The organism is Microbacterium wangyouchuni, assembly GCF_054072595.1.
Genome location: NZ_JBSVRM010000003.1, coordinates 56,037 through 113,222, shown reverse-complemented (window position 1 = coordinate 113,222; position 57,186 = coordinate 56,037). Strand labels below are relative to the sequence as shown.

Annotated in this window: 50 protein-coding genes and 1 tRNA gene (2 of these 51 running past the window's edge); 27 read left to right on the top strand and 24 right to left on the bottom strand. The window is 64.7% G+C overall.

What is annotated here, in order from left to right:
- On the bottom strand, window positions 1-550 hold the 5' portion of the coding sequence (locus ACW5CM_RS05645; protein WP_438255646.1) for a 1-phosphofructokinase family hexose kinase. It extends 449 nt beyond the left edge of the window; the window shows 550 of its 999 coding nt (coding positions 1-550); it begins with the start codon at window positions 548-550; its stop codon lies off the left edge, out of view.
- Between the two features lie 178 nt (window positions 551-728).
- On the opposite strand from ACW5CM_RS05645, the gene ACW5CM_RS05640 reads away from it, so the two are divergent.
- Together ACW5CM_RS05640 and ACW5CM_RS05635 are read left to right on the top strand one after the other, a co-directional pair.
- A complete protein-coding gene (locus tag ACW5CM_RS05640; RefSeq protein ID WP_439255827.1) occupies window positions 729-1,613 on the top strand; it encodes an SDR family oxidoreductase in 885 nt (294 codons plus the stop codon).
- 176 nt (window positions 1,614-1,789) lie between these two features.
- A complete protein-coding gene (locus tag ACW5CM_RS05635) occupies window positions 1,790-2,122 on the top strand; it encodes a DUF6804 family protein (RefSeq protein WP_438255648.1) in 333 nt (110 codons plus the stop codon).
- An 18-nt stretch (window positions 2,123-2,140) separates the two neighbouring features.
- Here the strand turns inward: ACW5CM_RS05635 and ACW5CM_RS05630 are convergent, their stop codons facing one another.
- From ACW5CM_RS05630 to ACW5CM_RS05615, 4 genes are read right to left on the bottom strand one after another with little or no spacing between them, the layout of a single operon-like run.
- A complete protein-coding gene (locus ACW5CM_RS05630) occupies window positions 2,141-2,797 on the bottom strand; it encodes a response regulator transcription factor (RefSeq protein WP_438255649.1) in 657 nt (218 codons plus the stop codon).
- Window positions 2,790-4,061, bottom strand: coding sequence for a sensor histidine kinase (locus ACW5CM_RS05625; RefSeq protein WP_457124415.1), 1,272 nt, complete (start codon window positions 4,059-4,061; stop codon window positions 2,790-2,792). Before ACW5CM_RS05625 ends, ACW5CM_RS05630 begins: the two co-directional genes overlap by 8 nt.
- Before the next feature lie 10 nt (window positions 4,062-4,071).
- Window positions 4,072-4,887 carry an ABC transporter permease gene (locus tag ACW5CM_RS05620; protein ID WP_439255831.1) on the bottom strand — a complete coding sequence of 272 codons (816 nt, stop codon included), beginning with the start codon at window positions 4,885-4,887 and terminating at the stop codon, window positions 4,072-4,074.
- Window positions 4,884-5,795 (bottom strand): ABC transporter ATP-binding protein, encoded by a 912-nt coding sequence (locus tag ACW5CM_RS05615; protein ID WP_438255652.1) that lies wholly within the window; start codon window positions 5,793-5,795, stop codon window positions 4,884-4,886. Before ACW5CM_RS05615 ends, ACW5CM_RS05620 begins: the two co-directional genes overlap by 4 nt.
- A gap of 142 nt (window positions 5,796-5,937) precedes the next feature.
- Between ACW5CM_RS05615 and ACW5CM_RS05610 the strand changes: the two genes are divergently transcribed.
- The 7 genes from ACW5CM_RS05610 (at window position 5,938) to ACW5CM_RS05580 (ending at window position 10,825) form a co-directional block, all read left to right on the top strand.
- Window positions 5,938-6,114, top strand: a complete 177-nt coding sequence (locus ACW5CM_RS05610; RefSeq protein WP_457124414.1) for a hypothetical protein — start codon at window positions 5,938-5,940, stop codon at window positions 6,112-6,114.
- Between the two features lie 82 nt (window positions 6,115-6,196).
- Complete coding sequence (locus ACW5CM_RS05605) at window positions 6,197-7,492, top strand: cysteine desulfurase (protein WP_457124413.1); 1,296 nt, start codon at window positions 6,197-6,199, stop codon at window positions 7,490-7,492.
- Window positions 7,489-7,932: a Fe-S cluster assembly sulfur transfer protein SufU gene (sufU, locus tag ACW5CM_RS05600; RefSeq protein ID WP_457124412.1), complete on the top strand. Its 444-nt coding sequence runs from the start codon at window positions 7,489-7,491 to the stop codon at window positions 7,930-7,932. Before ACW5CM_RS05605 ends, sufU begins: the two co-directional genes overlap by 4 nt.
- A gap of 81 nt (window positions 7,933-8,013) precedes the next feature.
- On the top strand, window positions 8,014-8,937 hold the full coding sequence (locus tag ACW5CM_RS05595) for a sulfurtransferase (RefSeq protein WP_457124411.1): 924 nt from the start codon (window positions 8,014-8,016) through the stop codon (window positions 8,935-8,937).
- Between the two features lie 62 nt (window positions 8,938-8,999).
- Window positions 9,000-9,668 carry a GntR family transcriptional regulator gene (locus ACW5CM_RS05590; RefSeq protein WP_457124410.1) on the top strand — a complete coding sequence of 223 codons (669 nt, stop codon included), beginning with the start codon at window positions 9,000-9,002 and terminating at the stop codon, window positions 9,666-9,668.
- Between the two features lie 42 nt (window positions 9,669-9,710).
- Window positions 9,711-9,956: a hypothetical protein gene (locus tag ACW5CM_RS05585; RefSeq protein WP_438255658.1), complete on the top strand. Its 246-nt coding sequence runs from the start codon at window positions 9,711-9,713 to the stop codon at window positions 9,954-9,956.
- A complete protein-coding gene (locus ACW5CM_RS05580) occupies window positions 9,953-10,825 on the top strand; it encodes a hypothetical protein (protein WP_439255833.1) in 873 nt (290 codons plus the stop codon). The genes ACW5CM_RS05585 and ACW5CM_RS05580 overlap by 4 nt, the downstream gene beginning before the upstream one ends.
- 17 nt (window positions 10,826-10,842) lie before the next feature.
- Here the strand turns inward: ACW5CM_RS05580 and ACW5CM_RS05575 are convergent, their stop codons facing one another.
- Window positions 10,843-11,697 (bottom strand): SDR family NAD(P)-dependent oxidoreductase, encoded by an 855-nt coding sequence (locus ACW5CM_RS05575; protein ID WP_457124409.1) that lies wholly within the window; start codon window positions 11,695-11,697, stop codon window positions 10,843-10,845.
- Between the two features lie 105 nt (window positions 11,698-11,802).
- On the opposite strand from ACW5CM_RS05575, the gene ACW5CM_RS05570 reads away from it, so the two are divergent.
- Window positions 11,803-12,363, top strand: a complete 561-nt coding sequence (locus ACW5CM_RS05570; RefSeq protein ID WP_438255661.1) for an asparagine synthase — start codon at window positions 11,803-11,805, stop codon at window positions 12,361-12,363.
- A 75-nt stretch (window positions 12,364-12,438) separates the two neighbouring features.
- A tRNA-Arg gene (locus tag ACW5CM_RS05565) sits at window positions 12,439-12,511 on the top strand.
- Between the two features lie 208 nt (window positions 12,512-12,719).
- Here ACW5CM_RS05565 and ACW5CM_RS05560 read toward each other — a convergent pair.
- The 3 genes from ACW5CM_RS05560 to ACW5CM_RS05550 are packed head-to-tail and all read right to left on the bottom strand — an operon-like array spanning window position 12,720 to window position 13,415.
- Window positions 12,720-12,959, bottom strand: coding sequence for a putative acetyltransferase (locus ACW5CM_RS05560; RefSeq protein WP_438255662.1), 240 nt, complete (start codon window positions 12,957-12,959; stop codon window positions 12,720-12,722).
- Window positions 12,960-12,987: 28 nt separating this feature from the next.
- On the bottom strand, window positions 12,988-13,125 hold the full coding sequence (locus tag ACW5CM_RS05555) for a hypothetical protein (RefSeq protein ID WP_438255663.1): 138 nt from the start codon (window positions 13,123-13,125) through the stop codon (window positions 12,988-12,990).
- Window positions 13,125-13,415, bottom strand: coding sequence for a hypothetical protein (locus ACW5CM_RS05550; RefSeq protein WP_438255664.1), 291 nt, complete (start codon window positions 13,413-13,415; stop codon window positions 13,125-13,127). Before ACW5CM_RS05550 ends, ACW5CM_RS05555 begins: the two co-directional genes overlap by 1 nt.
- 676 nt (window positions 13,416-14,091) lie before the next feature.
- On the opposite strand from ACW5CM_RS05550, the gene ACW5CM_RS05545 reads away from it, so the two are divergent.
- Entirely contained in the window at window positions 14,092-15,597 is a 1,506-nt protein-coding gene (locus tag ACW5CM_RS05545) for an L-serine ammonia-lyase, iron-sulfur-dependent, subunit alpha (RefSeq protein WP_438255665.1), read from the top strand.
- 121 nt (window positions 15,598-15,718) lie between these two features.
- Here the strand turns inward: ACW5CM_RS05545 and ACW5CM_RS05540 are convergent, their stop codons facing one another.
- Complete coding sequence (locus ACW5CM_RS05540) at window positions 15,719-16,435, bottom strand: ATP-dependent helicase C-terminal domain-containing protein (protein WP_457124408.1); 717 nt, start codon at window positions 16,433-16,435, stop codon at window positions 15,719-15,721.
- 58 nt (window positions 16,436-16,493) lie between these two features.
- Window positions 16,494-18,296, bottom strand: coding sequence for a helicase-related protein (locus ACW5CM_RS05535; RefSeq protein WP_457124407.1), 1,803 nt, complete (start codon window positions 18,294-18,296; stop codon window positions 16,494-16,496).
- A 56-nt stretch (window positions 18,297-18,352) separates the two neighbouring features.
- On the opposite strand from ACW5CM_RS05535, the gene ACW5CM_RS05530 reads away from it, so the two are divergent.
- On the top strand, window positions 18,353-18,547 hold the full coding sequence (locus ACW5CM_RS05530) for a TetR family transcriptional regulator (protein ID WP_438255667.1): 195 nt from the start codon (window positions 18,353-18,355) through the stop codon (window positions 18,545-18,547).
- Between the two features lie 24 nt (window positions 18,548-18,571).
- On the opposite strand, the gene ACW5CM_RS05525 is transcribed toward ACW5CM_RS05530, so the two are convergent.
- Together ACW5CM_RS05525 and ACW5CM_RS05520 are read right to left on the bottom strand one after the other, a co-directional pair.
- A complete protein-coding gene (locus tag ACW5CM_RS05525) occupies window positions 18,572-20,200 on the bottom strand; it encodes a flotillin family protein (protein ID WP_438255668.1) in 1,629 nt (542 codons plus the stop codon).
- Between the two features lie 92 nt (window positions 20,201-20,292).
- Window positions 20,293-20,721 carry a MarR family winged helix-turn-helix transcriptional regulator gene (locus tag ACW5CM_RS05520; protein ID WP_439255839.1) on the bottom strand — a complete coding sequence of 143 codons (429 nt, stop codon included), beginning with the start codon at window positions 20,719-20,721 and terminating at the stop codon, window positions 20,293-20,295.
- A 273-nt stretch (window positions 20,722-20,994) separates the two neighbouring features.
- On the opposite strand from ACW5CM_RS05520, the gene ACW5CM_RS05515 reads away from it, so the two are divergent.
- The gene (locus ACW5CM_RS05515) at window positions 20,995-21,879 is read left to right on the top strand and encodes an aminoglycoside phosphotransferase family protein (protein ID WP_457124406.1); all 885 of its coding nucleotides are present in this window, start codon (window positions 20,995-20,997) and stop codon (window positions 21,877-21,879) included.
- Between the two features lie 142 nt (window positions 21,880-22,021).
- On the opposite strand, the gene ACW5CM_RS05510 is transcribed toward ACW5CM_RS05515, so the two are convergent.
- Window positions 22,022-22,369, bottom strand: a complete 348-nt coding sequence (locus ACW5CM_RS05510; RefSeq protein WP_457124405.1) for a winged helix-turn-helix transcriptional regulator — start codon at window positions 22,367-22,369, stop codon at window positions 22,022-22,024.
- Window positions 22,370-22,538: 169 nt separating this feature from the next.
- Between ACW5CM_RS05510 and ACW5CM_RS05505 the strand changes: the two genes are divergently transcribed.
- The gene (locus ACW5CM_RS05505) at window positions 22,539-24,635 is read left to right on the top strand and encodes a HelD family protein (protein ID WP_457124404.1); all 2,097 of its coding nucleotides are present in this window, start codon (window positions 22,539-22,541) and stop codon (window positions 24,633-24,635) included.
- A 389-nt stretch (window positions 24,636-25,024) separates the two neighbouring features.
- Here ACW5CM_RS05505 and ACW5CM_RS05500 read toward each other — a convergent pair whose 3' ends face one another.
- Window positions 25,025-27,274 (bottom strand): ABC transporter permease, encoded by a 2,250-nt coding sequence (locus ACW5CM_RS05500; RefSeq protein WP_457124403.1) that lies wholly within the window; start codon window positions 27,272-27,274, stop codon window positions 25,025-25,027.
- A gap of 136 nt (window positions 27,275-27,410) precedes the next feature.
- On the opposite strand from ACW5CM_RS05500, the gene ACW5CM_RS05495 reads away from it, so the two are divergent.
- Window positions 27,411-28,064, top strand: coding sequence for a TetR/AcrR family transcriptional regulator (locus ACW5CM_RS05495; RefSeq protein ID WP_439288958.1), 654 nt, complete (start codon window positions 27,411-27,413; stop codon window positions 28,062-28,064).
- A 28-nt stretch (window positions 28,065-28,092) separates the two neighbouring features.
- On the opposite strand, the gene ACW5CM_RS05490 is transcribed toward ACW5CM_RS05495, so the two are convergent.
- The 3 genes from ACW5CM_RS05490 to ACW5CM_RS05480 form a co-directional block, all read right to left on the bottom strand.
- The gene (locus ACW5CM_RS05490) at window positions 28,093-28,467 is read right to left on the bottom strand and encodes a cupin domain-containing protein (RefSeq protein ID WP_439288957.1); all 375 of its coding nucleotides are present in this window, start codon (window positions 28,465-28,467) and stop codon (window positions 28,093-28,095) included.
- Between the two features lie 221 nt (window positions 28,468-28,688).
- Window positions 28,689-29,732 (bottom strand): hemolysin family protein, encoded by a 1,044-nt coding sequence (locus ACW5CM_RS05485; protein ID WP_438255673.1) that lies wholly within the window; start codon window positions 29,730-29,732, stop codon window positions 28,689-28,691.
- Window positions 29,725-31,092: a hemolysin family protein gene (locus tag ACW5CM_RS05480; protein ID WP_439288956.1), complete on the bottom strand. Its 1,368-nt coding sequence runs from the start codon at window positions 31,090-31,092 to the stop codon at window positions 29,725-29,727. The genes ACW5CM_RS05485 and ACW5CM_RS05480 overlap by 8 nt, the downstream gene beginning before the upstream one ends.
- 305 nt (window positions 31,093-31,397) lie before the next feature.
- Here ACW5CM_RS05480 and ACW5CM_RS05475 point away from each other — a divergent pair, with 305 nt between their 5' ends.
- Window positions 31,398-31,739 (top strand): DUF5713 family protein, encoded by a 342-nt coding sequence (locus tag ACW5CM_RS05475; RefSeq protein WP_439288955.1) that lies wholly within the window; start codon window positions 31,398-31,400, stop codon window positions 31,737-31,739.
- A gap of 58 nt (window positions 31,740-31,797) precedes the next feature.
- On the opposite strand, the gene ACW5CM_RS05470 is transcribed toward ACW5CM_RS05475, so the two are convergent.
- Entirely contained in the window at window positions 31,798-32,487 is a 690-nt protein-coding gene (locus tag ACW5CM_RS05470; protein ID WP_439288954.1) for a helix-turn-helix transcriptional regulator, read from the bottom strand.
- 73 nt (window positions 32,488-32,560) lie between these two features.
- Here ACW5CM_RS05470 and ACW5CM_RS05465 point away from each other — a divergent pair, with 73 nt between their 5' ends.
- The 3 genes from ACW5CM_RS05465 to ACW5CM_RS05455 all read left to right on the top strand — a co-directional run bounded on the left by ACW5CM_RS05465 (window position 32,561) and on the right by ACW5CM_RS05455 (window position 35,529).
- Complete coding sequence (locus ACW5CM_RS05465) at window positions 32,561-33,289, top strand: alpha/beta fold hydrolase (protein WP_439256225.1); 729 nt, start codon at window positions 32,561-32,563, stop codon at window positions 33,287-33,289.
- 127 nt (window positions 33,290-33,416) lie between these two features.
- Window positions 33,417-34,853 (top strand): sensor histidine kinase, encoded by a 1,437-nt coding sequence (locus ACW5CM_RS05460; protein WP_457124402.1) that lies wholly within the window; start codon window positions 33,417-33,419, stop codon window positions 34,851-34,853.
- Window positions 34,854-34,857: 4 nt separating this feature from the next.
- Window positions 34,858-35,529 carry a response regulator gene (locus ACW5CM_RS05455; protein WP_438255600.1) on the top strand — a complete coding sequence of 224 codons (672 nt, stop codon included), beginning with the start codon at window positions 34,858-34,860 and terminating at the stop codon, window positions 35,527-35,529.
- Between the two features lie 26 nt (window positions 35,530-35,555).
- Here the strand turns inward: ACW5CM_RS05455 and ACW5CM_RS05450 are convergent, their stop codons facing one another.
- On the bottom strand, window positions 35,556-36,281 hold the full coding sequence (locus ACW5CM_RS05450; RefSeq protein WP_457124401.1) for a SurA N-terminal domain-containing protein: 726 nt from the start codon (window positions 36,279-36,281) through the stop codon (window positions 35,556-35,558).
- A gap of 129 nt (window positions 36,282-36,410) precedes the next feature.
- Here ACW5CM_RS05450 and ACW5CM_RS05445 point away from each other — a divergent pair, with 129 nt between their 5' ends.
- The 3 genes from ACW5CM_RS05445 to ACW5CM_RS05435 all read left to right on the top strand — a co-directional run bounded on the left by ACW5CM_RS05445 (window position 36,411) and on the right by ACW5CM_RS05435 (window position 39,342).
- Complete coding sequence (locus ACW5CM_RS05445; RefSeq protein ID WP_457124400.1) at window positions 36,411-37,445, top strand: helix-turn-helix domain-containing protein; 1,035 nt, start codon at window positions 36,411-36,413, stop codon at window positions 37,443-37,445.
- Window positions 37,446-37,599: 154 nt separating this feature from the next.
- Complete coding sequence (locus ACW5CM_RS05440) at window positions 37,600-38,088, top strand: GNAT family N-acetyltransferase (protein ID WP_457124399.1); 489 nt, start codon at window positions 37,600-37,602, stop codon at window positions 38,086-38,088.
- 159 nt (window positions 38,089-38,247) lie between these two features.
- Entirely contained in the window at window positions 38,248-39,342 is a 1,095-nt protein-coding gene (locus ACW5CM_RS05435) for an AI-2E family transporter (RefSeq protein WP_457124398.1), read from the top strand.
- On the opposite strand, the gene ACW5CM_RS05430 is transcribed toward ACW5CM_RS05435, so the two are convergent.
- From ACW5CM_RS05430 to ACW5CM_RS05420, 3 genes are all read right to left on the bottom strand, one after another.
- Window positions 39,343-41,472 (bottom strand): copper-translocating P-type ATPase, encoded by a 2,130-nt coding sequence (locus tag ACW5CM_RS05430; RefSeq protein ID WP_457124397.1) that lies wholly within the window; start codon window positions 41,470-41,472, stop codon window positions 39,343-39,345. It abuts the gene before it with no gap.
- A gap of 40 nt (window positions 41,473-41,512) precedes the next feature.
- Window positions 41,513-42,379: a TrmH family RNA methyltransferase gene (locus ACW5CM_RS05425; RefSeq protein WP_439256210.1), complete on the bottom strand. Its 867-nt coding sequence runs from the start codon at window positions 42,377-42,379 to the stop codon at window positions 41,513-41,515.
- A gap of 67 nt (window positions 42,380-42,446) precedes the next feature.
- Complete coding sequence (locus ACW5CM_RS05420) at window positions 42,447-43,250, bottom strand: aggregation-promoting factor C-terminal-like domain-containing protein (protein ID WP_457124396.1); 804 nt, start codon at window positions 43,248-43,250, stop codon at window positions 42,447-42,449.
- Between the two features lie 561 nt (window positions 43,251-43,811).
- Between ACW5CM_RS05420 and ACW5CM_RS05415 the strand changes: the two genes are divergently transcribed.
- Window positions 43,812-51,281, top strand: a complete 7,470-nt coding sequence (locus ACW5CM_RS05415) for a DUF7927 domain-containing protein (RefSeq protein ID WP_457124395.1) — start codon at window positions 43,812-43,814, stop codon at window positions 51,279-51,281.
- A 192-nt stretch (window positions 51,282-51,473) separates the two neighbouring features.
- Complete coding sequence (locus tag ACW5CM_RS05410) at window positions 51,474-53,891, top strand: helix-turn-helix transcriptional regulator (RefSeq protein ID WP_457124394.1); 2,418 nt, start codon at window positions 51,474-51,476, stop codon at window positions 53,889-53,891.
- A gap of 17 nt (window positions 53,892-53,908) precedes the next feature.
- On the opposite strand, the gene ACW5CM_RS05405 is transcribed toward ACW5CM_RS05410, so the two are convergent.
- The gene (locus ACW5CM_RS05405; protein WP_457124393.1) at window positions 53,909-55,639 is read right to left on the bottom strand and encodes an L-aspartate oxidase; all 1,731 of its coding nucleotides are present in this window, start codon (window positions 55,637-55,639) and stop codon (window positions 53,909-53,911) included.
- Window positions 55,640-55,709: 70 nt separating this feature from the next.
- On the opposite strand from ACW5CM_RS05405, the gene ACW5CM_RS05400 reads away from it, so the two are divergent.
- Together ACW5CM_RS05400 and ACW5CM_RS05395 are read left to right on the top strand one after the other, a co-directional pair.
- Window positions 55,710-56,642 (top strand): LysR family transcriptional regulator, encoded by a 933-nt coding sequence (locus ACW5CM_RS05400; protein ID WP_457124392.1) that lies wholly within the window; start codon window positions 55,710-55,712, stop codon window positions 56,640-56,642.
- Window positions 56,643-56,754: 112 nt separating this feature from the next.
- Window positions 56,755-57,186: the beginning of an extracellular solute-binding protein gene (locus ACW5CM_RS05395; RefSeq protein WP_438255584.1), read on the top strand. Its footprint extends 891 nt past the window's final position; 432 of the gene's 1,323 nt are visible here — the first part of the coding sequence; its start codon is at window positions 56,755-56,757; its stop codon lies beyond the right edge, outside the window.

The window sequence follows — 57,186 nt, the reverse complement described above, 5'->3', positions numbered from 1 at the left end:
GTTCCTCGTGGCTCACTTTGAGTATGTCGACGCCGCCTTCTACGACCGACTGCAGTCGTTCCCCGGCGAGATCCGCGATCACGGTGCGGCCCTCACGGCGAAGGTCGATGGCCAGTCGACGGTAGACGTCAGCGGGCACAGTGTCATCTCCGGCCGGTCCGCTCAGAATCACAGCGCGAGAGTCGGCACAGCTGCGCAGGGTCGCGCTGTACAGATCATCCAGTTCGTGTCGGCCGATCGGGTCGCCCTCCTCCTCAGCGATCACGGTGCGGTCGCCCTCACGACGGTCGTGCAGATAGGCGGAACCACGACCATCGCGTTCGACGGCGACGACACTAAGACCCTCATCCTCGAGCAGATGCTTCAGCGTCTGCCCGATCTCGCCACTCAGCACGCAGCACATCGTCACAGACACGTCGAGTCTGCGCAGCATCCGCGCTTGCCACACGCCCTGCCCGCCAGCATGCACATGAATCTCAGAGCCCCGCGGATGATCTTCGATCGTCACCGTCAGGGTCGGAGACGGAGCGAAAATTGTGACATCACTCATGCTCGACTCCCTTCGTTCACAGCCCCTGCAGTCTCTCAGCGCAGCTGGCGGATACGGCCCCCGTTGACAGATCGACACCGTGCCACTAGCCCTTTCGTATCGGGCCGCGCGCGTACGACCGGGTCAATCGGGTGTCAACCCCCTAGATGAGAGCGGTGGGTAAGAAGAAGGTGTCGATATGGCCCCTCACGACGCAGATCCCCGCCACGCCCACCCCAATGATGGCTTCCCTGCACAGGAGCAGGACCAACCAGGTCAGACAGATCAGATGCGTCCCAAACCCGATCACGGTGAGACGACCTATGAGGGTCACGGGAGGCTCTCGGGTCGCCGTGCGCTGATCACCGGCGGCGACTCGGGCATCGGACGCGCGGTGGCCATCGCGTTCGCCCGCGAGGGCGCGGACGTCGCGATCGTGCACATGCCCGAGGAACAGGGTGATGCTGACGAGACGCTGCGATGGGTTCGTGAGGCGGGGCGAACTGGACTGAGCATCGCTGGCGACATCCGCGATGAGGATTTCGCCACGCGATGCGTCGCCGATGTGCGCAGTGCTTTCGGGGGCCTCGACACCCTGGTGCTGAACGCCGGATATCAGCATGATGTCGACGGTTTTGAGACGCTCAGCACCGACGCGATGCGGCGGGTGTTCGACACGAACCTGGCTGGCATGATCTTCTCGGCACGCGCAGCGTTCGCAGAGCTCGAGCCCGGCTCCAGCATCACCGTCACCGCCTCGATTCAATCGTTCAATCCTTCCCCCGGCCTGATCGACTACGCCATGACCAAAGCCGCGCAGGTCGCGTTCGTCAAGGCGCTCGCCGAAGAAGCCGGTCCACGCGGGATCCGCGTGAATGCTGTCGCACCGGGCCCGATCTGGACCCCGTTGATTCCGGGAACCGGGTGGGATGCGGATAAAGTCCGCAACTTCGGTGCTGACACACCCCTCGGACGGGCCGGGCAACCAGCGGAACTGGCCGGGGCGTACGTCTACCTCGCCTCCGGTGAATCGTCGTACGTATCCGGCGCAGTCTTGCCGGTCACCGGAGGGAAAGCACTATGACTATGACAGCTCCAGAGCCTCCGAAACCTCTTCCCACTCGTGGGAAGAGCGTGACAGCGGTCGAGATCTCATCGCGTGCGGACCAGCCGCGTCGGATCCCGCACTTTCCGCCGGCCTGATCGCGGTCCCGGGCTCGGTCACCGCAGGCAAACGGGAAGTGCGGGAAGATGGAGCACATGAGCTCTTCCACCCCGCAGATGCAGCGCAACGCTCTGGCTCCCGGCTTGCTCGCGGCCATCGCACTCTTTGTTTCGCCGCTGTTCCCCGAGGGAACCGTCGCCACGGTCATCCTTTTTCTCGTCGCGATCCTCGCGGCGATCGTCGCCTGGTTCGCCCTGCGGGCGGGGCAGTGGTGGTGGACGATCGTGTTCGTCGCCATCGCCGTGGTGTGGAACCCGATCTACCCGTTCGGCTTCAGCGGCGTGTGGTGGACCGTCGCCACGATCGCGGCTGCCCTCGCGTTCATCACAGCGGGCGCGCTGGTCAAGAACGAGCGCACCGCGCCCTGAGGTGCGGGGCCGGCCACGTCACTCGACGAGGCCGAGCCGGTGCGCGAGGATGACGGCTTGAATGCGGTCCCGGACCGGAAGCTTCATCAGCACCCGTCCGACGTGCGTCTTCACCGTCGATTCGCTCAAGAACAGCCGCTGCGCGATCTCGACGTTCGTGAGCCCCTCGCCGATCGCGATGAACACATCGCGTTCACGTTCGGTGAGTGCTGCGGTGGGGTCCTCCCCATTCGCGGGCGCGCGCAGCTGCGGGCCGAGGTGCTCGAGGAAACGGCGGGTCACGCGCGGCGAGAGCACGGCGTCTCCGCGGTGCACGGCGCGGACAGCGGAGATCAGCTCGTGGCGCTGGGCATCCTTGAGGAGAAACCCGCCTGCCCCCGCACTGATCGCGCCGAACGCGTACTCGTCGAGGTCAAAGGTGGTGAGCACGAGCACGCGGCACTCCGGCAACTCACGGGTGATGGCCTGCGTCGCCGCGATCCCGTCGGTGCCCGGCATCCGCACATCCATCAACACCACGTCGGGGCGCAATTCGCGGACCAAAGCGATGGCGGCGTCACCGTCGGCGGCGTCGCCGACGACCTCGATGTCGCCCTCAGCCTCCAGCACGAGCCTGAACCCGACGCGGATCAGCTCCTGATCGTCGACGAGCAGCACGCGGATGCTGTCACTCATGTTCGTCCTCACCTCGGTGTTCATTGGCTGGCAGTTCGGCGCGCAGTATCCATCGTCCGGGGCCGGCGGGGCCCGAGGAAAGCGAACCACCCACGTGTGCGGCGCGCTCCTGCAAACCGCGGATGCCGTAGCCCGATGTCCCCACGCGCTGAGTGACACCGTCGTTGTCGATCTGGATCGTCACGGTGTCTGCGGTGTGATCGATGCGCACGGCGATCGAGCGCGCCCCCGAGGCGTGGCGCATCGCGTTCGTCATGCCCTCCTGCACAATACGGCCGACGGCGAAGCGGACAACGGGCGACGCTGCATCCGACCCTGTCGTGGTGAGTGTGGCGGGGTATCCGGCGTGCTGCGCTGCCGCGATCGTCTGCCGCGGGGATACCGGCTCCGCCGGTGCGAGCGGGGCGTCGGTGTCGCCATCGCGGAGCACGCCCAGCATGGCGCGCATCTCGGTGAGGGCGCCCCGTGCGGTCGTGGCGGCAGCGGTCGAGGCATCCCGCGCACGCTGTCGGTCGTCGGTTGCGGCCGCGCCCTCGGACAGGGCGACGACGACGGTGAGCGAGTGCGAGACGATGTCGTGCATCTCGCGTGCGATGCGTGCCCGTTCGGAGGCCGCCGCGATCTGCGCCTGCTGGTCGCGCTCGGTGAGCAACTGCCGTGAGCGATCGATGATCGCTTCGACGTAGCGCTTGCGCCCGCCGACGTTCGTCCCGATGAGCGTGCCGATGAGGGCGATGACGAACTGTCCGATCACGCCGTTCACTGCCGATTGCAAGGAGAAGACACCGAGCATCGACAACAGCGTGCACACGAGCGTGTACGGGACCATGCCGCACGCGAAGCCGAGCCAGGCAGCCCGCGTCGAACGGTACACCGCCAGCGCATAACTCACCACGAGCAGCAGGATGCCGCCGGACGGTTCTCCGCTGAGCAGATAGATGAACGTCGTCGCCCATCCGGCCGCGAACACGATCCGCGGCCACTGTCGCCGACGCAGCAGCAGGACGCAGGTGATCGCTACCGCCGCGACGATGATGATGGCAATAGCGAGCGGTATCGGGCCGGGATCACCCGGATCCTCCAACGGTGTCGTATAGGTCCTGAATACCGTGACCGGTGCGGCCGACATCACAAAACACGCGAGAGCGATCAGCACGTCGGCGAGGATCGGATGCCGCGCCCAGAACCGCCGGATGAGACCCGGCGTGCGCGGCAGCCGCAGCTCCTCGTCCTCGAGAGGGCGGGAGCTGCGGCCGGTGTTCACGTCGTCGACTCTACGCGTCACGGGTGCGCAGCACGGCCCATGCTCCGAGCATTCCCGCGGCGACCCAAGCGGCGAGCGTGGCGTACGCCTCCGCCACCGGGATGCCCCAGTCATCCTGCGGCAGCACTGCGCTCTGCGCAGCAGACATCGGCAGATGGTTCGCCACATCGATGATCCACTCCCATCCTTCCCCGACGCCGCCGAAGATGCCGGCGATGAGGGGAAGCACGAACAGCAGGCCGACGGTTGCGGCGATCGCCCCGGCGCCAGAACGGATCAGGAATCCGAAAGCCAAACCGATGAGCGCGAACACCGCCATCGAAATCGACGCCGCCAGGATCGGCAGCGTGGACGTGGCCGGGTCATCCCAGCCGAACGGGATGTCGCGGCCCGCGAAGATCGGTGTCACGATCACCGCTGCGGCGAAGAAGATCACCAGCGACGAGACGAACATCACGACCGCCACGACGACCGCTTTCGAGGCGAGGACCGCACCGCGCACCGGTTCAGCCGCCAGCGTGGAGCGGATCATGCCGGTGGAGTACTCGCCGGTGATGGCGATTGCGCCGAGGATGCCGGCGAGCAGCATCGTGAACTGGAACGGGGTCACGACGGCCTGGACCGGTTCGAACCCCGGCACCTCGGCGAGGGAGCCGGCCACGAGCAGGGCGATGCCGATCGTGAGTAGGGCGGTGATGCCGATAGCCCACCAGGTGGAGCGAAGCGTGGACAGTTTGATCCACTCGCTGCGCAGCAGGCGGACGAACGTCAGCCGGTACGGCGAGATGGCGTGCGTCGTGCGCTGAGGGAGGGTTGCGGTGGTCATGAGATCTCCTTGCTGCGGTACTCGACGGCATCGCCGGTGAGTGCGAGGTAGGCGTCTTCGAGCGAGCCTGCGGTGGGGGTGAGCTCGTGCAGCGCGATCCGCTGATCTGCCGCGACATCTCCGATGCGGGATGCCGGAACACCCGTGATCTCGAGCGTCTCCGCCCCGGTTGTGACGATCTCCACATTCGGTCCTGCGACGGCAGAGGCGAGATCGGCAGCGCGCGGCGAACGAACGTGCACCGTGGAGCTCGTCCAGGAGCGCACGAGCTCCGGGATCGGGGCATCCGCCAACACCTGGCCGCGCCCCATGACGATCACGTGGTCAGCGGTCTGTGCCATCTCGCTCATCAGGTGACTCGACAGCAGTACTGTGCGCCCCTCGGATGCTGCGTATCGGACGAACTGGCGCACCCAGCGCACCCCCTCCGGGTCGAGTCCGTTGACGGGCTCGTCGAGGATGAGCGTGTGCGGGTCACCGAGCAGGGCAGAGGCGATGCCGAGACGCTGCCCCATGCCCAGCGAGAACTTCCCCGCACGTTTGCGCGCCACCGGTTCGATGCCGGCGAGATCGATGACCTCGTCGACGCGGGAGGAGGGGATGCCGTGCGTTGCAGCCATCGCACGCAGGTGGTTGCGGGCACTGCGCCCGGTGTGTACCGCTTTGGCATCGAGCAGGACGCCGACTTCGGTCAGCGGAGCGCGCAGTTTGCGGTACTCGGTGCCGTTGACGGTGGTGCGACCGGCCGTAGGACGGTCGAGTCCCACGATCATTCGCATGGTCGTGGATTTGCCGGCGCCGTTGGGGCCGAGAAAGCCCGTGACTGTGCCGGGGCGGATTGTGAAGGACACGTCCTGCACGGCGGTCTTGTCTCCGAACCTCTTCGTGAGGCCTTCTGCTGTGATCATGCTTCGATGCTACGCAGGACCGGCATCGTCGCGCGTCATCCTGCGGTACCGACGTGCGCGGCACCACAGTGCCGCTGCGCGTTGGCGGTGAGCGCGGCGGCGGCCGTGGCGAACCCGTCCGAATCGGCGTAGCGTGCCCCGTATGGATGAGCACCGACCCGACCCCGCTGAAGAGATTCGTCCCGACAGCACTGCCGATGAAGCGAGCGACGGTGCGTCATTGGGCGGCGATGAGACGACCGAGGAGCAGCTGGATGCCGACAACGCCGTCGAGGAGGACGCGCTGAAGGCGTTGGATCCCGACGACACCCCGGCCTGAGCCGCGCATCAGCACTGAGCTGCAGCCGCCGCCGGTCGACGGTTGCGCCCCGGGCATCGCTTGCAGGTGAGAAGCTTGAACAATGAGTTCTTCCCCTTCTGCCGGCTCATTTCTGACGGATGCTGAGATCCTCCGCATCCGGGAGGATTTTCCGATCCTGCACACCCAGGTGAACGGGCATCCGCTCGTCTATCTCGACTCAGGAGCTACCGCGCAACGCCCGCTTGCCGTGCTCGATGCGGAACGGAACTTCCTCACCACGCTGAACTCCGCCGTGCACCGCGGGGCGCATATGCTCGCCGCCGAGGCGACCGAAGTCTTCGAAGACGCCCGTGCGACGGTGGCGCGCTTCATCGGCGCCGATGACGACGAGGTCGTCTGGACCTCGAACGCGACCGAGGCGATCAACCTGGTCGCCTACGCGTTCTCGAACGCCTCGGTCGGACGCGGGGGAGCGACAGCCGCGAGGTTCGCGCTTCGGGCCGGCGACGAGATTGTCACCACCGAGATGGAACATCACGCCAACCTCATCCCCTGGCAGGAACTCGCCGCGCGCACAGGCGCGACGTTGCGGATCATCCCGCTCGATGATGACGGCGCACTGCGGCTCGATGAGATGCCGATCACTGAACGCACCAAACTGGTCGCCGTCACGCACGTGTCCAACGTGCTCGGCGTCATCAACCCGATCGAACAGATCGTCGCCGCAGCTCGCAGGGTAGGCGCCCTGGTGCTGCTGGATGCCTGCCAGTCCGCACCGCACCTCCCGCTGAATGTCCGCGCGCTCGATGTCGATTTCGCCGTCATCTCCGGGCATAAGATGCTCGGCCCCACCGGCATCGGAGCGCTCTACGGTCGACGCGAACTTCTCGAGGTCATGCCGCCGTTTCTGACCGGCGGATCGATGATCACCACGGTCACCACGACGGCGGCCGAATATCTGCCGCCGCCGCAGCGCTTCGAGGCAGGCACTCAACGCGTGTCGCAGGCCGTTGCGCTCGCCGCAGCGATCGACTACCTCACCGCCGTGGGGATGGAGCGGATCGCAGCCCACGAGGAAGTGCTGGGTCGAATGCTCGTCGACGGACTCACCGCGATCGACGGTGTGCGGGTCTTGGGTGCGGGCATCGACCTGCCGCGCGTGGGGCTTGCAAGCTTCGATATTCCGGGCATCCACTCGCACGACGTCGGTCAGTTCCTCGATGACCGCGGGATCGCCGTGCGGGTCGGGCATCACTGTGCGCAGCCGCTGCATCGACGACTCGGTGTGACCGCATCGACCCGTGCCAGCACCTACCTCTATTCGACTGCGGACGAGGTCGATGCCGTCATCGACGGTGTTCGCTCGACCATCGACTTCTTCGGAGCGCGCTCATGAGTTCCAGTGATCTACAGAATCTGTATCAGGAGCTGATCCTCGACCACTCGCGCACACCGCACGGTTTCGGCCTGCGCGATGAGGTTGCGTCGCAGTCTCACCAGCTCAATCCCACCTGCGGCGACGAGATCACGCTGCAGGTGCATGCCGGCGCTGATGGCACGGTCGAGGCAATCGCCTGGGAGGGGCACGGCTGTGCCATTTCGCAGGCTTCGGCGTCGCTGTTCGCCGAGCTCGTCGAGGGCATGACCGTGGCCGAGATTCAGACCCGGATCGATTCGTTCCGCGAGGCACTGCGTTCACGGGGAAAGATCGAACCGGATGAGGAGCTTCTGGGGGATGCTGCGGCTCTGGGCAGTGTTTCGCGCTATGTCGCCCGCGTGAAGTGCGCGATGCTCGCCTGGGTCGCCGCGGAAGACGCGATGCGCAAGCTCGTTTGAACGATGTCGCTGCATGACGCCTGATTAACGTTCGTGTCATCAGCCGCTGACAGGTGAGCGTGCGGCGCGGATGCTGAGGGGATGACCCATCTCGTCAGCGTGGCGCAGCTCGTGCATCTGCAACGCTCCGCGGAACACGGCACATCTCCTGCCGTGCGGCTGCTCGATGTGCGCTGGCGGCTCGACAGCCCGGAGGGTAGACCCGAGTACGTCCGCTCGCACCTGCCGGGGGCGGTATATGTCGATCTGGAGCATGAGTTAGCTCATCGCAGTCAGCCCGAGGACGGGCGCTATCCGCTGCCGGAGATCACTGATCTTGAGCGCGCCGCGCGATCGTGGGGATTGCACGATGGCGATGTCGTTGTCGCATATGACGACAACTGGAGCGTTCCAGCCGCCCGTCTGTGGTGGGTGTTGCGGCGTGCCGGAGTCGATGTTCGGGTGCTCGACGGCGGCATCAGGTCGTGGGTCGCTGAGGGGCTGCCGGTGGAATCCGGCGATGTCCGACCGGCGATCGGCACAGCGACGCTGAGAGATGAAGCGACGCTGAGAGATGAAGCGACGCTGCGAGACGGTCCGGTGCCTCCGGAACGGGAGATGCGCGAGCTGAAGATGAACGAGGTAGAGGCGTTTCTCGACGGCGGTGTGCTGCTCGATGTTCGAACACCTGAGCAGTACAACGGTGCGCGTACGACCGGCGCCCCGGTTGCCGGCCACATCCCGGGTGCGGTGAATCTGCCGGCGATGGCGGCGGTCGCCGGCGACGGACGGTTGCAGCATCCCGACGTCCTGCGACGCATTTTCGCCAGCGCCGGTATCACCGCAGACACGCTCGTCGCGGTGTACTGCAGTTCAGGGGTGGCGGCCATGCATTCTGCGCTCGCGCTGGAGCACGCCGGCATCCGTGCGCGCGTCTATGTGGGCTCATGGAGTCAGTGGTCGAATACCCGCGGCCGACCCGTTGCGATCGGGATTCTGCCATCGGGACGACTCAGCACGGTATGAGCGCTCCATCTCGTTGTGGGAACGGGATACCAAAATAGTGTGCCGAGTGGGAGAATGCCTGCATGGGGGCAATTTCGGGGGAACTCGAATCAGTGCGCGTTGCGCGTCTGCTTCGCGAGGACATCGTGTTGGGCAGACGAGCGCCCGGGTCAAAGATCGTCGAGCGCGACATCGCCGCAGAGCTGGCTGTTTCGCGGCTTCCAGTGCGTGAGGCGATTCGGATGCTGGATGCCGAGGGTATCGTCGTTGCGCGTCCGCGCACCTGGGCCGTTGTTCGCGAGTTCAGCCTGCAGGACGTTCAGGACTTCGCCGAAGTGCGTCAGTCCATCGAGCTGCTGCTGTTCGTGTATGCGACCGAGCGCCATGATGAAGCCGGGCTGGCGGAGCTGCGGCGCCGGGTGGAGCGCGAGGAGCAGGCTGCTCGCGCGGGTGACGTCCACGAGTCGCGTGCGGCAGCCGGTTCTTTCCACGAGTACATGGCGGTGCTGGCTCGCAACGACATGCTCACCGAGATGGTGCGGGTGTTCGGCACGCGTCTGAAATGGGTCTTCGGCCAGCACGATGACCTCGAGGCGATGGCGCAGGAACACCGGGGACTCTACGAAGCGATCGCGGCGCGTGATGTCGAGCTCGTCAAGGAGCGCGTTGTCCAGCATCTTGAAGAGGGGCGACAGGCTGCCGTGCGGCGGTTCCAGCCCGACCCGTCATCTCTCGCAACGTTGAGCGAATAAGCTCGGTTCTGCGGAGGGGGACTCCGATTGCTGGGAAGAAGTATGCGTATTCTCGCACTTGCTCTGGGCGCCCTGCTGTTAGTGGGCGGCGGGGCACTTGTCGTGCTCGCAGACCAGGAACGGGAAGCGGCGCTTGAGCAGATGCACCAGAACGTCGCCGTGCTGGATGCGAACCTCGAGCGCGCGCGTAACGAGAACCTGCAGCGCGCTGAGCAGCTGACCGCATTGCGTTCTGCGATTGCCGAGCAGCGGGCACAGCTCGCCGACACCGACGGGTTTCTGGAATGATGCTCCGGCGCGTGCTCGTGGTCGTCGTGACGCTCCTGATCGTGGGCGGCGGAGCCTTCGCCGCGAAGTCACACTCGCTGGAGAGTCAGCGCGCGGTGCTGCTCGCCCAGAGCAAGACGGCGCAGTCGGAGCTCACCACGACCACTGCCCGCGGTGGCTACCTCGAGTCGCTGATCGCGCACCACGAGGGTGAACAAGCCGAGCTGGAGGCCGTGCTCGCGGTGCGGGCAGGCTTCGTTTCTGAAGTTGCCGCTCTGCGTGACGCGCTGGCGAAGGCGGAGGGGAAGATCGACACCGCAACGTATCGCGCGGCTGCTGTCGGTGCGCAGAACACCGTGATTCAGGAGGACGAGGACCCCGTCGTCGTGACCAATGCCACAGCGACGATTCACGCTCTCACCGCCAAGGTGAATGAAGGGCTCGGCACATGGGAGGAGAGTCAGCGGCGCGCCGCCGCGGCCGATGCACCACTGTGGTCGAGCAGCGGCGCGGACGGCTATGCCCGTGTGCGTGCTGCCCTTGATCATGTCGGCGGTGGTGCGGTTGGGCTCTACGAATCTGCCTCCTGCGCTGGGGGAACAGCACCGGCATGCGCGAACAGTAACGGTTACATCAAATACCGCGCTGATGTCGCCGGGTGGGATGAATCCCGGCTGAACTGGGCGATGGCGCATGAGCTCGCGCACATCTATCAGTTCGCCGTGTGGGGGTCGCTGAACTCGGCGCCGGCTTATCAGTCGATGTTCGGCAGCGATCCGGAGTTCCTCGCCAATTGCATGGCGGTGGTACGTGGGTACCCGGGGTCGGTGGGCTGCGGGCACGACCAGCAGGTGTGGGCCTCAGGAATCTGGGTCGGCTCCGTGCGCTGACCCCTCACCGGGCCGGGCTACTTCGCTCGGCCGTGCGACTTCACCGGGGTTGTCGTATCGACCGCCTGGCGCAGCGGCGCGCGCATGACGCTCCAGTAACCCGTCGGCGTGAGCCGGGTGAGCAGATCGATGATGCGCGCTTCTCGGCCGATCATGGTGCGGGCTTTGCGGCGTTCGGTCGCGCGGATGATGCGCGCCGCGGCGTCCGCAGGCTCGGTGTGGTACATCGCGGCCTGGGCGGATGCCGCGCGTGCAGCAACGGCAGGGTCAATGGCGGCGGCGTAGCGTCCGTGCAGGATGATGCCGGTGCGCACGCCACCCGGATACACTGCTCCGACGCTGACCGTGCTGTCTTCGAGTTCATGGCGAAGTGCTTCAGAGAAGCCGCGCACGGCGAATTTGCTCATCGAGTAGGGGATACGGCCGGCCGGTGAGGCGAGGGCGTAGACACTGGCGAGATGGGTGATGTGGGCCCGCGGTGCGCGGCGCAGTGCCGGCAGGAGCGCTTTGGTGATCGACACCGTGCCCCACAGGTTCACATCGACGAGCCAGCGCATCTCCTCCATGGTCAGCTGGTCGAGGCTTCCGAGCATGGACGAGCCGGCGCAGGTGATGAGCGCGTTGATCCGCGGATGCGCGGCTGTCACGTCGGCGGCAGCCGCGACGACCGCCTCGTCGCAGCGCAGATCGACGATGTGCGTCGTGGCCCGGCCCGGCAGATCGGCTGCGAGGGCTGTCAGAGCTTCGGCGTTATAGTCGATCAGAGCGAGGTCTGCGCCGGTATCGGACAGCTGCCGTGCGATTTCGGCACCCATGCCGCTGGCGGCACCGGTGATCACGGTAGTGTTTCCGGTCAGGGTGAGCCGTGGCATCAATTCCTCCTCGAGGCGCGTATCGGGTTTGCGCCATGAGCTGAGTTCTATTGTTACCGACAATGGCGTCGGTGGGTAACGGTACGATTTTGGCAGGAGGTTGTGGTGGGACGAACTGCGGATGCTATCGCCGAGGGCGTCGCCATTGCCGCGGCCGCTGCACGCCTGGCCGTGAAGAACCAGATTCTCGTGGGCACGATCGCCAAGGGCGGGGTGTTCGATGCTGCGCAGTACCTTGACGTCGCGCGCGACGCGCTGCTGGCGATGGCGGCTGAATCCGAGCAGGCTGCCGAAATGGTCACAAAACTCCGTCGACGGGCTCGTGGCCGCCACTCCGACCCCTCCGGCACGCACGACTACCGTGATCGCGATGTGCGAAACCTTCGTCGTCGTGCCAAGCAGTCGGCAGGTGTCGCTGATCGGTTGAAGGCGATGGCAGACAACTCTGAGCAACTCGGGGTGCTGGTCGAAGACGCACGTGAGGCTGCCTGGGCGGATGTGCGGGGAAACCTGGATCGTCGTCTGCATGTTGAGGGCATGCGTCCCGACCAAGATCCCCAGTACGCGGTCATGCGCGAGGCGCGGATGCAGGCCCTTCGGCTCGTCGATCTGCAAGCGCTTTCGTCTGAGCAGCGAGCGCGACGAAAGCGCGAAACGCAGGGTTGACGCCCGGTTTCGCATTCAGGGCACTCGTCATGTATTCTTGCTGAGGCCCGTTCCACTGGAACAGGCCGAAAATATGCGCCCGTAGCTCAATGGATAGAGCATCTGACTACGGATCAGAAGGTTAGGGGTTCGAGTCCCTTCGGGCGCACAGAGTATTGAAGCAAATGAACGAAAAAAGAGCCGATAATCGGCTCTTTTTTTGTTTCTACGGGTCTTCTGATCGCGTCTGATGCGAATCAGAGGAGCTTGAGGTCGCCGCTTCGAAGGTGGTACCAACCGGCAGGAACAATCATGAGATCGCGCGGGTAAAGCTTGAACTGCGCCAGGGAAGGACCCGCGCTCGGCGGAAGGGCCGGTCAGCCCAGCGGCGGGTACCGCGGTGCGCGGCGCTGCGGAGGGGGCGGTACCGCTTTCGCCGCGGTCACATCATCCAGCCGGATGGCGACCAGCCCGCGCCGCGTTTCCACCACGCATCCACCGTCGCTGCACTCCCGCAAGAAGCCGACAGCGTCGGTGAAGCCGCCGGGGATCCGCTTGCGCACGGTCATCCGCGTTCCCAGAGGAGCATTGCGGATGAACTCGATGGCGTCAGGCATGGCCTCAGCCTAGGCGCGTCTATCGCACTCAGTGGGGCTCGACGTCGACCCGCTCGTGGCGCTTGGTTACCGGCACCTCGCGTCGGCCGTCCGCGCTTGGAACGCGGCGTCGCTGCACGAACCGGCTGGTCCCATCCGGTGTCTTCTCCCAGATCCACTCGAGCATCAGTCTTGCTTTCCTTCGTGCATGGCTGCTTGGATGCGGCGGTCAAGATCGTCGAGCTCGGCCATCACTTCGGATGCCGCCCAGACGCGGTCCTTCTTGCGTCCCGTGATCTCCTCGATGAAGCAGGCGTTGACCAGCTGGTCGATCGCCCTGTAGGCGGCTGTGGGGGAACCGGCTGTGGCTTCGATCTCGTTGGTGCTCATGACGGGGTGGTCGTAGAACGCCTGGATGAGAGCAGCTGCAGTGGAGTTCGCGCGTGGCTTCAGCTCTGCAGCCCACAGTTCGGGCATCGCCTTCAGCCGGGCGATGGTCTCGCGGGAGCATTCGGCGGCCGCGCGCGTAGAAAGCGCGAACAGGTCGATGAGCGGTGCAGGATCGCAGAGGCGGCGGACTCTGAGCGAACCATGAAGCGGCTGAGGGCGGCGGAGTGCCCCTCGGCGTCGATGTCGGCCTGGGCTATAGCGAGCAGTGCGCGCTCGGTGTGGAGCGTCACCTTCAGTGGCGGCATGTAGTCGAGTTCGCGGATGAACGGCGGGATGGCCTGCGCAAATTCCCACTTGGAAGAGTTAACCGGTGATTTGCTGGGCGAAATTACCGGTTTCGGTCATCGCAATCGCGGGACCGCATCCGCTCCAGCACCAATGAATCGAGCTGACTGCCCGACGATGATGAGCGTGGTTCGGCATATGTCCGGGTAGCTAGAGATCAAGTGGCTGCAGAACGAGATACTCAAGGCGGCGAGCATGCTTTTCGCGAAGGAGCTCGACCGCCCCTGGACGAGATTGCACCCGCCGCGCAATGTGTGCACGAATGTGTGCACCGGGCGCCAATACTCGAGTCCCTTCGGGCGCACATTCCGGATAAAACCCTCGCTTCGGCGGGGTTTTTGTCGTTGTCGGGTGACTCACCAATCACCGTTTCTTCTTTTACCCTGGCGAGTCTGGCAACCGAGCGTAGCCTGGAGTCGTGACAGCGTACGTCTCGGCATTCGACTTCTTCTCCATCGGGGTGGGACCTTCGAGCTCCCACACGGTCGGACCGATGCGGGCGGCGCTTGATTTCGCTCGACGGTTGAGCCGCAGCGGGCAGCTTCCCGATGTCGCACGAGTGACGTGCACACTGTTCGGCTCGCTCGGCGCGACCGGCATCGGTCATGGCACCCCCGATGCTGTGGTGGCAGGCCTCCGCGGACTCGCACCCGAGACCTGCGATCCCGCAGAAGTCCGCCGGGCCTGGACCGACTTCCCCGACGCAGGATCGTTGCTGATCGATGGCACGCACGCGGTCGCTTTCGCAAAGACCGACATCGGGTTCGCACCGCGTACGCGGCTGCCCGGGCATCCGAACGCCATGACTCTGCGTGCGGAGGGCATCGACGGCGACGCGCTCGCCGAAGAGACCTACTACTCCGTCGGCGGTGGGTTTATCCGCCGTGATGGCGAAGAAGCGTCCGTCGGCTCCGGTGTCCTGCCCTACGACTATGTCGATGCGGCATCGCTGTTGGCGCTGTGCGACGAACACGGGCTGTCGATCGCCGACGTCGCACGGCTGAACGAGATGGCGCTCCGTTCTGAAGAGGACGTCGCGGCCGGCCTCGACGCGATCTGGGATGCGATGGCGTCCTGCGTCGACGCCGGTCTGCACGCCGACGGTGTGCTGCCCGGCTTCCTCAAGGTCAAGCGTCGCGCCGGCGCGATCCGCGAGCAGCTGGAAGCATCCGAAGCGGACGGGGCGAGAGAGATTCCTGGCGAGTGGCTCGGCGCCTTCGCGCTCGCTGTCAACGAAGAGAACGCCGCCGGAGGGCGGGTGGTCACCGCGCCGACGAACGGCGCAGCCGGGATCCTTCCTGCCGTTGCCATGTACTGGTGGCGCTTCCTCGCCGACTCTGGGCTCGGATCGGGTAACGCCGTAACCCCGCACGGCGAACTGGTCGGCAGTGCGCTGCTCGGGTTCAGCGGAGCCTCGGATACCAGGCCGCCCGAGCCTGCCGAGGGGCTCGGGCCGGAACACCTCGTCGCCGAGGCGAATCGCCGGCGCGGCATCCGCCGTTTTCTCCTCACCGCGACCGCTCTCGGGTCGCTGTTCAAGGCGAACGCCTCGATCTCAGGCGCCGAAGGGGGATGCCAGGCCGAGGTGGGTTCCGCATGCGCGATGGCGGCCGCGGGGCTGACCGCGGTCATGGGCGGAACGAATCGGCAGATCGAGAATGCCGCCGAGATCGCCATGGAGCATCACCTCGGTCTCACCTGCGATCCGATCGGCGGGCTGGTGCAGATTCCCTGCATCGAACGCAATGCGATCGCCGCATCCACCGCGGTGACGGCTGCTCGTCTCGCCCTGCGCGGGGATGGCCAGCACTACGTGTCTCTGGACGCCGTGGTCGAGACGATGCGGCAGACCGGCCTGGACATGTCCACGAAGTACAAGGAGACCAGCGAGGGCGGACTCGCGGTCAACGTCATCGAGTGCTGAGCTCTCGCCGTTCATAACTCCTGAAAAGTCCGGGGTGTGGTTCCGGGCGGCCGCGTGTTTCCGGGGTCTGTGCGCCCGCAGCGGCCGAGCCAGCGCAAACGAGCAGGGCGGCGCGCCAGGTCTACTTCTGGTTCGCGCGACGCTTCGTGTGCCGGGTGGGAACCGCCGACCAGGGGTCCTCAGGCCATGGATGCTTCGGGTACCGTCCCCGCATCTCCGCCCGCACCTGCGCGTAGGGTCCTGCCCAGAACGAGGCCAGGTCGTCGGTGACAGCGAGCGGGTGTCCGCCGGGGGAGAGCAGATGAAACAGTACCGGCACTCGGCCGCCGACCAGCAGTGGCGTCTCGGCCCATCCGAAGCACTCCTGCAGCTTCACTGCCACAACAGGCCGCGCAGTCGGGTCATCGACAGGCGGGTAGGTGAGACGCACGCGTGAACCGCTGGGTACCTCGAGACGTTCGGGAACCAGAGCGTCGAAGTCGACGGCTGCTGGCCAGGGAAGCACGCGTCGGAGCGCCGAGGTCAGATCGATGCGCGCGGCGGGAGTGCCCGTGGCGAGGGTCGAGAGCTCAGAGGCGAGCCAGGAATCGAGGGTGCCGAGGAGCGCGGCATCGGAGACGTCCGGCCAGGGGGACCCGAGCTCGCGATGCAGCAGAGCGAGGCGCCGCCGCAATCCATCGGCGGCCTCTGACCAGGTGAACACCCCGAGGCCCTGTTCTTCGACGGCGCGGCGCGCGGCATCTCGGCTGCCTTCACCTGCCTGAACGCGCATAGGAACAGACGAGCGGACGATCGCGCCGAGCCGACGCTCGCGACGCGCCTGGACGCGCCCATTCACGAACTGGGCTTCGATCCGGTCAGTGATCAGATGAGTCGCTGCCTGCTCCGCTTGGCTCTCAGAGATGGGCGGCGGCGGAGCGGATGATCGCTCCGGTGCCGGCGGCAGCTCGATCCTGAGCGCGCGTGACATCGGCCACCGCCAGCCACTCGACACCGGCGAGCGGACCAGCGATGCCCGCACGGGTTCCGGATGCGAGGAGGAAGATAGCACCGTGCGTCGAGTGATCGACGCGGCGGGCGATCCGCTCCGGGAAGGCGAGTGCGATGACGAGTCCAACCGGATCCGTGCTTCTGCGCTCTGCACCTGTGTTGCTGGTCTTGCTGGAAGTGGAGGTGAATCGTTCGAGGCGTCGGACTTCCTGCTCCCAGCGGCGGGTGTCAGGGCTTCGTCCGTTTCGCAGCGCGATGAGCGTGGTCGCGACATCTCCGTCCGCGACACGAAGTTCGCCGCCGATCAGGGCGACGACCTCGGCCGCGGTGCGCGCACCAACCAGCGCGCTGCCGTCGCGAAGTGCGCGGGCGAGGCGAGGATCGGTCGGGACCTTGGCGAGCTGCCTGCCTGCTGCGGTGGCACGGCCATCGGCATCGATCGCGCCGAGTCCGCACAACACCCCGAGCGCGTCGCTCAGGCTGTCTGCGGGCAGAGGATCGACGAGGCGAAGACCAGCACCTGCGGGTGCACCCCAGCAGGCGAGGAGTAACGCAGCATCGGTGAGGTCTGTCGTGGCGATCTCCGGGGCCGGTCGCGCGGGTGCTGCGGCGAACGTGCGCTCGTCGACGCATCGCACCACCACGCCGGGTCCGTGTCGGGTCGCACGCCCCGCACGCTGGATGGCAGAGGCACGGGAGGTGGGACCGGTGACCAGACCGCTCATGCCGCGGGCAGCATCGCGTTGCGGTGCGCGAGACAGGCACGTGTCGACGACGAGGCGCACGCCGGGAACGGTCAGCGACGATTCCGCGAGGGACGTGGTGACAATGATGCGTGGGACTTCACCTGCGCTGCGCCCACCGATCACGGCATCCTGCTCGGCGGGGGGAATCTGGCCATGCAACTCGCGGACATCGAACTCTGCACCGAGACCGCGGATGCGCCGGGCGATCTCGGAGACCTCACGGGCGCCGGGCGCGAAGACGAGGGCGTCGGCCGTCGAATCACTCCGGATCAGCGCACGATGTGCGTCGACCGCTGTACTCGCGACGTGATCGAGGAAAGCCCAGGTCACGCCGCGCTGGTCCAGCCGGGGTGCGGGGCTCGGCGCCCAGCGCACAGTGAGCGGATGCGCCGCGACCGTCTGCGTCACAACCGGGGCAGGAGCGGCATCCGTGCCGAGCACCTGCGCGAAGCGATCGGCGTCGAGCGTCGCCGACATCGCGACGATCATGAGATCCTCGCGCAGCTCGCGGACTTCGCCGAGCAAGCCGATCAGCAGATCGGTTTCGAGGGCGCGTTCGTGCACCTCATCGATCACGACAGCGCCGATGCCTTCGAGGCCGGGATCGTCGAGCAGGCGACGCAGCAACACGCCGGCGGTGACGAACTCGATCAGGGTGGAGCTGTCTACCTGGCGCTCGCCGCGGACGGTGAATCCGACGCGCGAGCCGAGGGGTGAGCCGTCCAGCTGGGCGAGCCGTCGGGCGGCTGCGCGCGCGGCAACCCGCCGAGGCTGAGTCACGATGACTCGGCCGGACACACGGCCGGCAATGATGGGCGGAACGAGTGTGGTCTTGCCCGTTCCGGGTGGTGAGCTGACGACGACTGACGCATTGCGGTCAAGCGCAGCGTTGAGGTCATCGACGGCGGCGGAAAATGCCAGCCCACGACCGATCTTCAACTGGTCGAACGGCGCACGGGTCACCACTCCAGTGTCTCTTGTTCTGAGCGCGTGTACGACCGCGCCGTAGGCTGAAACCCATGACCGCCACTCGGGGGCGCGGGCGTCCGCGCGCAGCAACAGGAGCGCTCGAGCGCATTGTCGCCGCCGCTCTCCACGAGTTCGGCGAGCATGGATATGACGATGCGACAGTACGTGCGATCGCGGCCGGCGCCGAAGCCGACGCGGCCCAGCCTGAGACGAGATGCAGAAGGCGCCGGTCACGGACCAGATGATCCGCGCCGGCGCCTTCTGAGTAGTTACTCGGCCGATGCAGTCGGCGGGGGAGTGGCAGCAGGTTCGGCGGGCTTCGTCTTCGCACGCTTCGTCGGCGCGGAGGCAGGAGCCTGCTGCTGTGTCTGGGCGAGTCCATCGCCGATTCCGCGGCCAACAGCCTGGCCCTGGATGATTCCCGCGAGGTCGAGACCGGTAGCGGAGCTCACGCTGTCGAACACGGACTTCAACGCTTTCGCGCTGTCGGCGCCGACGACGCTGGAAGCACCGTCTTCGCCGGAACCGCCGATGATCGAGACACTGCCGATCGTGGCGTAGCCCTTCGCAAACTCGCTCATGATCGACGGCAGCACATCGAGCACGCGCTGCGACAGGAACGCTTCCTGGTTGGACGCGATGGCCTTTGCCTCTGCTTCGAGGGCGGATGCTCGCGCATCACCCTCTGCACGGATAGCATCGGCTTCTGCATTGGCACGAAGGCGGCGAGCTTCGGATTCGGCCTCGGCGAGCGCGCGGAGGGCGTTGGCCTCACCGGTTGCCTTAGCTTCGGCGGCGTGGGCTTCACCGGCGGCGCGGGCACGGTCGGCCTCTGCCTGCTGCTCAGCGATGCGGGTGCGGGCCTCAGCCTGTTTCACCTGCTCGATCGCAGCGGCTTCTGCGGCACGCTCACGCGTGTACAGGTCGGCCTGGGCGCGAGTCTCTGCTTCGTACTTCTGCGCGTCCGCAACACGCTTGACGTCAGCATCCAGCTGGGCCTGACGGTTCTCAGCGTTCTGCTGGAGCACTGCCTGCTCGGCCTGCGCACGGGCGAGGTGCTCGGCCTGCTCTGCTTCGGCGCGGGCTCGACCGATGCCGGCGTTGGCGTTAGCGGTGTTCGTGTCGAGCGCGGTCTGCTCGACCAGGTTGGATTCCTGGTTGGTGATGACCCTCTGGTTGATCGCGCGGTCGGCGTTCGTCTGCGAGATCTCGGCCGACTGTCGCTTGGACTGGATCTCCGGTGCACCGAGGGACTGGATGTAGCCGACGGCGTCCGTGATGCCCTTGATCTGGAACGAGTCGAGGATCAGGCCCTGCTCGGCGAGATCTTGCGAGACATCGGCGGCGATCTGGTCAGAGAACTTCTTACGGTCTCTCATCAGTTCGACGACGGAGAGGGTGGCGACGATACCGCGCAATGCGCCTTCGAGCTGCTCAGTGGTGAACTGCTCGATCGCCTTGTCCTGTGAGGCGAAGCGCTCTGCAGCGCGGCGCACGTAGAGCGGGTCGGATGCGATCTTAACGATCGCAACACCGTCGACGTTCAGCGTCACGCTGTCGAGAGACTGAGCTTCGGCGTTGAGCGACACCTGGCGCGAGCGCAGCGAGATGATCTCGTGGCGCTGGGTGATCGGGTTGACGAGCGACTTGCCGTTGACGATCACGGTGACGGGGGATTCGACCAGCTCGGGCTGGCCCGAAATGCTTCCGTCGGCGTTGCGTGTTTCTACGGTGCGTTGCACCTTCTGCTTGCGTCCTGAGATGACAAGCGCCTCATCGGCACGTGCGACCTTAATCCAGCTGCGTGCAAACAGCAGGACGATCAGGCCGACCACGATCAGGACGATGACGGCAATGCCGACGATGAGCAGAATGCCGAAGGCTCCGGCGATCTCCATAGTTTTCCCTCCGAGCCCCCGGCTTTCGCGGGAACGTCAGGTTCGACTATGCCAGAGATAGCCTCCGATGGGTGAGGCTGTGGATGCTCGGTTCAGAGCCCGCGGAGCTTGTTGGTGAGTCGGCGGAGCGTGCGCAGCTCATCATCGTCGAGCGGCGACATGCTCTCGACAATCGAACGGCTGTGCACCGCCGCGAGCTCGCGGAAGCTGCGGGCGCCGGCATCCGTCGCCGTCAGCAAAGAGCCGCGTCCGTCATCCGGGTCCGAGCTTTTCGAAAGCAGCCCACGGGCGACCATGCGGTCGACCAGGCGCGAGACGCTGGGCTGGCTGATGAGCATGTTCGCTGTCACATCGCGCAAGCGCGCGGTCATTTCTGGCGCGCGCGTGACAGTGAGCAGCACGTCGTATTCGGCTTGCGTGATCTGAGTGTCGTCGAAGTCTGCGGCCATGGTGGCGAAGAGTTCGTGTTGTGCTCGGAACAGGCCTTCCCACGCTTCGAGCGCGAGTTTTCGGTCTGACATGAGAACAGAATATCGCCAATGGTGAAGGGCCGGTCGGAGAGGCTTCCGGCCGGCCCTTGTCCCTTGCACCAAGAGTGTCCTGCAATCACATGCGGTGGATGCCACAGCAAACATTCACCGTGTGATCACTGTATAACGGCCGGGTAACGAATGCAACGGTTTGGTTACGAAAAGTTTTTGGCATCGTTGTCCGATCTCACGAAAGGTGTCGGAATCTCACGAAGGTGTCGGAGCGTCTCCGAGTGCTCACAGGTCGTCAACTAGGCTGGCGCGATGGCTGCCGCTTCCGAAGAGATCACTTCTTCGTTGGTTCGCTCCCTTGTGTCGGAGCAGTTCCCTCAGTGGTCGGAGCTGCCGATCCGCCCGGTGGAAGTTCAGGGGTGGGACAACCGCACCTTCCGGCTTGGTGGCCGAATGTCTGTCCGCCTCCCGAGCGCGGACGGCTACGTCGCCGGCCTAGTCCGGGAGGAGCAAACCCTCGCGATCCTCGGTTCCAGCTTTCGCGTCGCGATCCCCCGCGTAGTAGCGACCGGGGCCTCCTCGGCGGCATTCAACCGACCCTGGTCCGTTCGCGAGTGGATTGAGGGGCACACTTTAACCGCGGTTGAAACGCGCGAGCGAGAGAGCGCCATCAGTAGCTTGGGCGACGCCCTGAGGGAATTGCAGGCCTGCGACACGGTCGGCGGCCCATGGGCGGGAAGCGCATCTGCTTACCGCGGCTGTCACATCAGCGCGGTTGGCGAGGAGATACAGAGCCGGCTCCCCCTCCTGGCCAGACGTCACGCTGAGGGATGTCGGGCACTCTGGGATGCGGCCGTGGCCACGGTGTGGACCGGGCCGCCGGTGTGGGTCCATGGCGATGTCGCGCCAGGCAACATGTTGTTCGATAGCAGCGGCCAATTGGCGGCGCTTATCGACTTCGGACAGACGTGCGTTGGTGATCCCGCCTGCGACCTGGCCTTCGCATGGTTGAGTTGCAGTTCTCGCGAACGTGATCGACTGCACGACCGGCTCGAGCTACCGGAGGATGCATGGCTACGAGGAGCTGCCTGGGCGCTGTGGAAGGCCCTCATCAGTTCCCCCGAAGAGGTGCTTACCAAATACGGGCGCTCACGGGATGCCGTGCTGAGCGACGTGGCCGACCTGGCGACGGGATAAGAACGACGCTCTTTTCCCGTGCCTCCCACTAATCTCGCGGAGACGCACCAGTCTGTTCCGCAAACGGCGTGGGGATGGCACCTGTCGCGTAACCCATGGGTTCGAGGCGGGGAGGTTGCGAGACGCGTCGAAACCCGTAGGTTCAGTTTCTCGGCAGTTCGACCTCGAGGTTCTTTACAGCCCACACCGCGAGGTCGTCCAGAACGGGTTGAACATTCTCGCCTCGTTGTGAGAGGCGGTAGGTGATGTGGACGGGGCGAGTCCGCGTTTCCGCTCGCTGGACGAGTCCGGCCTCAGTGAGGTCGACGAGCCGGTCGGAAAGAACGGAGTCCGTGATCGCTCCAACCGCTCGTCTCAAATCTGTGAACTTCATGGGACCTTCACGGAGGGCCGCGAGGATTCGACCGTTCCACTTCTTGCCCAGAATGCCAAAGGCTGTCTGCAATCCGGCGTCACGCTCAGTGCTCACGAGGCGCGATCGGATTGCCATGCCTTGATCGTATCCAAATTTGACATGACCTGCTATTGAAAAACGAGTACTTGGTTTTCGCAAGTGCTCTGGTTTACTAGTGATCTTGCCCGATTGGCGGTCCCGAACTCTGCCTTGTTTTTCACTGCATCGCGGGGGCACACGGACAGATACATCTGAAGGAGAACCGGTGTTGAACGAGACTGCCTCGCCCCTGGACACACGCGAAGCGGCAATCGCCGAAGAGCAGGACTACGTCAACGCGACCCTGGCCCGCCGGGCAGACATCCTGCACTTCTTGGACACCGAGTTGTCCACCTCCGCACATGACGCGGTCGGCCACGCCCGCCGGCAGGGAATGATTCGGCAACGCGCTGAGCTCACGCACGCCGAGAACGGTCTGATCTTCGGTCGTCTTGACGCCCTTGATGGCAGCACCCTGCGAATCGGGCGCGTTGGAGTCTCCGCAGCGGCAGACGACGCCGACCCGATGGTCATTGACTGGCGCGCACCAGCCGCACGGCCCTTCTACATGGCGACACCTGTCGAGCCGCTCGGGCAGGCACATCGCCGACACATCCGCATTGAAGGCACCACCGTCGCAGGGGTGGACGACGAACCCCTTGACGGTGAGAGCACCAGCGAGCTGGTCGGCGAGGGTGCGCTGTTCAGCGCCCTGTCCGAACGACGCACGGGACAGATGACCAGTGCCGCAGCCACACTCCAACGCGAGCAGGACGAGATCGTGCGCGCGGGGGTTCGGGGACCGCTGGTGGTGCAGGGCGGCCCCGGCACGGGCAAGACGGTTGTCGCGCTCCACCGCGCCGCGTATTTGCTGTTCGCAAGCCCGCAACTCGCCGCACGCGGCGTGCTGACGCTCGGACCGTCACGACGCTTCCTGGACTACATTGCCCAGGTGCTCCCTGCTCTTGGCGAGACGGCCATCGTCGCGGCAACGCCGGATACACTCATCCCTGGAGTGGCAGTCACCGCAGAAGAGTCGCGCACCGTCGAGGGCATCAAGGGACGCGCACTCTGGCAACGAGCGCTTGAGCAGTACGTTGCCGCGCGCACACCCGAGGGGACACCGGTCGCGCTGGTTTGGGAAGGCGAGCAGTATGAAATCCCCGCGGACCTGGTGGACCGCCTCATCAAAACCGCGACGTCCGGGCGCAGCTACCACGCCGCTCAACGGTGGTTCTTCGAGCAGATGCACGACCAGCTCGCGCACGCAATCGCTGAACGCTTCGAGGACGTCTTCGCGAGGATCGACGAAGGCCTCGAGGACGTTGTGCACGCCAAAGTCGCCTTCCAAGAAGTGGATCGCGACAACGAGGGCAGCGAGGTCGACGGCGTACTCACCGAGCAGGAACTCGACAAGCTTCGCGACGACATCGCAATGAACGCCCGTGTGGCCAGCACCCTCGCTAATATTTGGCCGACGCTGGATCCGGCGACAGAACTCCGCCGGCTGCTGAGCGATGAAGAGCTGCTCCAACAGTTCGTCCCCGAGCTGAGCAATGACGAACGACAGGCCGTCGTCGCCACGAAGACTGGCTGGGCAACGGGCGACATTCCGCTCCTCGATGCCGTGTCACACCTCATCGGCGACACCGTCGTTCATCCAGCGTCTGACACCTTCCTCTCCGAACGGGCCGCAGCGCGCCGCGACTGGATCTACGGCCACGTCATCGTCGATGAAGCGCAAGAACTGTCCGAAATGCAATGGCACATGGTTGCCCGCCGTACCCCGCAGCTTTCCATCACCGCGGTGGGTGACATCGACCAGGCCGAGACGCCCCACGAGCACACAACATGGGCGCAAGCGGTCACCGCCGTCTTTGGCGAACGCTGGACCCAAGCGAAACTCACCATCGGCTACCGGACGCCAGCCGAAGTCATGGCGCTCACCGGCCCCATCCTCAAAAAGGCCGGCAGCGTCAATGAGCCACCAAACGCTGTGCGCTTCTCCGGTGTCGACCCCTGGGCACGAGACATCGCCGAGCCTGAACTGGTCGCCGAGATCACCCAAACCTACGAAGAACTCACTGACCGCTGGGCAGGCGGCACGGTCGGTGTCATTGCTGCTGCCCCGAGAGCACTTGAGCTGCAGGCCGCGCTGCCAGGAATCCCGGTCATCACTGCCACCCAATCCAAAGGTCTGGAATGGGACGCCACCCTCGTCATCGATCCCGACGGCATCGCCGCAGAACCACGCGGCTGGAACCGCCTCTATGTGGCACTCACCCGTGCAACCCAGGAACTAGGCCAGATCAAGGTTCGCTAAGAGTCGAGCTCCGGACATCACCATGAGGAGGCTGGAGAAGCGCCCGGAAGCGATCGTTTTCGGTGGAATGACGATCTTGGTCCAGGTGCGGGCAGACACGCCGATCAAGTAGCGACCGCCTCCCTGCCGGAACCTGTTGCACCGAAATGGTCGGCCGGACGTTTGCGGCAGGTTGGTGGAGACGTCAGGGTAAAACGGGACTACCGACATGCTTCGTGAGAAAAACTGGCAGCCTCGGCGTCACCGCACTCACCCGTTTTCCAAGGGCGTCGCGTCTCACCAACTGACAACTTTCATGAGATCGGACATGAAGTGTCCGATCTCACGAAAAGTGTCGGAAGGCGCGACCCGGCGAATTTCGGTCTCCCGCGGATCGGTGGGTTCGAGACTCAGATCGTTGCTGGTTCCGGTGCTCGTTCGTCGGCAGTGGCCGCTCCATCGGCCACCTCTGTTGAGGCGAGAATCAGCTTCTTGTCTGTCGCTGGGGCTGCAGGCGTGGGCAGAGCCGTGGCGGATGGTGTCGCGAGGTCACCGAAGTCGTGCTCGGTGCGGACCGGCTTAAGCGAGTCGATAACGAACACCAGTGCGAGCGAGATCAGGCCCCAGAGGCTCAGCACCTGGAGATGGTGCGTGACGACGTCTCCGTTGAAATACAGGATCGAGCGTACGGTCTCTGCGGCGGCTGGCATAGGAAGGAAGTCGTACAGCGTGCGGAACCACTCCGGTGCCATGTAGATGGAGAGCGCGGCATTCGAGGAAGGGACGCCTAGGAGCATGAGTATGCCGACCACGGGGATGGTGGCGAGCATGCCGATGAGGCGTTCCAGAACCAGTGCGAACATCGCCACGCTGAAGATCGCAACGATTCCCGCACCCCAGAGCGCCAGGAAGTGACCCTCGACGGCCCCGGTAATGGGGCCAGCGATGAGCCATAGGACCGCTGACATGAAGACCGCGTAGATCCCAGTCAGCGGCAGCATCCTGCGCAGTGGACGTGTGGCCGGTGCCGCATTGGCGCCGACGACGACGACCATGAATCCCGCGAGAATCCATCCCATCGCGATGTACATGGTGACGATGCCCTGGCTGTCGATGTCGGGGAGGGGTGCGACGTCGTCGATCTTCAGCGGTATCTGCTGTGCCGAGGCTACCTGGGTGAATGTGGCAGCGACGACCTGATATGCGCTGGTGCTGCCGGCTTCGTTCGCGATCAGTGTGAACTCGGGTGAGTTCTGTGAAGGCAGCACGAGTCCGGCGACGAGGTCACGGTTCTCAACGAGGGTGGACACCTCTTCCTCATCGATAGCCGCGTACGGGGTGAACGTGAAGAGACCGGTCATGTTCTCTTCGAGTCCGGCGATCGTCTCTTCAGCCTGCTCGACTGTGGTGCCAACGACGGCGACAGGCATGTCGCGCGGGGTTGGTTGATGCATGGCGCCGAGCATCGTCACGATCATCATGGTGACCATAGCCAGAGGGAAGAACAGCAGGGAGAGGTAGCGCCAGATCTTCTTCTTGGGGCGCGGCCCTCCGTGCAGAGAAGGCATGGTGACGTCGGTTGGCACGCCCTCCGGGTGTCGGCGACCTCGGAACTTGTCCCATGCGGCCGTGGCCAACAGGCCGGCGACGGCTCCGATGGCCAGTACGAGCAGGTACGAGGCCACGCCAACGCCGTCGAAGTAGAGGACCGAACGCATGGCTTCCCCGATGGCCGCCATGGGCAAAATATCGTGCAGGAACCCGAAGAATGAGGGCAACATGTGAACCGAGATGCTCATGTTCGATGCCGGCATCCCGAGCACCATCAGCAAGAACATGCCTGCGATGACACCGAGTGGGCCGAACACTCGCGTGATGAACAACTGCACGCAGCTGACAGCAAACACGCCCAGCCACGCCACGCCCAATACGCCGACGTAGTGATCGCTCGTGACGACACCGAGCACCGGGCCGGTGACAACCCACACGAGGCCGGCGATCAGCGCGGCCCAGCCGGCCAATAGCGGGACGATCCGACGGAACTTCAAAAGCTCGGGCGAGTTCGAACGCAGCACGCTAAACGGGAGGTATCCGGCCATGATCAGCGCAGTGGCCAGGAACATCGCACCCAGCCCTGCCATGTCGTTGTCGGGCAGCGGTACGAGGTCCTCGGCGGTGACGGTCAGGCCTTCGGCGAGAAGTGCCGGTGTGACCAATGACGTGACTACCGTGGCCTGGGTTGCCCCGGCTGCGTTGGCAGTGTAAACAGTCGCAGCGGAGCCGTCGATCACGATGGCGCCGGCGACGTCTCGGGAGATGACCTGTTCGCGAGCGTCAAGCGCAGTATCGGCACTCTGAACCGCGACAGCGCCGTGCTCCGCCTTTTCCAGCGCCTGCGTGAGCGATTCGGTCGCAGGGCTGGACCCGACGACGGCGATCGGCATGTCGTGCGGCGCAGGGGAGTGCATCGTCGCGAGGTACCCCGTGATCATCATGCCCACGATGATCAGCGGCATGATGAAGATCATTGCCGTGCGCACGATCCCCTCTGCCTTCGCGCGCTGGGCCGCCTTCGCATCCGTGCCGTCTTGGATCTGAGGATCCGGCGTATGTTCGGAGTCCTCTCGGGCTTCCTTGCGGGACAGGGGTGGTGTGCTCATGGGTTGCGCTCCTGGGGTGATAGTGGTCGTCAGCATGATCATCATCGACCCGGGCCATACAACTCTAAGTCACGTGACTTAGAGTTGTATAATGAATCATGCACACACTCAGTGCATTCATAGAGATCGGGGCGGCATGGCGCGAAGCAGTCAGGCGCGCGAGGCACTTATGAACTCCGCGGAAGAGCTGTTCGCAGAACTCGGTGTCGACGCCGTCTCCAGCCGCCGCATCGCAGAGCACGCAGGTGCGTCGAACCACTCCGCGGTTGCCTATCATTTCGGAACCCGCGAGGACCTTCTCCGCGCTCTGTTGCGCCGCCACGCGGAGGCTACGTCCCGCGGGCGCGCTGCACTTATCGCCGAGCTCGGCGCGGAACCGAGCGCGAATGACATCCTGCGTTGTCGGCTACTGCCCTACATCGACCTGCTGTCATCGTTGCCACGCCCTAGCTGGCATGCACAGTTTCTCGCGCAGATCGGGACGACTCCTTCGACGACGGAGATGGTCAGGGTGCACGTCGAGGAAACGGGTGACAACAGCAATCTCGCTGCCACGGTTTTTCCTGCGGAGGGGATCTCGGACGATGTGAAGCGCGCGCGATCAGCCGTCGTCGGACAATTGGTGCTCCGCGCGTGTGCTGACTATGAAAGACAGCTGAACTCTAGCGCGGAGCCCGCCGACTGGGCAGGTTTGGCGAACTTCCTCATAGATGCCTGCGCAGGAATGCTCACCGCACCTGTCACCCGCCCGCAGGAGGGCTTCCTTCCGACAAGTTCCGTGATCCTCTGATCTCTCCTGGCTCACCGCGACGAAAACTCTACGACTCCTGTTGATTGCTGTGGCAGCGGTCGATAGGACGCCGGTCACCCCGCGTGCTCGGCGAACTGATCACGAGAAACCGAGTCTCCGCGGGGCCGGGATTGAGGAATCGATGAGCGAGGCCGGACGGGATTTCGACACCGCTTCGGGGACCGAGCTCCACAGTACCTTCCGCGGTTTGTATTTGAGGGGCGCCCTCAAGCACGTAGAAGAACTGCGTCGCTGTGTCGTGCGCATGCCACTCTTCACCGGCTCCGGGCGGCACTCGCTCTTCGGTCACCGATAGCCCCGGCTTATCGAGTAACCGCCACCCGTCCGACACTCCGCCCCACACGTAGTGCTCGGCGTTCGTGGTGTCGACTGATTGGCACATCGTTTGATCCTCGCAGACGTTCTCTCGAATCTGCTCGCTCGTTGGCTTGGAGCCCAGGGCGACATTCCGGACGTCGCCTGACCATGCCCTCTTCCATCGTCAGATGCGATGGCTACTCCACGGCAGCTATCCGACGACGGCCTCCCGAGCGTATGGACGAGTGAAGGTCCCCACCGTGCTGGTGGGGACCTTCAAATCTGGCTCGACGATGCTCTGTCAGATCACTCGGCTCCTGCGGCCGCGTTTACTTCACCGACGAGCACTTCGAGCACGTCTTCCAGGAAGAGCAGACCCGTGACCTGACCTTCCGCGTCGAGTGTCTTGGCGACGTGTGCTCCTCGACGCCGCAAGACCGCCATGGCGTCTTCGAGCTCCGCATCCCTCGACACCGAGATGAGGCGTCGAAGCCGCTTCTCCGGAATCGGGGCGGTGAACAATTCCGGACTCATGAGATCCATGACGTCCTTCATATGGATGTAGCTTGAAGGGTCACCCGACTCGTCGGAGATGACGTAGCGCGAGAAGCCATGCTTGATTACGGCCTCCTGCACATCAATCGGTCGAGCGTTCACCGGTAGTAGCACCATGTCCTCGAGCGGCACGTCCACGTCGAAGACGCGCTTCTCCGTGAACTCGAACGCCCCGGCAAGAGTGCCTGACGCGTCACTTAGCGTTCCCTCACGGGTCGACTGCTCGACGATGCCCGCCACCTCATCGAGCGTGTAAGTGCTCGTCGCTTCGTTCTTCGGCTCGACTTTGAAGAGCCGGAGGATGCCGTTCGCGATGCCGTTGAGGCTCCAGATCACCGGATTGAAGATCTTCGAGACCACGACAAGAGGTGGTGCGAGCAGCAGCGAAGCGCGATCCGGGACCGAGAACGCGAGGTTCTTGGGGATCATCTCGCCGAACACGACGTGCAAGAAGGTCACCAGGACCAGCGCCACCACGAATGCGATCACGCTGATCGCCTCCGGGGTCAGTGGTGTCAGCCCGAGCGGGATCTCCAGCAGGTGGTGAATCGCGGGCTCCGACACGTTCAGGATGAGCAGCGAGCACACGGTGATGCCCAGCTGGCTGGTCGCCAGCATGAGCGTCGCGTGCTCCATCGCCCACAGCGTGGTCTTCGCAGCCCTGCTGCCGCGCTCTGCGAGGGGCTCGATTTGCGAGCGCTTCGCCGAGATCACCGCGAACTCAGCGCCGACGAAGAACGCGTTGCCGATCAGGAGAACGAACAGCCACAGGATTCCGGGCAGGTACTCACTCACGAGTCATCCCCTCCTTCAGCTGATCGACTGTTCGGTCGTGACGGCTCATCGTGCTCGCATCCGTGTCGGGGTCATTCGGGAGATACCGCACACGCAAGATGCGCGTGCCGTCGATGTGCTCGACACGAAGGGTCCCCGTCGCGATCGCGATCTCGTCGCCGAGCTCCGGTAGTCGTTCGAGAGTGTCGGTGATGAAACCGCCGATCGTGTCGTAGTCGCCGTGTTCCGGCACCTCGATCGACAGGCGATCGAGGAGCTCGTCCGGCCGCCAGGAGGCATCGAAGGTGACCGAGCGACCGCGTCGAGTGAATCCGGTACGGTGCCGGTCATGCTCGTCCTCGAGTTCACCCACGATCTCTTCCACAAGGTCTTCGAGCGTCACGACACCGGCGGTGCCGCCATGCTCATCCACGACGACAGCAACCTGGTGCCGCTCGGCGCGCAGAAGCGTCAACAATGCGGATGCGCCCATCGACTCCGGCACCCGGAGGGCTTCGGTCTGCAGGGCTCGAGCAGTGACGGATGCCTGCTCCGGGATCGGAACCGCGAACGCCTGCTTGGCGTGCACAAAACCGGTGACACTGTCGGGCGTCCCATCGATGACCGGGAACCGCGAGAACCCAGTCGCAAGCGAGAGCGCGACAATCGCCGCAGCGGTGTCGTCTATGCCGATACTCGCCATGCGCACGCGGGGAGTCATGACGTCCGAGGCGTCGTGCTCAGCAAACCGGAGAGTCCTGCGCAACAACACCGCGTCGTCCGCTTCGAGCAGGCCGGAGAGCGCGGAGTGTCGGATCAGATACGAAAGCTCGTCAGCGCTGCGCGCGCCGGAGAGCTCCTCCTTGGGCTCGATGCCCATGGCCCGGATGATGGCGTTCGCGGTGTTGTTCAGCATCAGAATCAAGGGCTTGAAGACCATCGTGAACGCCGCCTGGAACGGGATGACGACCTTCGCCGTGGCACGCGGTAGCGCGAGCGCGAAGTTCTTCGGCACAAGCTCGCCGATGATCATCGAGAACAGCGTGGCGAGCACGACCCCGACGATCGTGCCGACAACCGGTACCAGTCCCGGGGCGAGGCCCGCCGAGGTCAGAGGCCCCGAAAGGAGCGAGCTCACCGCCGGTTCGAACGTGTATCCCGTGAGCAGCGTGGTGAGCGTGATTCCGAGCTGTGCGCTGGAGAGGTGTGTCGATGTGATTCTCAGGGCCTTGATGGTGGGCCCGAGTCGTTTCTCTCCGCGGCTTTGCCGGTTTTCCAAATCGTTTCGGTCAAGGTTGACGAGTGCGAACTCGCTCGCGACGAACAACCCGGTTCCGACTGTTAGAACGAGGCCGATGCCGAGCATCACCCATTCGTTCATGCGTGGCGCCTCTCGACTGTGGCGGACGCGTACGCGGCCGGAACATCAAGAGGCTTGGGACTATGACTAGGGGGGTCTTCCATAAGGCGAAATTCTAGACGTCGAAAATTTGAATTCGCCAACAAGCGCTGTCGTCGATTGTTGGCAGATTCTCACCCGGCTCCCCATGCCACCGCGTGCTGGAGTCGTCTCTACCGCGGCCCGTTGATGCCGCGGCGCAGTGCGGTGAGATGATTGCAACGCAACGCTGGCCCAGCTTCTCCTCGCTGAGGGTGGGGCATTACCCCTTCGCGATTGGAAATCACATGCGAATCACCAACAAGGCTCTCTCTGGATACGACTTCCTCGCCGAGATGACGGACGATGCGCACTATCCGCAGCCGCTCGTGGAAAAGGGCAAGCTGATCTTGGTTCAGTTGTGCGAAACGATCGAGAAGGAGCATCCTGCTGATCTCGACGCACTTTACGTCATCACGCACGCGACGACTGAAGAATTCAACGCGCTGGCTGCGGAATTTGCAGAACAGGGCAGTGAACTCGACACGGCCGCACGCGACACGATCGGATCCGACATCGCCCAGATCGCCGACGTCTACGGGTTCACGTCTGCCGACATCGAGAAGCTGATCGCTCCGCGCACCTGGTGACGAGTCTCGCCACATTGACGTTCAGCTTCTTTGCCTGACCCTCGCATCTCGATGTCGGTCAGACACCAACCGGGCGCGCGAGCTCGGGAGGGGTGCCGATCTCGTCGATCGAGTGGCCGGTGCACGGATGGCGGGTGGCCGTTGCGCTCTGGATCCTGGTCAAGTCGAACCAACGGACGTCATCTCGCAATCTGCACCACCCAATAAGTAGCCACCGTCCACCGGTGAGGGCGAAGATCATCGGATCCACCTCGCGTCGGGTGTGCTGGCCCTTCGCATCGATGTAGACGATATTCACGGTGACTTGGTCGACCGTGGCCTGCTCGAGCGCCGACATCACTCGCCGCGGAGCGGCCGGTGCGACATCGACCCACACCCGGCTGGACAGTTCAGTGGCTCGACGGCGGGCTGCGGGATCCAACACGTCCAACACCTTACGAATCGCGGCGCGCGCCGAACCAGAGAATGGCGCCTGAGCGGTCGCCGACACCGCAGCGGTAAGGGCTAGCGCCTGCGCAGCCGTGAGATTCACCGGCGGTAGCGAGGACATCTCCGTCAGGCCGTAGCCGCCACCGGGACCGGTTCGTCCCCAGACAGGCAGGCCGCCTGCCCCAAGGGCAGCGAGATCACGCTTGATCGTGCGGACGGTGACCTCAAATTCGTCTGCGAGCTGTTGCGCAGTGCGGCCACGAGTGCCGGCTCGACGTAACGACTCGGTCAGCGAATGCAAGCGCTCGGTTCGGTTCACCCTGCCACTATCTCAGAAATAGTGACCTGAATAGTGACATCCCATTGTCTTGTGTCCGGGAGAGCATGAAGACATGGAAACGCTCACGACCAACAAGAAATCATTCGTTCTCGTCCCCGGCTATTGGCTGGGCGGGTGGGCCTGGGATGCCGTCGCGGATGACCTACGCGACCGTGGCCACCGCGTCATCGCCGTGACTCTGCCAGGCCTCGACCCTGACGACTCTGATCGGGTATCAAGGAGTCTTGCCGACCAGGTCGACCACTTACGCGCGGCGGTGAGCACTGCTGGTGGTGGAGGCTCGGAGGTCGTCCTCGTCGTTCACAGCGGTGCTGGAGCTCCCGCATCCGTTCTCTTGGATCAGAATCCCACCGCGGTCGCTCGAATCGTCTACGTCGACAGTGGACCGTCAGCCGACGGCTCTGCCAACGATGCGTCGGTTCCGCTTGACCAGCACGAGGTGGCGCTTCCCCCGTTCGCGGAGCTGGCCGCCAGTCTCGATGGGCTCAGCGAGGACGACCTCGACCGGTTTCGTCAGCGTGCGGTTCCGCAGCCCGCAACCGTCGTGCGTGCAGCGGTTCATCTCGAGAACGACGCTCGACGAAATGTGCCGTCGACGATCATCGCCTGTTCCTTCCCGTCCGAAGCGCTGATGCAGATGGCTCGTGAAGGGCACCCGATGATGGCGGAAACTGCCATGCTCAGCGATCTCGAAATCGTCGATCTCCCGACCGGGCACTGGCCGATGTGGAGCCGGCCCGCAGACCTCGCCCTCACCATCGCGCGCGCAGCAGACCGCTGACGGTGATCCCGTGGGTGATCCCGTGGGTGCTGCCCGATGAGCGGCAGCGCCCACGGGGGATAACCCCCGTGGAGAATCGGATGCTGGCCTGCTGGTTGTTCGAAGCAGGTGAAGCGAGGGTGGATCTATGACCAATCTCTTGCTCAGCACGCAACCTGGTGACGATTCTGGCACGCTGGGAGACGTGACTTCTTCGCCGCCCATCGAACGCCCGAGGCGCGGCTCCGGCTATGGCAAGCTGTGGCGGTCCCTTCCGCGTGAGCTGGGCTTCCTGTTACTTACGCTCCCCATCGTGACGGTGGGTTTCTCAATCGGGTGGGTGCTCTTCGCTGCCGGTCTCGGGACGCTGATTATCTGGATCGGCCTCTTCATCCTCGCTGCCGCCTTGTTCGTCGCCCGCGCCTTCGGCACCTTAGAACTCACCCGACTGAGTTGGGCCGGACTTCCGGCCATCGCCCGGCCTGGTTGGACGCCGGTCGTGCATCGTCCGGGACTCGTCGGCTGGTTCAAAGACCTATTCAGCAACGCTCACTATTGGCTCTATCTGCTGCACACGGTGCTGCTCGGATTCATCATGGGGGTATTCACCTGGGCCGTCAGCCTCGTGTGGGTGGCAGTCGGTCTCGGTGGCGTCAGCTACTGGTTCTGGGGTCGATTCCTTCCGCAGAGCGAGCAAGACGTCTGGTTGCACGACGTCGCACTCCGGTTCTTCTTCCCTGGTTTCCAGATAGCAGACAGCTACCTCGGGCGTTTCAATGGTGAGAGCGTGATGTACGCGGTGGCCGGCGTCGTCTTCCTTGTGACGCTGCCATGGGTGGCCAGGGGGCTCATCCTGCTGCACCATGGACTCGCAGTAGGTGTTCTCGGCGCATTCCGTTCAGAGGCGCTCGAGCGAGAGGTCGCCGACCTCGGCGCGTCGCGTGGTGCGGCGGTCGCCGCCGAGGACCACTCGCTGCGCCGCCTTGAGCGCGACATCCACGACGGACCTCAGCAGCGGCTCGTGCGGCTGCAGTTCGATCTGGCTAGCGCAGGACGCAAATTTGAGAGCGATCCGGGTGCCGCCCGCGCGCTCCTCGATGGCGCCATGCAGCAGTCGCGCGACACCCTCGAAGAGCTCCGCGAGCTGTCTCGCGGATTCGCGCCACCGATCCTGCAAGACCGCGGTCTTGCCGCTGCAATCGATTCGCTTGCCGGACGAAGCACAGTTCCCGTCACCACAACGGTGACACTCATCGGTCAGACGCTCCCGCCCGAGGTCGAGCGCAGCGCATACTTCGTGGTGGCAGAACTCCTCACGAACGTGACGAAACACGCATCTGCGTCGCGGGTGGAGCTCACAATCGACTCGACCAGGGCGATTGCCGGCGCGGGAAACCTGCTGTCGATCGTCGTCTCCGATGATGGCGTCGGAGGAGCGAACGCTGCAGTTGGGCACGGGCTCGCCGGTCTCAGCGAAAGAATCCACGGACTCCGCGGCAGCCTCCACCTCACGAGTCCGGCAGGCGGTCCGACAGTCATTTCGGCCAGCATCCCGTATCAGGCGACAGAGGGCACGGTATCTTGATCGGATGGCAGGCCAGAGGGATGACGATCGCACAGTGGTGAGAATCGTGTTGGCCGAAGACTCCCTGCTTCTGCGCGAAGGTCTCATCAGACTCTTCGACGAGGCGGGGTACGAGACCGTAGGCGCCTACGGCGACGCGGATGCCCTGCTCGCCGAGGTGACGGAGCTGCAGCCCGACCTCGCCGTGCTCGACGTACGGATGCCCCCGACCTTTCGCGATGAGGGGGTGCGTGCGGCCATCGAGTTGCGCCGACGGCATCCGAATGTCGGCATCCTGCTTCTCAGCCAGTACGTCGAAGAGACCTACGCGGTGGAATTGCTCGCCGCTGGAGACACGGGTCTTGGTTATCTGCTGAAAGACCGGCTCGCGTCAATCGATGAGTTGAAGGATGCTGTCGCGCGGATTGCCGACGGCGGAACTGTGCTCGACCCGCAGGTCGTGAGCCAGCTCCTCGGGCGCCGCCGGGATCCGCTCGCAGCTCTCACCCCTCGGGAACGCGAAGTCATCGCGCTGATGGCGGAGGGCCGCACCAACGCCGGTATTGCTGAAAGTCTCGTGATCGGCGTCGGTGCGGTTGAGAAACACGCCACATCAATCTTCAGCAAACTGAGTCTCGATGGCTCTGGATCGGCGCATCGCAGGGTGCTGGCTGTACTCGCCTGGCTGCAACGCTAGAGCACTGGCAACCTATCCCGAGTGGATCACAGATGCAGTGTGATCTTGCCTTCTTCACGCAACTGGGCCGCCAGCGCCTGGTAAGCCTCGGATTTCTTGGTGTTCACGGCCTGTTCGACGATCTGCGGTTTCACCTCTTCGAACGTCGGCAGCGCCTCGCCACCGGACTGCTCCTGCTGGGCTACAGCCTGATCGTAGATTTCGCGAAGTTCCTGCTCGGTCGGTTCCGTATCGCCGACTTCCTCAGTCAGAAGTCGGTCCACCCGCTGCTGCATTTCCAGCTCGGCGTACACCTCCTCCTCGCCCATGCCCTGTTCCTTCAGCGCTGCGAGTAGTTCGTCCGTCGATCCCATCTGGTTGGCTGCGGCGAGCTGCTCCAGTGCGGAATCAAGTTCATTCTGAGTCAATTCGATCTTGCGTTCGTCAGCTTCCTGCGAGAGGAGTTCCGAGTCGACCATCGCTTCCGCCGTCTGCGTGCGCAACTGATCCTGATCGAGCGCTTCGCCAGTCTGCTGCGCTTGCATCTGCCACTGCGTGAACTGCATCTCATAGATACTGACGAATTCGTCCTTGGTGATCTCCACGCCGTTCACCTCCGCAACCACGTCGGGGACGCTCTCCAGATCAGGCTGCTGCGATGAACCCTCCTGTTGACTGCTCTCAGCTGGTTCCTCTGAACCGGTGCTGCTGCATCCGACGAGGCCCAACAATGCAACTGCGACGCCTAGCCCTACCCAAATTTTGCGACTCACTCAACTGTCCTTTCGCTGACGGGCGACGCTAACAGTGCGACCTGTGCGGCAGATCAATCGGGGGTGCGGAGTATCAGCATCCAAACGCCGACTTGCATCTCAAGCCGCTTGAGGTTGCAAGGTGGGAACATGAACATCTCAGAAGACACGCTCTACTCCATCGGTGAAGTCGCGCATCGCACCGGGCTCAGCGTCAGCGCCATCCGTTACTACGCCGATGAAGGGATCGTGCACCCGACGGACGCGACTGACGGCGGTCACCGCCTGTATGACGTGGATGCGATCTCCCGCCTGGAGTTCGTCCGCACGCTGCGCGACCTCGAGACCGGCCTGGATCAGGTGCGCCGCGTCCTCGCCGGTACGACATCGCTGCGCGATATTCTCGCCGAACATCTCGATGTCATCGAGAAGCGGTCGACGGATATTCAGGCGAAGCGGGCAGTGCTCCGCGCGCTTGTGCGGCAGGAGGGCACGGCGGAACGCGCGAACCTTCTGCGCAAACTGGTGACGATGTCCGACGCCGAGCGTCAGCGGCTGGTCGACGACTTCCTGGAGGACGTCTCCGCAGGGCTTCCGGCGGAGACGATCGAGCGGATCCGTGCAGCGCAGCCGATGCTGCCAGCGGACCCCGCCCCAGAGCAGCTCGATGCGTGGGTCACCTTGGCGGAGCTGCTGCGAGATGACCGGTTCCGCGCGGCGACCCGTTCCTACCTGCACGAGACGTACGCGGAGTTTCCCGGCTCGGAGATGGCGAAACCTCACGTGCAGAACTTCATCAACTCGGCGGGCGCTGATCTGACGCCGAAGCTGATGGCTGCTCACCAGGCGGGATTCGCCGCCGATGACGCTCAGGTGATCGCCCTCGCCGCACAGATGGTCGAGCAATTGGCGCAGGCGTTCGGAGTCGCAGCCGACGACGACCTCCGACGGCGGCTCGCCGGCCGCTATCGCGATCTCGACAGCACCACTCTCGAGGCGCTCCAGGATCCGGAATACAACGCCACCGAGGGGCGCTACCTCGAACTGGTCTCGATCATCAATGATCAACCGCATCCGGATGCGGCTCTCCTGGACAGTGCTCGCCGAGAGCAGAGCGACGGTGACGGACCCAGTTTCCGAGACCTCGGCCAGTGGCTGTCCGCCGCAATACTCGCCGCACGGTGATTCAGAGGTCTGCACGAACGGAGGCGCCTCGTGATGATCTTTACAGGCTGCCCCGGAGCTGCGTCTAGACGGTCAGGTCGGGCACGAGACCGTCTTCGTGTCGACCGGACGCCTCAAGGTCGCGGTTTCGCGGGCGAAGGAGCAGACTGGCTTGATGCTGATTCGCGACGCTACCCCCGCCGATTGGCCCACTATCTGGCCCTTCCTGCAAAAGATCGTAGCGGCGGGAGACACCTTCACCTACTCCCCGGAACTGGGTGAGGAAGAGGCCGAGGCGGCGTGGATGGTGCGGGCGCCGGGTCGCGTGGTCGTAGCGGAAGCAGCCAGTGGCGGCGTGGTCGGAACCGCAAATATGTATGCAAATCGCGCTGGCCCTGGCGCCCATATTGCCAGTGCGAGCTACATGGTGGACCCAGACCACCAGGGCAGAGGGGGAGGGCGGGCGCTCGTCTCGGACTCACTCCGCTGGGCACGAGCGCGAGGCTTCCGTGGGATGCAGTTCAATGCTGTCGCCGAGACCAACTCCTACGCAATCAGGCTCTACGAGTCGCTCGGCTTCACCATAATCGGAACCACCCCAGGCGGCTTTCGCCACCCAGCGGAAGGCGATGTGGGGCTGCACGTCATGTTCTGCCCACTCTGACCAAAGCTACCGGTTTGGGCCCGCTTACCACCGTGTGTGGAAACCTCGCTCGGCATGAGTTGTCTCCGGGGACGAGCGCATCGAGGTGCGCTCCGCAGGTTCCGTCCTCGCCGACCTCCGCAATCAGGAGAGGAGGAGCCCGTCCGATAGCCTGGCGCAATGAAGCGCAGGAGATTGGTAGCCCCGACAGCAGTTGCTCCGGAACCCGCACCCCCGGCTCTCTCGCCGGCGTTGCGCGTTCTCATCGGGCTTGCCGCCGCAGTGGTCGTGCTCGCGGGGATGTTCTTCGCACGGGAGGTGATCGGGCCGCTCGCGCTGGGCGCAGTCATCGTCATCATCTGCCATCCGCTGCGGCATCCGCTCGAAAAACGCGGATGGCCGCGCTGGGCAGCGACTACCGCCGTCATCGTCGTTGCGTACCTGATCCTTGCCGCGCTCGCCGCAATGCTCATCTACGCGGGCGCACAGTTCGCGAAGCTCGTCGGCGATGTGTACAGCGACCTCCAGGCATCCGTACGTGATCTGACCGGCTGGTTGCAATCAGTGGGGCTCGGCAGCGAGGTGACCGAGGCCACGGCCGCAATCCTCAAACCCGCGAACGTACTGTCGTTCGTCTCGTCACTCAGCGGGTCTGTTCTCGCCGTGCTGACCGCGTTCTTTTTTGTTCTCGCGTATGTCATCTTCATGGCCGCCGACGGATCGCGGTACGCGCGCGCAGAGGCATCGTTCGGTCCCGCCGCGCGTCCGGCCATCGCACGCTTTCACACCTTCAACGCGGGTGTTCGTCGCTATTACATCGTCAACGCGACGTTTGGCGCCATTGTCGCCATCGTCGACGGGCTTGCACTGTGGGCATTGGATGTGCCGGCGCCGATCGTGTGGGCGATTCTTGCGTTCGTCACGAACTTCGTGCCGAACATCGGGTTCGTGCTGGGTCTGCTTCCGCCGGCCATGCTGGCGTTTGTGGTCGGAGGCTGGCCGCTCATGCTCATCGTCATCGCGATCTACATCGTCGTCAACGTCACACTGCAAGTGCTCGTGCAACCGAAGTTCGTCAGCGACGCGGTCAATCTGAGCCTGACGCTGAGCTTCTTCTCGGTGATCTTCTGGACGTTCGTCATCGGTCCGCTCGGCGCTATCCTGTCGATTCCGCTGACGTTGCTCGTCCGAGCTCTCGTGCTCGAGGGAGACCCCGGCGCACGCTGGTTGCGCTGGCTTTCCGGAGATGCGGATGCCGCGGTCAATCGCGCGTGATCAGCGTTCGAGGATGCCGCGCGTCATCGTAGCGGGACGAAGATCGAGCCGGCGCAGCAGCTGAGCATTGAGCGCGACAACGATGGTGGACAGTGACATCAGGATCGCGCCCACCGACATCGGCAGGATGAAACCGATCGGGGCGAGGACGCCGGCGGCGAGCGGCACGGAGATGAGGTTGTAACCCGCGGCCCACCAGAGGTTCTGACGCATCTTCCGGTAGGCGGCGCGAGACAGCTCGATAACAGACAGCACAGAGCGCGGATCGTCGCTGGCGAGGATCACGCCGGCCGATGCGATGGCAACATCCGTTCCTGCGCCGATCGCCAAACCGACATCCGCCTGGGCAAGAGCGGGCGCATCGTTCACACCGTCACCGACCATGGCGACCTTCCGGCCTTCGCGCTGGAGTTCCTGAACCTGTGCGGCCTTGTCTTCTGGACGGACACCGGAGAAGACACGATCGATTCCGAGTTCGTGGGCGACCGCCTGGGCGACAGCTTCCGCATCTCCCGTGATCATCACCACCTGCAGGCCCAGACCGTGCAGCGCGTCGACGGCGCTGCGCGATTCTGAGCGGATCTCATCGGCGAGTTTGAGCGCACCGATGACCCGGCCGCTGTCGAGGACATGGAGGATGATCGCGCCGTCGGCGCGCCACTTCTCGGCGATCGCGAGCTCATCGACGCGTTCTTCGCTGAGCAGGTGAGGCCCGCCCACGCGAACAGTGCGACCTTCGACCGTGGCGGTGACACCCACAGCAGGCGAGGACGCGAACTGGGAGCTGTCGGGTACGGCCAGCTGCTTGTCGGCGGCGGCGGCGCGCACGATGGCCCGCGCGAGTGGATGCTCGCTGTCGGCTTCCGCCGCCGCTGCCAGCACCAGCACCCGGTCGGCGTCGAGGCCGTCGACCGCGAACACCTCGGAGACGACCGGCTCACCTCTGGTGAGGGTGCCGGTCTTGTCGAACAATACGGTGTCGACCGTGCGCATGCTCTCGAGTGCCAGACGGTCCTTGACCAGTACGCCAGCGCGCGCCGCGCGCTCGGTGGCGATCGACACCACAAGCGGGATGGCAAGGCCCAGAGCGTGCGGGCAGGCGATGACGAGCACAGTGATGGTGCGGATCACGGCGGCGTCCGGCATCCCGACCAGCGTCCAGATGAGCGCGGTGAGTAGCGCGGCACCCAGCGCGAACCAGAACAGCCAGCCGGCGGCGGTGTCGGCCAGGCGCTGCGCGCGAGAAGACGAGTTCTGCGCGTCGGCTACCAGGCGACGGATGCCGGCGAGCGCCGTGTCGTCGCCCGTCGCGGTGACCTCGATCCGAAGACCGGAGTCGGTGGCGACGGTTCCCGCGGTGATCTGGTCACCGACGCTGCGGCTCACCGTGCGGGACTCTCCGGTAACCATGGATTCATCCATCGATGCCCGCCCGTCGACGATGCGTCCGTCAGCAGGGACGCTGCCGCCCGGCCGCACGATGACGAGGTCGCCGATGATGAGATCGGCGGGAGCGACGGTGACGACGTCATCGCCCTCGATGCGTTCGGCCTCGTCGGGGAGAAGCGCGGCGAGTGAATCCAAAGCTGATGTGGTCTGGGCGAGCGAGCGCATCTCGATCCAGTGCCCCAGCAGCATGATCACGACGAGGAGTGCGAGTTCCCACCAGAAATCGAGTTCGTGGTGCAGCAGCCCCAGCGTCGCGCCCCAGGACGCTACGAATGCGACGGTGATGGCCAAGCCGATCAGGAGCATCATGCCCGGTTTGCGAGAGCGGATTTCGCTGACCGCGCCGACCAGGAACGGCTTACCGCCCCAGAGATACATGACCGTTCCCAGTGCGGGCGAGACCCAGTGCAGCAGCGGAGCATCCGGAAGCGGGTATCCGACGATCATCGCGAACATGCCGGACAGCGCGACCGTCGGGATCGCGAGCGCGAGCATAATCCAAAACAATCGGCGGAACTGGCCGGCGTGATCGCCATGCCCGCCGTGCCCTGCGTGGCCGCCGTGACTATCGTGCTCTGCATGACTGCCGTGTGCGTCGGGCGCGTGGTCTGCGTGCTGCCCGTGCGAGTCGTGCTCTGCGCCCTCACGCTCGCCATGGTGCTCGTGGTGTGTCGGGGTCATGGTGCGCCCAACCTTATACCCACCCGGGGTATGGGGGGAGTCACTCTGTGGAACGGCTCCCCGTGGTGTGGCGCTGCCTGGTCGCCTCATAAAGGATGGCCGCGGTCGCATTCGCCGCGTTCAGGGAAGACGCGTGCCCGGTCATCGGAATGCGAGTGAGGACATCGCACGCCTCTTTCCACGCGGCCGACATTCCGGAGTGCTCGTTGCCGGTCACGATCAGGGTGGGACCGGTGAGATCGACGTCCCAAACGTCAGCCGTGCCGGCTTCATCGGTGCCGACGATCTGCACATTGATGCCCTGGTCGCGCAACTGCGCGACCCAATCGAGAACCTGACGGATGCTGGAAAGCCGCACTGTCGGGGTCATGATCGCCGATCCCGTAGAAGCTCGCAGCGCCTGCGGGTCGTAGGGATCGGCGGCGTGGCCCGTGGTGATCACGCCGTGCCCGCCGAGCGCATCGACCGTGCGCACGATCGAGCCGATGTTGCCTGGCGAGGCTGGGCGATCCAGTGCCACGTACAGCCCGTCGGCCGGCGTCGGCAGGCGCGACAGATCATCCGCCGGAATGCCGGCGATCAGCAGCAGTTCCGGTGCGTCATCGCTCTTCTCTCCGAGCTCGGCCATCAGCTCCGGCGCGACCAGATACGGCACCGCACCTGCGCGCTCCGCAGCCTCGATCGTCTCCGACGCCCACGACGAGCGTGTGCTGCCATGCGTGATCAGCACCGCACGCAGCGACAGGTCTGATGCCAGCGCCAGGTTGATGGGGCGCACGCCCTGCACGATCATCTCTCCCGCGCGATTGCGCTTGGTGCGATTGCCGAGCAGGGTCTCCCAATACTGGAAGGTCGCGTTCCTGGTCGATACGGCCTTGGTGCGACGCGGTCGAGAATCCGGAGACATCGTGTGGGCTGGGCCTCTCTGCGGGGGTGTGTCGCCGGGGCGGCGACACCTTCGAGCGTACCGAGACTCAGTACCAGTTGACCGCCTGCGAGTGACCCCACGCGGAGCACGGTGAACCGTACACACGCTGGATGTAGTCCAGGCCCCAGCGGATCTGGGTCGTGGCGTTGGTTTGCCAGTCGGCGCCGAAGCTTGCCATCTTGTTTCCGGGCAGTGACTGGGGGATGCCAGTGGCGCCGGAGGGGTTATACGCCTGGTAATCCCAGCCGGATTCCTTCTGCCACAGCGAGTTCAGGCAGGAGAACTGGTCGGCGCCCCAGCCGTAATCGCTGGCCGCGATCTGCTGCGCCACGGCCCGAGCGCCATCCGGAGTGTTGGCCGCCGCGAGGGCAGCCACGGCAGCTTCTGCCGCCCGCTTTTGTGCGACCGCAGTATCCAATCGCTCGCGCACGGCCGCGCTCTGGGTCACCACCTGCTCGGTTTCCGACGCCAGATCGCCGGTGCGCTCTACGCGATCCAGTACCGCGTCCGCATCGGGGTCATCGAGCCGATCCAGCGCGCTCAGTAGCCCCGCCGTATCGATCGCGATGGAGTCTGGGCCCAAATCGAGTCCGGAGGAGCGTGCATCCGTGACGACGACGGCTGCGTCGTTCAACGCAGCGCGCGACGCCGCGGTCGCAGCTTCTGCCTCGTCGAGGCCGATGCCGAGGTCAGCCGCCTCCATAACGACAGCTCGAGCCGGGCCTGCCGCAGATGCGGGGGCTGCGGTGGCGATACCAAGGGTGGCGAGAACGCCGATCGCTGCGCCGGCGACGAGCGTAAGGGCGGCGATGCGTGGGCGGACAGGGGCGAGCAGAGCAGTTTCGGGCATGACGAACGTAACGATCCTTTGAAGTAACGGGGGCCGAATGGCCGGCGCGCTCTCGGGTCAAGCGCGCAAGGTAACGATTCTGCATCAGCGTCCCTGTGTGTGGCCTCCCGGATTCCTGGATGCCCGGTGTGAACGATGCGAAGGGAAAACTCGCTACTCGGCGTTGCCAAGTAGCGGTACCTGTTCGACGTCGCCGCAGCGCCGAACGATGTGCGTGAATCGATCAGCCTGACCTGGTAGGAAACCCCTCGATCGTGGGCACGGGCGCGCTCCGACTTGTTCGTGGGGGTTAACCGGGGGCGAACTTTGTGGCCATGTCGTGGCGGGAATCGAATCGGGCACCGCCGAACCCTATATTCGGAGTCAAGTCGCCCTGCGATATTCCGGTCCGCAGAGCGACAGAGACACACAGCGTTGCCGTTGCACGTGCCGCCCGACTTCGTCGCGCGTACGTCAGCGGCGTGGCAGTGGTTGAGCGCCGAGGGGGCAGCAGTGATGAGGAATGCGCAGAGACGCCGTACACGCGGACGTGGCACAGAGGAGCTCGGGTTCGGACAGCACATGCGGCGTATCGCTGCCCTCGCCGCCTCAGCACTCGTCGTCGGATTGTTCGCAGCAGTGTCACCGCTGGCAGCTCCCACCGCGAGCGCCGCGCCGGGCGATCCGTTCGATGGCTCACGGCCTACGGTATTCGTCGCGCAGTCGCAAACAGGCGACCCTACGGGGATGTACCGCTCGGAGACCTCCGGAGACGGCACGTACGCATTCACGCCCGAGGGTGGTCCGATCGCCAGCGGCAACTACAACGCGATCAGCTACAACGCCGATACTCAGCTTGTTTATGGCGCAGTGATCACCGCCATCGGAGCGATTCCGCGGAACGCGTTCGTGCGCATCGGCGAGGGCGGTTTCGTGACCCGAGTCGGCTCGGCGACCTACCCAGTGGCGCAGTGGGCTGGTGCGTTCAACCCTGCAAACAACCGGCTCTACACGACCAATGGCGGGGTGGGCATATCGGCCGTTCTCTACCAGGCGAATCCCGCCACGGGAGCGATCACCGCCGGTGCCACGATCACCGGCACGAACTGGACGCTGGCAGACTTCGAGTTCCACGACGGATACCTCTGGGCCTTCAATTACAACGCCGCTCAGCCGGCCGGCACAATCGCCCGCATCGATCCGACCACGGGCATCCTCACAAACTTCCCCGGAGTGATTCCGGGTGCGGTGGGTGGCGCCTGGGGTGCAGCCTGGAAGTTCGGAAACGGGAACCTCGGATTCTCCAACAACGGCACCGGCAACATTGCGCAGCTTCGCATCACGGATGGCGCTTCCGCGACGCCCACGTTCGAGGTCATCTCGATGTCCGCAGGTCCTCCCTCATCGGGTAATGACGGCACGGCGATCCCCGGCGACCCGGTGGATCTGGTGATGGACAAGGCCGCTCCGCCGACGTTCGTTCCCGGTGGTGACGTGACATACACCCTCACGGTGATGAACAACGGCCCCGGCGAATCAAGCGGCTGGGCCTTCTCCGACGTCGTACCGGCCGAGTTGACGGGCGTGACTGTCACGAGCGCCGACGCCACCTGCACCGCCAACGGCAACACGGTGAACTGCGCGGGCGGTCGCCTGCTTGCAGGGGACAGCGTAGAGATCACGATCACGGGTACCTCCTCTGCGACAGCGGTGGCCTGCTTCAGCAACACCGCGACCGTGCTCGGCAACGAGCTCGACCCGGATGAGACGAACAACTCCGATTCCGCGGAGGTATGCCCTCGCATCCTCGAGATCACCAAGCAGTCTGACGCCACGCAGGACACGCGCGTGGGCGACACGGTGACGTACATCGTCACAGCGACCAACGTCGGTGCTGCCGACTACACCGACGCGGATCCCGCCTATGTGTTCGACGACGTCTCGGCAGTTCTCGACGATGCGACCTACAACGCTGATGCTTCCGCGACGCTTCCAGGCACGGTGTCCTACACCGCTCCGACACTCAGTTGGTCTGGTGCACTCGCTGCCGGCGCGACGGTCGAGCTGGAGTACACCGTCACGTTGGTTGCGGGCGGCGATGGCGACGTCCGCAACGTGGCGTGGGAGCCCAACGTCCCGACGGACTCGACTCCTCCGACGTGTGCTCCGCCCGTCGACGGTCGTGACCCGGTGACCGGGGAGAGCTGTGCAGAGGTCGAGTTCCTGCTGCCCAAGCTCACCATCACGAAGACCGCGGATCGCACCGACCTTCCCGCGGTCGGGGAGAGCGTCGAGTACACCGTCGTCGTGACCAACGTCGGCCCCGGTGTGTTCACCGCGGCAGAGCCGGCAACCTTCACCGATGATCTGACTGAGGTTCTCGACGACGCCACCTACGTCTTCGGGAATTTGTCGTCGGGGGTCGTGATGTACGTCGAGCCCAAGCTCTCCTGGTCCGGCGCCCTCGGTGTCGGCGAGTCGGCCACCGTAACCTACTCGGTCGTCTACACGGGTGCCGGCGACCAGCTCCTCGACAACCGGGCGTGCATTCCCGCCTCGGAGACGGCTGCCGGCCAGCCGAGCTGCGACACTGTGCAGATACCTGGCTCTGATCTGACGCAGTGGAAGCAAGCGACGCCGTCGTCGGATCCCGTAGTTGCGGGATCGACCATCACTTACACGCTGTTCTTCAACAACACAGGGGAAGCCCCGGCAACGGTCAACGCCGTGGACAACCTCGTGCACGTTCTCGATGATGCTGAGGTCACCATCGAGCCGGTCTCGCCCAACGGGTTGACCGTCGTGCGCGATGGGGACGAGATCGCGATCAGCGGCGAGGTGCCGGTAGGCGAGCAGTACACCGTCACCTACACCGTGACCGTTCTGCCGGATGCCGAGCGCGGCGACAGCATCGCGACGAACTTCCTGCTTCCGCCGGGAGAGACACCTCCGGGGGTCGATGTGTGCGTGCCGACCGATCCGCAGCAGCCGGACTGCACGACCACTCCGATCAGCGGGGTTACCTACGCCAAGTCCGTGGTCGCCTCGGAGAATCCGGTGAGCGCAGGCACGGAGCTCACCTACACGATCGTCGTTACCAACACCGGCGCGACCGATGTCGCAGTCAACCGCGACGACGACTTGAACGGCGTGCTCGACGACGCGACGATCACAACCGCCGTCGCATCCGACACGGCAACCGTCACAGCGACAGGACCCGATGCGGGGATCATCGCCATCCGCGGCACGCTGCCGGCAGGCGCAAGCGCCGAGATCACCTATACCGTGACGGTGAAGCCTGCGGCAGAGCGTGGCGACAGCACCGCAGCCAACTACCTGGTGAACCCGGGAGAGGAACCAGACCCGAATTGCGACCCCGCAAGCGGGCAGTGCACATCGACACCGATCAAGAGCTACAGCGTTTCGAAGACCGCAGACAAGGACACCGTTGTTCCCGGTGAGATCCTCACCTACACCGTCTCGGTCGTGAACACCGGAGCCGTCCCCTTCGATGCGGCAGAACCAGCGTCGTTCGTCGATGATCTCGCGGAGGTGCTCGACGACGCGACATACAACGACGACGTCTCCGCCGGCGGCACAGTGGCGGGCGACGAGCTCAGCTGGACCGGCCCGCTCGCCATCGGAGAGACGGTGACGGTCACCTACTCCGTCACAGTCAACGATCCGGCGACTGGTGACGGCGTTCTCGGCAACGCGGTCGTACCGAACCAGACGATCGGCGAGTGCGATCCCGCACTCGTCTGCGAGACGCAGACCCCGGTGCGTTCGCTCACCGTGGAGAAGACTGTCGACGTCGCTTCGGCGATGCCTGGTGACGTCGTCACCTACACCGTCATCGTGACGAATACCGGTCGGGCCGACTACACCGACGAGGTACCGGCGGCTTTCGCCGACGAGCTCGCGGCGGTCCTTGATGACGCCGTGTACAACGACGACGCGTCCGCCGGTGCGACACTCTCCGGCACGGTGTTGTCCTGGTCCGGCCCGCTCGCAGCGGGACAGTCCGCCACCGTGAGCTACTCGGTGACCGTCAACGACCCGATCAGCGGCGACCAAAACCTCGTCAACACTGTCACGTCCCCGTCTCCCGGAAGCACATGTGCGCTCGATGCAGAATGCATCACCGAGACCCCGGTCGCGTCGTTCACCGTGAACAAGGAAGCAGATCAGGTCTCTGTGCTGCCCGGCGGGATCATCAACTACACGGTCACCGTGACGAACACGGGCGAAGTTGCGTACACGACGAGCAAACCGGCGAGCTTCTCCGACGATCTGTCCGGGGTGTTCGACGATGCCGTCTACAACGACGACGTCTCCACCGGCGGTGAGATCAGCGGCAACACGCTCACCTGGTCTGGTGCGCTGCCAGTGGGGGAGAGTGTAGAGGTGACGTACTCGGTCACCGTCGATGCCTCTGTCGCCGGCGACTTCACGCTGAACAACGAGGTCGTACCGACCGCCCCCGGTGGTGCCTGCGATGTGTGCCTGACGGAGACCCCGGTCTCTGCCTTCCACGTCAAGAAGTCTTCCGCGTCAACCGAAGTCGTCCCCGGCAGTGTCGTCGACTACCGGATCGTCATCACTAACACCGGTCAGGTCGACTACACAGATGCCGAACCTGCATCCTTCAGCGACGACCTCGCCGCGGTCCTCGACGACGCAACTTACAACGGCGACGCGGCCAGCGACAGCGGTGCGGGCGTCGAATACGTCGATGGCGTGCTCGAATGGACCGGGCCACTGGCGATCGGCGCATCCGTGACTGTTACGTATTCCGTCACCGTCAACGACCCCGCCACCGGCGACCGTCGCCTCGACAACACCGTGGTGACGCCGCCCGGGGGTAACTGTGAGATCGGATCGAATGATCCCGATTGCACGAAGAAGATTCCGGCGGCATCGTTCTCGCTCTCCAAGAGCGCGGATGTGACGAGCGCGGTTCCCGGTGACATCATCACCTACACCGTGACGGTCACGAACACCGGCACCGTCGACTACACGGCCGGCTCGCCGGCGTCGTTCAGCGATGACCTGTCGCGTGTGCTCGACGACGCGGCATACAACGACGATGTGTCCACCGGCGGTGTCGTCACCGACGATCTGCTCGAGTGGAGCGGAGCGCTCGCCGTGGGCGAGGCCGTGACCGTGACCTACTCGGTCACGGTGGACGACCCGGTCACCGGCGACTTCGTCCTGAGCAACGTCGTCACACCGACGGCTCCGGGCGGAGAGTGCATCGAGGGCGAATGCGCGACGACGACACCGATCGCGTCGTACCTCGTCTCGAAGGCTGCTGACCCGGCGACCGTCGTGCCCGGTGATGTCGTGATCTACACGGTCACCGTCGAGAACATCGGCGCCGTTGCGTTCGATGTCGACTACCCGGCGACGTTCACGGACGACCTGTCCGAGGTGCTCGACGACGCCACGTACAACGGCGATGTCACCGCTGGAGGCAGTGTCGCAGGCGAAGAGCTCAGCTGGACCGGCTCGGTCGATGTGGGTGCGACGTCGATCGTCACGTACTCCGTCACGGTCAACAACCCGGCGACGGGTGATGGCACTCTCATCAACGCAGTGATGCCCGATGGTCCCGGTGGCGATTGCGACCCTGATCTCGAATGCGTGGTGGAGACACCGGTGCAGTCGTTCTCCGTGGAGAAGACAGCCGACGTCCCTACCGCGATGCCAGGTGACGTGGTCGCATACAGCGTGACCGTCACGAACACGGGGCACGTGGACTACACCGACGCGGCACCGGCATCCTTCACGGATGACCTCACCGCTGTACTGGATGACGCCGTCTACAACGACGATGTGTCATCTGGTGCAACGGTCGACGGAACGGTGCTGGCCTGGGCTGGAGCGCTGGCAATCGGCGAGTCCGTGACCGTCACCTATTCGGTGACAGTCAACGATCCGATCAGTGGCGACCAGACGCTGCGCAACTCGGTCACCCCCACCGCCCCAGGCGGAGTGTGCGTTACGGACACCGATTGCGTGGTCGAAACACCGGTGGCCTCGTACACGGTGAGCAAGCAGGTGGATGCTGCGACGTCGCTTCCCGGCGGTGTAGTCACCTATTCGATCACGGTGACCAACACCGGCGCGGTTGATTACACCGAGGCGAACCCGGCGAGCTTCTCGGATGATCTCGCAGGTGTGCTCGACGACGCCGTCTACAACGGCGACGTCTCTGCGGGCGGCACTGTCAGCGGCAACACGCTCACATGGACCGGTCCGGTCGCGGCGGGTGAGAGCATCACGGTGACATACTCCGTCACCATCGATGACCCGATCCTCGGCGACTACACGCTTGTCAACGCCGTGATTCCAACGGCGCCCGGCGGAGAATGCGACCTGGAGTGCACGACTCGGACACCGTTGGCGTCATTCCATCTGGCAAAGACGACCGCATCGACCGAGGTGGTCCCGGGTGATGTCGTCGAGTACAGCATTGTCATCACCAACACCGGTCAGGTCGACTACACCGATGCGATGCCGGCTTCCTTCACGGATGACCTCGCGGCGGTGCTCGATGACGCCACCTACAACGGCGATGCGACAAGCGACAGCGGTACAGGCATCGAGTACGTCGACGGCGTGTTGTCGTGGTCCGGCTCGCTTGCGGTCGGGACCAGCGTCACGGTGAGCTATTCCGTGACGGTCAACGATCCGCTCACCGGTGATCACCGACTCGAGAACGCGGTCGTGGCGCCTGAAGGGATCGGTGGCAACTGTGCACCGGGTTCGACGGACCCCGACTGTGTGGCCAACGTTCCCGCGGCATCCTTCACCGTTTCGAAGAGTGCGGATCAGGCATCCGTACTTCCGGGTGACACCGTCACCTACACCGTGACTGTCACGAACACAGGCGAGGTCGCCTACACACAGGAGGAGCCCGCCTCCTTCACCGACGACCTGTCGCGTGTTCTCGACGACGCCACCTACAACGATGACGTCTCAGACGGCGGCACCGTGGATGGTGACACGCTGAGCTGGAGTGGCCCATTGGCCGTCGGCGAGAGCGTCGAGGTGACGTACTCGGTCACCGTGGACGTTCCCGTCGAGGGAGACTTCACGTTGCGCAACGTCGTCATGCCTTCCGCCCCCGGCGGCGAGTGCATCGAGGGGGAGTGCGTCACTCAGACGCACGTCGCGTCGTACACGGTCTCGAAGGCCGCGGACGTCGAAGACGTGATCCTCGGCGGAGTCGTCACCTATAGCGTCACGGTCACGAACACCGGCCAGGTCGCGTACACGGCGGATGCTCCGGCATCCTTCGTCGATGACCTTTCCGACGTCCTCGACGATGCCTCCTACAACGGAGACATCTCGGAGGGCGGCGCGGTAGACGGAGACGAACTGACCTGGTCCGGGCCATTGGCGGTGGGCGAGTCGGTGGTCGTCACCTACTCCGTCACCACCACTAAGCCGGCAACGGGTGACGGGATCCTCCGAAACGCGGTGTTCGCCGACGGGCCTGCAGGCGGCTGCGCCATCGGCACGGAATGCATCGTGGAGACGCCCGTCGCATCCGTGCACGTGACGAAGAAGGCGTCCACGAGTACCGCAGCGGTGGGCGACACTGTGACCTACACGATCACCGTGACCAACACTGGACAGGTCGACTACACGGATGCGCGCCCCGCAGCGTTCACAGACGACCTCAGCTCGGCGCTGAAACTTGGCGTCTACAACGACGATGCTTCTCAGGGCACGACGTACGAGAAGCCGGTGCTGCGCTGGCAGGGAGCGCTTGCGATCGGTGAAAGCATCTCGGTGACGTACTCGATCACGACGACGCGCGTGGGAGAGATCCGCAATATCGTGGTGACGCCGCTGGATTCCGGCGCGAACTGTGCGCCGGAATCGGACGATCCTGATTGCCTGACGACCACTCAGGTCGTTCCGGGACTGGCGATCACCGGTGGCTCCGCCTGGGTACTCGGCGGCGCTGGGGGAGTGGTGCTGGTGGCGCTCGGGATCTGGCTATATGCCAGACGTCGCGGCCTCCACGCCGTGGCATAACAACTCTCCGGACGCTCCTGCCCACCGCCCCACCGATGGGCAGGAGCAGTTGGAGCAGTGCCTCCCGACAGCGGATTCCTCCCCAGGGCGCTCGTTCGGGAGGCATGGCAAGAGGCCAGCTGCACATGCGCTGGCCTCCTCTGCCCGATTGGCCGACGATGCCACGTCATCGATATGGTCGAATCGATCAGAGTGGACGGAGCCGCATTGCAGACGGGCGAGAAGACAATCGATGCCCTCGAGTCTGGGCGGCGAGCCCCGGCTACTTACCGGTTGGATGGCCCAGAACGATTCGTCATCATCCCGGCCGGGTCAGCATCCGAGAGCATCGATCATGTAGTGGCTTGGACGCGGGGTTCGGCCGCCGCGGCATCCGCCGTCGTTGTCTGGCTGGATCCGCGCTCGCAGGCCGAAGGAACGACCGCGCGTGCTGGCGCGCTCTGGGTACGGATGATCACTCTTCTGCACTCGCACGGGCACATCGACGATGACAGGCTCCATCGTGATCTCATGGCCGCCTCTGCCAGTGGGGACAGCGCACTTGGCACTCTGGCGAGAATCATTCAGGACCTGGACCGCGCGGTCGTCGTGGTTTTTCATGGCGAGGGAGCGGCACCGGCTTTCGCCGCGCAGGTGGAATCCGATGTCGCAGACCTGCTCGCCCAGACGACGAAGTTGCGAGTGATCGTGGTGAAAGAGGTCGCTCCTTCGCTGGCGGAACCCCTCGAGTCTTCGAAGGCGGCACCCCGTTGTGTCGACCTTGCGATGCAGAGATTCATCCGTGACACAGGAGCGGCGCCTTATCTCGATGCGCAGCTCGCGAGAGCATTGACGGGTCACGACGACGCGGCACTCCAGCTCGATCGGCTGGTGCAGAAAGGGCTCGGCACCTGGCACGCAACATCCGATGGCAAACCGGAGTTTTACTACGTCGACGGCGTGTACGAAGAAGCGCAGGCTAACGCCACAGGCTTCTCCCGGAGCCGCACCGAGCAGGGCACGGCAGCGGTCATAGCGCGCTGGTTCCTCACCGAGCGATTCGATCCGAGCGCAGCGTTGCCGTTCGCCGTGCGCAGCGGCGACATCGACCTGATCGCTGCGGTCGGCATGCGATTGTTCCCCCTGGGCGGAGACGACGGTGATGTGTACGCAGACATGATCCGACGCATTCCACGATCCGAGCAACTGGCGCATCCGATCCTGGCGCTGTGGATGGGCACCCAGCTCGCCCTTCAGCCCGACGGCATGGATCGCGCAATGGTGTATCTCCGGGCAGCAGGTGACAGGGCTGCTGCTACCGCGCGTTCGCTCCCGCCTACCGAACGTGCGATCCTCGACGGAGTGGAGGCGTATGTGCTGCGCCGGAGTGGTCAGGTGAGCGCGGGACGTGCGAAGGCGAGGATCGCGTCACGTGACCTGGCGAAGCTCGCGCTGAATCGAAAGCTCGATCCCTCTCTGAATCAGGTTCTCGTGACCGTGTGGCATCAGGTGGGCGTCAGCCTCGTCTACGCCGGGGCGCGCAGCGAAGCGGTCGAGCTCTACCGTCTTCTCTTCGACTACTGCGACGAGCATGCGCTGGGGCATCGGCGCAACTCATCGGCGTCGATGCTCGCGTTCATCGCCGCCGACAACGGTTCCGTTCGCGAAGCCGAGAGGTGGCTGGAACTGGTCATCGAGGAGGATTGGCCGTCGGCGTGGCGTACCGGTTACACCAGAACCTACCGTGACCTCGCCGAGATACTGATCGCTGTGAACCAGGTGGACGCGATGCGTCTCGACGGAGTCTTGTCACGCTTCATCGCGTTCGAATCAGAGACGGAGCATTGGGATATTGTCGTGTTCGCGCAGGTATGCGCCGCGTTGATCCGGGGCGATGTCTCGGCGGCATCGACCTGGTTCGATGAGCGTGTCGGTGAGCGGCTCGATGGGACGACGCATCCAGTCATCCGTGAACGCCTGCGCCTGTTGCGCCTGATGCTACGAGCGGCCGGCGCCGATCCTCACCAGGAGATCACGGGGCGACGGACGGTCGCAGCCAGGGCCACGCACGCTGCTCTCAGTGCAATCATCGCCGCGCGCACGGCGGATGCGGACCGGGCGGTGGCAGATGCCGTCACCGCAGGCCTCTCGGCACGCACCCCACTTGAGCAGGGCTTTGCGATCATCGCCTCGCTGCTCGTGGCCCGCCACAGCGCCCACTCCGTCGATCTCGTGACTGCGCGCACCAAACTCCATATGCTGGCTGAGATCCATGGACTGCGCTTCCCGCTCATCTATCTGTCCGCGTCTGATCGTCAAGCATTGCTCGCCGGGTCAGGTGCCGGCACCGAATCGCCGCATCCCCTTCAACCGGTGCTGCGGGCGGTGCCGACCTGTGTGCAATCGGACGGAATGGAGACCCGCCGGGCTCTGCTGACGCGTCAGGAGATCGCCGTGCTGCGCGCCCTGTGTGCTCACAGCTCACGGCAAGACATAGCGGAGCAACTGCACTTGTCGGTGAACACGGTGAAGGTGCATCTCGGATCCGTGTATCGAAAGCTCGGTGTTCACTCGCGCGCGGAGGCTCTGGTGGCCGCATCGCTGCTCGGTGTGCTCCCGAAAGAACGATGAATATCGGTGTGCCCGCGCTACTCGACGAGCTTGCCCTCGGAGGAGACGTTGCGGATGAGTGCTTGGATCTCGGCCGGCACCGGTGGGATCTCCTCGCGCGTCACGCCGGTGGCGGGCGACCAGACGAGGTTCACCTGCAGTGCCGGATCAGTCTCGGGGAAGTCGCTACGGTTGTGGCATCCGCGGGTCTCGCGCCGCTCCAACGCCGCTTCGAGAGTTGCCCGCGCAGCCAGGGCCGAGCCCTTGAGGTCGCACGCGTGCGCGAGATCCTGGAAGCCGGCGATGTCGGGATGGATTCCGACGTCGTTCATGCGTTCCTCGATGAGGGCGAGCTCCGCAAGACCGGTACGCAGCCCGTCCTCGGAGCGCACCACACCGGCATACTCGGTCATCATGTTGCGGATGCCGCGCTGCAGCGCGCGCACATTCTCACGCCCGTCGGCTGCCAACAGATCATCGATCTCGGCGCGCGCCTGCGCGACAGCGACCGGGGAGCGTCGTTGCGAGTCCAGCGCCGAGGCATGTGCGACCGCCGCCTGGCCGACCAGCCGCCCATACACCAGCAGCTCGATCAAAGAGTTGCCTCCGAGACGATTCGCGCCGTGCAGGCCGCTGGATGCTTCGCCGATCGCGTAGAGTCCGTCGACGTCGGTGCCATGGTCCTCCGGGCGTACCCATACGCCGCCCATCGAATAGTGCGCGGTCGGGGCGATCTCGATCGGATCGGTCGTGATATCGAGCATCTGCAGTTCCATCATCGTCTGGAAAACGCGGGGGAGGCGGGACATGATCGTCTCGCGAGGAAGATGCGACACGTCGAGCCAGACTCCGCCGTTCTGCGTTCCGCGGGCTTCAGCGATCTCGGTGTATGCAGCGAGAGCCACACGGTCGCGGGTCGACAACTCCATCCGCTCGGGGTCGTACTTCGACATGAAGCGCTCGCCGAGCGCGTTGCGCAGGATGCCGCCCTCACCGCGCGCCGCCTCGGAGATCAGCGTGCCGGCTGCATTCTCGGGTTCGATGATGCCGGACGGATGGAACTGCACGAGCTCGGGATCGCGCAGCCGCGCCCCGGCGTCGACTGCCAGGCGGAACGCGTCCCCGGTGTTCTCATCGCGACGCGATGACGTGCGGCGCCAGATCCGGGTGTGTCCGCCCGCAGCCAGGATCACGGCATCCGCGTGGATCAGATAGCGCGTGCCGTCTGACTGGTCGAACCCGTACGCGCCGAAGACGACGTTGTCCTTCACCAGGATGCGTGTGATGTACACGCCGTCGAGGATCGGTACATTAAGCTGCTCGGCCCGTCGTACGAGCGTGCGCTGAATCTCGAGTCCGGTGTAGTCGCCCGCAAATGCGGTGCGGCGGAAAGTATGGGCGCCGAAGAACCGCTGCGAGATGCGCCCGTCGTCTTCACGAGCGAAGCCCATACCCCAGCGCTCCAGATCACTGATGCCTCGTTCAGCACCGCGGGTGACCACTTCGACGGTGTGCGGGTTCGCCAGGAAGTAACTCTCCTTGATGGTGTCGGCGGCGTGCTGCTGCCAGCTGTCGTCAGGATCCATCGTGCCGAGAGCAGCGTTGATGCCACCCGCCGCGAGCGAGGTGTGCGCGTCATCGCGGTGACGCTTACCGACCGCCAGCACATCGACACCGCGTTCGGCGACTTCGATGGCTGCGCGGAGGCCGGAACCGCCGGTTCCGATGACCAGGACGGTGGTGGAGATCTGTCGCTCGCGTGTCGTCATCCTTCCACGCTAAGAACATGCAGCCAATAACTCCAATGCATTGTTCTTCTGGTGTCAATAGACTAAGCACATGAACCTGGAGCAACTGCGCGGTTTCGTTGAGATCGCCGAGATCGGGCACTTCACGCGCGCGGCTGAGAATCTGCACCTCGCTCAGCCATCGCTGAGCCGGCAGATTTCAACGCTTGAGCAGGAACTCGGTTCGGAACTGTTCCATCGCGCTCGCGGTAACATCTCGCTCACCGCAGCGGGGGAGGTTCTGTTGCCTCGGGCGCGGCGGATGCTGGCGGATGCCGAAGCAGTTCGCTCCGAGATGGCCGAGCTGGCCGGACTTCAGCGCGGGCGCGTGCGCCTGGGGGCTCCACCCACGCTGTGCATCAGTCTGGTGGCCGAGGTGATGAGCGCATTTCACGCGGCCCACCCCCGCGTCGAACTGCAACTGACCGAGGCAGGCACGCATCCGCTCGTCGAAGATCTTGCCGCCGGAGCGCTAGATATGGCACTGATCACCGCGTCAGAAGGGCTCCCGGTCGCGGGGGCGGCGCTGGTGCGCACTCCGCTGCTCACCGAAGAGCTCGTTGTGGTCTCGTCAGCTGCGCAGCCGCCGGTGGCTGATGGGGAGAGCATCGGCCTGCACGATCTCGCTCGGTTGCCGCTGGTGTTTCTTGCGGAGAGCTATAGCCTGCGCGCAGCGACCGATGCGGCCTTCCGTGCCGCCGGTCTCGGCCCGACCCCGGTGGTCGAAGGGGCCGAGATGGACGCAGTGCTGCGCTTCGTCGAACGCGGACTCGGCGTCGCCGTCGTTCCGGCGATGGTGCTGCTTGATCGGCCGAGTCTGCGGTCGATGCGGTTGGGGGATCGAAGGCTGACTCGGACGGTCAGTCTCGCGCATCGCTCGGACGTGAATCTGACCCGGGCAGCCACCGCCATGCGGGCCAGCATTCTCGCCACTGCGGACGACTTCGCCGCCCGCTCATCGGGCACAACCAGTCTCACTTCGTGAATCACTGAAGGTCTCAGTTCGGTCACATGCTTGCGGATTAATTAATAAGTGTGGATTATTAATTAATCCACCGTTCGCGGTGGTCCACCGAGAGACTCACAGAGGAGTTCAGATGCGTAAGATCATGCGCGTGGCAGCGTTCGCCACGGCTGGAGTGGCCGCCCTAGCGCTGGCCGGATGCGGTTCAAGCGGCAGCGCCGCCGGCGGAAGCGAGCTTCCCGAAGGAATCCCGGAAACGGTGGATGCTTCAGGTGAGACCCTCACCGTCTGGATCATGCAGGACGACTACAACGATGCGTCGCTCGAGGCCATCAAAGCCGAGTTCACCGAGCGTACCGGTGCGGAAGCTGATGTCCAGATCCAGCAGTGGGACGGCATCGGCACCAAGCTCTCCACCGCGCTGGGCACCTCGACCCCGCCGGACGTCGTCGACATCGGCAACACGCAGGTGGCCGGTTACGCTGCAAACGGTGCCCTGATGGATGTCACCCCGTACAAGGACGACCTCGCTCAGGGGAACACCTGGCTGTCCGGACTCGAAGAC

Coding starts and splice junctions, on each gene's coding strand:
- ACW5CM_RS05595 (WP_457124411.1), top strand. CDS start 8,014: ATGACCCATCTCGTCAGCGTGGCGCAGCTCGTGCATCTGCAACGCTCC.
- ACW5CM_RS05575 (WP_457124409.1), bottom strand. CDS start 11,697: ATGCCACGGCTCACCCTGACCGGAAACACTACCGTGATCACCGGTGCC.
- ACW5CM_RS05500 (WP_457124403.1), bottom strand. CDS start 27,274: ATGAGCACACCACCCCTGTCCCGCAAGGAAGCCCGAGAGGACTCCGAA.
- ACW5CM_RS05510 (WP_457124405.1), bottom strand. CDS start 22,369: ATGGCAATCCGATCGCGCCTCGTGAGCACTGAGCGTGACGCCGGATTG.
- ACW5CM_RS05435 (WP_457124398.1), top strand. CDS start 38,248: ATGAAGCGCAGGAGATTGGTAGCCCCGACAGCAGTTGCTCCGGAACCC.
- ACW5CM_RS05615 (WP_438255652.1), bottom strand. CDS start 5,795: ATGATCACAGCAGAAGGCCTCACGAAGAGGTTCGGAGACAAGACCGCC.
- ACW5CM_RS05580 (WP_439255833.1), top strand. CDS start 9,953: ATGATGCTCCGGCGCGTGCTCGTGGTCGTCGTGACGCTCCTGATCGTG.
- ACW5CM_RS05455 (WP_438255600.1), top strand. CDS start 34,858: ATGGCAGGCCAGAGGGATGACGATCGCACAGTGGTGAGAATCGTGTTG.
- ACW5CM_RS05425 (WP_439256210.1), bottom strand. CDS start 42,379: ATGTCTCCGGATTCTCGACCGCGTCGCACCAAGGCCGTATCGACCAGG.
- ACW5CM_RS05495 (WP_439288958.1), top strand. CDS start 27,411: ATGGCGCGAAGCAGTCAGGCGCGCGAGGCACTTATGAACTCCGCGGAA.
- ACW5CM_RS05525 (WP_438255668.1), bottom strand. CDS start 20,200: ATGGAGATCGCCGGAGCCTTCGGCATTCTGCTCATCGTCGGCATTGCC.
- ACW5CM_RS05585 (WP_438255658.1), top strand. CDS start 9,711: ATGCGTATTCTCGCACTTGCTCTGGGCGCCCTGCTGTTAGTGGGCGGC.
- ACW5CM_RS05480 (WP_439288956.1), bottom strand. CDS start 31,092: ATGAACGAATGGGTGATGCTCGGCATCGGCCTCGTTCTAACAGTCGGA.
- ACW5CM_RS05445 (WP_457124400.1), top strand. CDS start 36,411: ATGAACATCTCAGAAGACACGCTCTACTCCATCGGTGAAGTCGCGCAT.
- ACW5CM_RS05530 (WP_438255667.1), top strand. CDS start 18,353: ATGACCGCCACTCGGGGGCGCGGGCGTCCGCGCGCAGCAACAGGAGCG.
- ACW5CM_RS05640 (WP_439255827.1), top strand. CDS start 729: ATGGCCCCTCACGACGCAGATCCCCGCCACGCCCACCCCAATGATGGC.
- sufU (WP_457124412.1), top strand. CDS start 7,489: ATGAGTTCCAGTGATCTACAGAATCTGTATCAGGAGCTGATCCTCGAC.
- ACW5CM_RS05515 (WP_457124406.1), top strand. CDS start 20,995: ATGGCTGCCGCTTCCGAAGAGATCACTTCTTCGTTGGTTCGCTCCCTT.
- ACW5CM_RS05440 (WP_457124399.1), top strand. CDS start 37,600: ATGCTGATTCGCGACGCTACCCCCGCCGATTGGCCCACTATCTGGCCC.
- ACW5CM_RS05405 (WP_457124393.1), bottom strand. CDS start 55,639: ATGACGACACGCGAGCGACAGATCTCCACCACCGTCCTGGTCATCGGA.
- ACW5CM_RS05460 (WP_457124402.1), top strand. CDS start 33,417: ATGACCAATCTCTTGCTCAGCACGCAACCTGGTGACGATTCTGGCACG.
- ACW5CM_RS05605 (WP_457124413.1), top strand. CDS start 6,197: ATGAGTTCTTCCCCTTCTGCCGGCTCATTTCTGACGGATGCTGAGATC.
- ACW5CM_RS05475 (WP_439288955.1), top strand. CDS start 31,398: ATGCGAATCACCAACAAGGCTCTCTCTGGATACGACTTCCTCGCCGAG.
- ACW5CM_RS05560 (WP_438255662.1), bottom strand. CDS start 12,959: ATGCCTGACGCCATCGAGTTCATCCGCAATGCTCCTCTGGGAACGCGG.
- ACW5CM_RS05550 (WP_438255664.1), bottom strand. CDS start 13,415: ATGCCCGAACTGTGGGCTGCAGAGCTGAAGCCACGCGCGAACTCCACT.
- ACW5CM_RS05415 (WP_457124395.1), top strand. CDS start 43,812: ATGCGGCGTATCGCTGCCCTCGCCGCCTCAGCACTCGTCGTCGGATTG.
- ACW5CM_RS05635 (WP_438255648.1), top strand. CDS start 1,790: ATGAGCTCTTCCACCCCGCAGATGCAGCGCAACGCTCTGGCTCCCGGC.
- ACW5CM_RS05610 (WP_457124414.1), top strand. CDS start 5,938: ATGGATGAGCACCGACCCGACCCCGCTGAAGAGATTCGTCCCGACAGC.
- ACW5CM_RS05630 (WP_438255649.1), bottom strand. CDS start 2,797: ATGAGTGACAGCATCCGCGTGCTGCTCGTCGACGATCAGGAGCTGATC.
- ACW5CM_RS05430 (WP_457124397.1), bottom strand. CDS start 41,472: ATGACCCCGACACACCACGAGCACCATGGCGAGCGTGAGGGCGCAGAG.
- ACW5CM_RS05520 (WP_439255839.1), bottom strand. CDS start 20,721: ATGTCAGACCGAAAACTCGCGCTCGAAGCGTGGGAAGGCCTGTTCCGA.
- ACW5CM_RS05465 (WP_439256225.1), top strand. CDS start 32,561: ATGGAAACGCTCACGACCAACAAGAAATCATTCGTTCTCGTCCCCGGC.
- ACW5CM_RS05400 (WP_457124392.1), top strand. CDS start 55,710: ATGAACCTGGAGCAACTGCGCGGTTTCGTTGAGATCGCCGAGATCGGG.
- ACW5CM_RS05590 (WP_457124410.1), top strand. CDS start 9,000: ATGGGGGCAATTTCGGGGGAACTCGAATCAGTGCGCGTTGCGCGTCTG.
- ACW5CM_RS05490 (WP_439288957.1), bottom strand. CDS start 28,467: ATGTGCCAATCAGTCGACACCACGAACGCCGAGCACTACGTGTGGGGC.
- ACW5CM_RS05620 (WP_439255831.1), bottom strand. CDS start 4,887: ATGACCACCGCAACCCTCCCTCAGCGCACGACGCACGCCATCTCGCCG.
- ACW5CM_RS05420 (WP_457124396.1), bottom strand. CDS start 43,250: ATGCCCGAAACTGCTCTGCTCGCCCCTGTCCGCCCACGCATCGCCGCC.
- ACW5CM_RS05555 (WP_438255663.1), bottom strand. CDS start 13,125: ATGCTCGAGTGGATCTGGGAGAAGACACCGGATGGGACCAGCCGGTTC.